Origin of the sequence: Pseudomonas fluorescens (assembly GCF_902497895.1) — a bacterium.
Classification (GTDB): domain Bacteria; phylum Pseudomonadota; class Gammaproteobacteria; order Pseudomonadales; family Pseudomonadaceae; genus Aquipseudomonas; species Aquipseudomonas fluorescens_BP.
This window is the reverse complement of sequence record NZ_CABVHQ010000009.1, coordinates 57,532-114,224: the sequence shown is the minus strand read 5'-3', so window position 1 is coordinate 114,224 and position 56,693 is coordinate 57,532. Positions and strand designations below refer to the sequence as shown.

The following is a 56,693-nucleotide window of genomic DNA, read 5'->3' as shown; positions in this document are numbered from 1 at the left end:
CAATTGGGTCTTGCAGCGTGAGGCCAATGTGATGCGCGAACTGACGTTTGAGCAAAAGCAGGACCATTACGAAAGTGTCCGCCGGTCAAACTACCTGGCGAGCCTGCGCCTGGAAGGCTTTGACACAACACGCGCCGACGCCGATAAACCGCTCCCCGGCCGGGAAGCGGTGCTGCGCAAATACCTCAAGAGCCCAAGCTGATGCCCGGTCAATATGGGGGTAACCTGGATCCTTATTGCTATCCGGATAGCGGAGTGCTGCGCAACCTGCTCAATATTCATGACGAGCCCCTCCTGCAACAAGCCGAACGAGAGTTCTCCGAAATTGCCGCCAGCACCCTTCGTCTACACCCCGTGCCCTTCGATCTGGGTTTCTTGCAGCTCATTCATAAAACCCTGTTTTCGGACGTCTACGAATGGGCCGGCGAACTGAGAACAATCAATATCCAGAAGGACGAAACCCTGTTCTGCACCGCTGAACGAATCGTCCCCGAGGCCGAAAAAATATTTCGCGCCATGGAAAAGGCCTCCTGGTTCGCGGGCGCATCCAAAGCGGAGCTGGTGATCAAGGTTGCCGAGGCGTATGGCGATCTCAACGTTATTCACCCGTTCCGGGACGGCAACGGTCGAGCCCAACGCATACTGTTTGAGCACATCATCATCAATGCCGGTTTTACCGTTGATTGGTGGCTGGTCGACACTGCCGATTGGGTTCCCGCCAACGTCGACGCCGTAGCCTGCGACTACCGGGGGCTGGAGACCATCTTCAAACGCTGTATCGGAAAAATCCCGCGCTAGATACTGATGGTTTGGCCTTACACTCACCGCCTGCCCCCGCTATTCCCAACCGGACTGTTACCCATGAAACTCGCCATCGGCTTCCCCGACGATCAAGCGATGCGCCTCCTCATGCAGCTACTGCACGAAGAACTCGGCCTGCCTGAACGCAAAACCATCAGCCTGCAAACCTCGATCAACTTCGACCTCGGTTGCGACGGCGCCGACGCAGAGCAACTGATGGAAGCACTGACCGAGCAGTTCACCGTCGACTTCATCGACTACGACGCCTATCGCTACTTCCAGCCCGAAGGCTATGACCTGTTCCTCAAACGCAGGGCCAAGGGTCGCGGCGACAAACTCCCGCTGACCATCGGCATGCTATATGGAGCTATCAAGGCGCAGCGCTGGGAGACTCAGGAGCTGGAACGTCTGTAAGCGTCTTGGGGGACATGGTGCGGATGCGTTTCGAAGCCCAACGCGTCCCGCGCCTACGCCAAGCCCATCATAAAGTGCAATTATTCTGGCTGTTTAACTCTAATTCAGCAGGAATAATGGTAGTTATGACCACGCTCACGCTGAGCCAATGTGGAATAACAGGTTCATGGCGAGGCCGTTTTCCGCGATCATTCGTGTTATTCCTGCCCCCCCCAAGCTGTACGAGTCCTACTTTCTCCTGGGTGTTCATGACCGCTACCAGGTTGAAGATTTTTACCGAACCCACCTTCCGTTTGTTATAGGCGACCTCAGAAGCTATTCCTGCATGCGATACCAAGTCTGACGCCACAAGCATGCGAGATGCTGGCAATATAATACCATTCAGTTTAATCTCCGCAGAGTAGGGGCATTCTGAAACTGTATTGTTTTAGGCATGGATCAGGTCTCTAGCCACCAAGGAGATGGGGATCACAACATGAAATTTTTTAAAAAAATAAATAAGCCAAAGCACGCACTATCAAAAGAAAATCAACCTAAATTTAGCTCAACTTTTACCCTCAACCTTGTACACCCTCATATAGTTATCTCTGAACTTAGTAAATTAACTATCATGCTAAATACAGTGCGTATTAGCGATATTTTTCTTGTTACTAGCCACACAAATCAGATTTCAACATGGGCTTTCCAATGACGGAAATACACGAAGTTTCGCCGCGTGAAAATGTCGGCAGAGATACGATAGCGAGATACGAAGCGCAGTTTCGTGCTGCATGTATAGAAAGCTTATCATTACTAGAAAGCGCAAAAAAAGACAAAATATACTGCGACTTACACGACGATTATGTGGCTCGATATGTTTCCTTGGGAAAAACAACCTATCGCTTTGTTCAAGTTAAAACAAGAGCATCACAGCGGAAAAATCTAACCATGAATGAAGTCTTCGGACTACTGAAAAGAAAGAAAAAAGGGAGCGCAAATAATTTAGAAGATAGTTATTTCGGAAAAATGATACTTCACATTATAAACTTTAAATCTTCCTGCATCGAAATATCACTTCAAACGAACGTCGAATACGATGAAGATACAAACTCCATCATTGAAGATATAGAAAACCAGCGAATAGAGTCCAAACACACAACAACCTTGATTTCCGAAATAAAAAAATTAACGGAGTTCACGTCTCATACTGAAGCACAAATTTTATTAGAATTACAGAAATTAAAGATCGAGACAGGACTACCATATTTACGAGGCGAAGATACATATTTCATCCCAATTGCAATAGAGAAAATACGAGAATATAGCGAGATAGAACTACAACATACAGAGTCAGTTGAAATCTTAAAAAACATTCTAGATCTCGTTAGAAATAAGTCACGAAATAAAATCCACAAGGACATTACTGCCTCGGATCTTGATGCGATTGCAGGGATAACCTTACACGACCTTCTAAATATATTAAGTATTTCGTCCACTGGATATGAAATACTTAAATCCAGCGGCGACTCACGCGCAATAAAAAACACTTCAATTCTGCAACGGTTCCTTCGAAACTCCGGCTTCCCCGAATCCATGATTCCGGAACTTATTCAACTAAAAGTCAACTGGGACGACTGGTTTTCTGTCAGACGTCACAAAGTTCCAGATTTTTCACTTTCAATATTTACATCCAAAATACAAGAAACAGTAGAAAAGCTAATTAGCCACGAGTTAAAGTTCAAAAGCTTACAATCAGAGCTCCCGAAGCTTAAGTGCGAGCTTGAAACCATAAGTGGTCTTGATGGACTTACGGAAGAACTATTACTCGGTTCAGTATTAAAAGAATTTGTATGGATAAACTCCAAATGAATATAGTAGAGCTATTTGAAAAAATCGACGACAACATACAAATCAACTCTAGAAAAGTCACTAGAAATCCAGAAGAATCCTTATCAAACGAAGCATTGTTCCACCTTCCTTTGTTAGCAATGACAATTTTACTGCTAGCCAAGAGCAGATCAAAACCCAAACTTGAAGAAATTACATCACTCGTTGGTCAGTGCCTGGAGCTTTCGATACCAGGCTATAAACATTCGTCGCAAAATATAAGTTGGTCGGCGAACCTAAGAATCAGAACCGTTAAAGCGCTGACCTTTCTTGAGATTAAAGAATTAATCTACACCGACAGTAGTAAAAAAATAATCGCATCGGAGCTAGGGAAAAAAGTGATAGATCGAGCATTAGCTCAAGAAAGCGAGCTTAGTGCCAATCTCGCTGCTATACAAAGGAGCTATAGAAACATCTGTAAAGAAAATATAATTGAGGCGACAGTACGATGAAGCTAATAAGTTTAAAAATTCACCAAAAATCCTCTCAAGGCTGGGGTACAAAGGAACTCTACTTTGGGGAAAGAATCACTCAGATATACGGCCCAAACGAAAGCGGCAAGACACCACTAGTTCTATTAATCATGTATTGCCTAGGACTACCTGCCGAATTTAGAAATGACATACTCAATAACTGCTCAGCGGCCACACTAAAGTTAGAGCTAACTCAAAAATTAAGCATTACTCGCCGACTTGATCGCGACTTCCATATCACTGTAGAAGTAGACAGCGGAATTTTAAGCTTCGTTGATGAGTTGGAATTCTCGCAATTTTTACTTGAAAAAACTGGAATTCCAACAACTCGACTTACTTCAAAAAGCGGTTTACCTACCCATATTTATTTATCTACCCTCTGGCCGATTTTTTACCTTGAGCAGGACAAAGGCTACACATCAACATACGTAACAAAAAATAATTTCATTCAAAACCAACAAGGAGAGATCATAAGATCCCTTATGGGGTTCCCAGAAATAAACCCTTATGACAAAAGAAAGAAACTAATAGAAGCCCAGCAAAAACTTAAAGTTCTTGATGAGCTAGTCCATCAAAAAAAGCAATTTATCTCATCCCTTCAGGGCGCCGAAATAAAGTCTTACAATGATATTAAAAAACTTGGCATGGAAATAGAGCAACTGTCATTGGAGATGGAAAGCCTAAAAAATTCGAAACATCACAAAACTGATGCAATCAACAGCCTTGAAATACTAATACAACAAGCCAACAAAGAAGTATCCACTACAAATAATAACTACTCTGAGACAAAGGCTTGGTTAGATGGATTAGCCAAAATCGAACATAAAATAGAGACCGAGATTGATACGTTAAGTCTGAACGAAGATGCTCGAAGAGTTTTCAGTTCTTTTGCTGACATTTGTGCTCAACCTGGCTGTGGCTTATTTTTAGCTAGTAGTGAGACATACGGAAAAAACTTACTCTACCTCAGAGATCAGCTTAAAGACCTTGAGAGCTCGCGACAACGAGCACAACTACAACTTCTCGAACTGGAAAGAACGCAAAAAGCGAACAACCAAAGGCTGACCAATTTAACCTCGCATAGAGAAAAAGCAAATGATGATAGTAGTATTGAGCTATTCGTAGAGACCGTAAGTAGAGTTACGTCTGAAATGGTTGATAAACGACTAGAGAAATCAAAGCTTGAAAAGATTTCGCTCCTTGAAGAAGAACTGTTGAAGATCTCAATTGACCGAGAACGAGCGATACTCAATGAATCAGCATTGAGGGGATCAAGAGAGGCAGGAGATCCAGAGTTACTAAGATTCAAAATGGACTTCATCAAAAAAATTCAAAAATGGCTACAGATCCTTGAAACTAGAAATGTGCCTAAAAACTTCACATTGGATAGCGAATTTAAATTAAATTTTGGTACAGAACGATTTGAAAGCTTTCATGGAACTTCGCGCCTGAAAATTGTACTTTCCTACCACGCAGCTCTTTACGAACTAGTCCTTGAAAAAAAATCAACAGAATTGAATTTTCTTATTTTCGACACACCAAAACAACATGAAATATCTGAGACCGCATTCGATAATTTTATAAAAAACTTGAGACAAATAGTCGAAACTCAAGGGGGACAGGTAATATTTTCATCGACCTCGTACAAATACGAAGGCAGAGATGGCGACATCGACTGGCTTCCAACATATGAGGAATTTGAACAACCCATGTTCATGGGGAAGCCGGTCCAAATCTAAAAATTCCTACTGATTAACACCCATAAAAAAACCGCCCAAAGGGCGGTTTTTATGATTTCCAAGCCAACACTTACAACTTCGGACCAGCAGCCTTGATCGCGTCGCTTACGTCGAACTTCTTGAAGTTCTCAACGAACAGTCCAGCCAGTGCTTTGGCCGCTTCGTCGTAGGCCGCTTTGTCAGCCCAGGTGTTGCGTGGGTTCAACAGTCCGGTTTCAACGCCCGGTACGGCCAATGGCACGTCGAGGTTGATGGTGTCCAGGTGTTCGGTTTCTACGCCGATCAAGGCGCCGCTCTGGATGGCTGCGATGACGCCACGGGTGGTCGGGATATTGAAGCGTTTGCCGACGCCGTAGCCACCGCCAGTCCAGCCGGTGTTGACCAGGTAGACCTTGGAGCCGAAGCCGCGGATGCGTTTGATCAGCAGTTCAGCGTATTCGCCGGCCGGACGCGGGAAGAACGGTGCGCCGAAGCAGGTGGAGAAGGTCGACTTGATGCCGCTGCCGGAACCCATTTCGGTCGAGCCCACCAGAGCGGTGTAGCCGGACAGGAAGTGGTAGGCCGCTTGTTCTTCGCTGAGGATCGAGACTGGCGGCAGTACGCCGGTCAGGTCGCAGGTCAGGAAGATCACAGCGTTTGGCTCGCCACCGAGGTTTTTCGGCGCGCGTTTTTCGATCAGTTCACGCGGGTAAGCGGCGCGGCTGTTCTGGGTCAGGCTGTCGTCGGCGTAGTCGGCTTTCTTGGTGACCGGGTCGAGTACGACGTTTTCCAGTACGGCGCCGTGCTGGATGGCTTTCCAGATAACTGGCTCGTTCTTCTCGGAGAGGTCGATGCACTTGGCATAGCAACCGCCTTCGATGTTGAACACTACGCCAACGCCCCAGCCGTGTTCGTCGTCACCGATCAGGTAGCGGCTTTCGTCAGCGGACAGCGTGGTTTTACCGGTGCCGGACAGGCCGAAGAACAGGGTAACGTCGCCCTCTTCGCCCATGTTGGCCGCGCAGTGCATCGGCAGGACGTCGACTGCTGGCAGCAGGAAGTTCTGGACCGAGAACAGGGCTTTTTTCATTTCGCCGGCGTAACGCATGCCAGCCAGCAGGACTTTCTTGGCCGCGAAGTTGATGATCACGGTGCCGTCGGAGTTGGTGCCGTCACGCTCAGGTTCGCAGACGAACGCTGGGGCGTTGATGACTTGCCACTCGTCCTTGCCACCCTGGTTGTACTCTTCAGGATTGATGAACAGGCAACGGCCGAACAGGTTGTGCCAGGCAGTCTCAGTGGTCATTTTGACCGGGAGGTAGTGCGCTGGATCAGAACCTACATGAACGTAGGAAACAAAACGCTCGCGTTCGGCCAGATAGGCTTCAACGCGGTTCCACAGGGCGTCGAACTTGTCGGCCGGGAACTTGCGATTGATCGGACCCCAGGCAATAGCGGCCTGGGTGGAAGGCTCTTCAACGATGAAACGGTCGACTGGCGAGCGACCGGTACGGTGACCGGTTCGCACGACCAGAGCGCCGGTATCGGACAGCTCGCCTTCACCGCGGTTCAGGGCTTCTTTAACCAGATCGTCAACACTCAGATCGGTGTACACGGCGTTATTGGCTTGCGTCATGAGATTCCCCGTCGGCCAGTGGCCGAGTGCTCCAAACGTTTTGTAGTAGAAAATTGTGCACTACTACCGCGAAAAAAGTGGGCCGGATTATGCCAGAAATGACCAAAAATAGTAGGGCCCTCCCGTCAGACCGGCGTTATTCCGGCGTTCAACAGGTGATTTACCTGTGCTGAATCGTTTTAGTGACGAGTATCTGACGGTGTGTCGACACCCGCTCCAGCAAACAATTGAGCGATATCGGCGGCATCGAACAGGTAGCGCTGGTTGCAGAACTGGCAATCGATCTCGACGCTGCCGCCATTTTCGATGACCAGTTGCTGTGCGTCTTCCTGACCCAGACTGACCAGCGCATTGCCCGAACGGTCCCGCGAGCAGCTGCAGCGAAAGCGCAATGTCTGCACATCGAACAAGCGTATCGCTTCGTCATGGTATAGACGGTGCAGCACGGTTTCGTTGTCCAGACTGAGCAGTTCATCGGCGGTCAGGGTGCTGGCCAGGGTGGTGATGTGCTGCCAGCTGGCGCCGCGTTCTTCGTCGTCCTTGATGCGATCGGCCGGCAGTTGCTGCAGCAGCAGGCCACGGGCGCGACGGCCGTCGGCGTTGAGCCAGAAGCGTGTGCCGACTTGCTGGGACATGACGAAATAGTTGGTGAAGCATTCCGACAGATCCGTGCCGTCGAGGTCGACGATGCCCTGATAACGCTGGCCGTGGGTAGGATCGACAGTCAGCGCCAGTACACCCTGCGGCATCAGGTCGGCAAGGGTCGCATCGGGGGCGATCTGTTCGGCGTGGTAACGGGCCAGGCCACGGATTTCGCGCTCGCTGGAGCACTCGATCATCAGCAAGGGTACCGGGCCTTCGGAACGGGCCTGGAGAATCAACAAGCCATCGAACTTCAAAGTGCCGACCAGCAGCGACGCCGCCGCCATCAGCTCGCCGAGCAGTTGTGCGACCGGCTCCGGATAGGGATGCTTGGCGAGGACTTCGGCATAGCTACGCTCCAACGCAACCAGCTCGCCACGGGCGTCGCTGTCATCGAAGATGAAGCGTTGGGTGTAGTCGGTATCCGGTAGATCGATCATAGGTCTGGGTATCTGAAGTGGTGACTAATGGGTTACAGGGGGCGCAGGAAAGCATTTTGGCACCCGATCGGTGCGTGATTTTCGGCCATGGGAGGCATTTTATGAACAATCGGGGATTGTTCCAAGCCAGGCAGCTATTGGCGGGTTGGCTCTGGGTAATTTACTCCCTCAAGCGGGACAGCCCTACTCCCCATCATTTCCACCATGGAACTTGAATAGATCGCGCCGTTGTTTCTTGGTCGGCTTACCGTCGGTACTGACCCCCAGGGAACCGGCCTTGCGCATTGCCGCAGCGTTTTCGCGCTTGGCAATACTGGCTTCGGTTTCGGCGTACAGGGCCTGAGCTTCCGGCGCGCCACGGCGCACCACCGACAACCCCAGGACCACTATAGTGCGCTCGTCGAAACCGGCGCGGATCTGAAATTCATCGCCGATTCTCGGCTCTTTGCCTGGCTTGCAACGATCGCCCCGGCAATGCACTTTACCGCTTTCAATCGCCGCTTTGGCCAGCGCGCGGGTTTTATAAAAGCGCGCAGCCCACAACCACTTATCCAGACGAACCTTGTCGTCATCTTCGGTTTTTTGTGCCATAGAATTTCCTCGTTCGGTGGATGCTCGGAACTGTACTACTGTTTCTGTCGGGCCCATCAATCCATGTGGGCGGATAGAATGCCCGGCTTATGCCTGTAGTCTTGGCGCGGAGTTCACGAGTGACCATTTTCCCGACATCTTTAACCTCAACCTCGCCCAGCGACCACTGCCAGGGATGCCTGCAGGACAACCCTCTGGGTTTCGACTTCACCTTTGCTTACCAGCCAATCGTCGATTTGCGCGATCAGTCCATTTTCGCCCATGAGGCGCTGGTCCGGGGTACCGCAGGTGAAAGCGCGTTGTCGGTACTCGATCAGATCACCGAGGAAAATCGCTACCGCTTCGATCAGCTTTGCCGTATCCGGGCCATTGAAGGCGCAGCGGCTTTAGGCATGCAGAGTCATCTCTCCATCAACTTCATGCCCAACGCGGTTTATCGCCCCGAGCTGTGCATTCGCAGCACCCTGGAGGCGGCAAAAAAACACGATTTCCCTCTCGACAAGCTGATTTTCGAGACCCTGGAAAGCCAGCACGTAGATAACTATCGCCATTTGACCAATATTCTGCGTGAATACCGCGAATTCGGCTTCAAAACGGCCATCGATGATTTTGGCTCGGGCTATTCCGGGCTGAATTTACTCGCAGATTTCCAACCGGACCTGATCAAACTCGACATGGCGCTGATCCGCGATGTCGACCGTGATCGTGTCCGTCAGGCCATCGTGCGGGGGATTGTCGCCATGTGTGCGGAACTGGACATTACAGTCATTGCCGAAGGCATCGAAAGTGCCGGTGAAAGGGACTTTCTGGACGACTGTGGAATATTTCTGATGCAGGGTTACTGGTTTGCCAAACCCGCATTCAAAGCGTTGGCCCGGGTTGCTCCCGAGGCCTGGATACGTTAATCGCTGGCTGACCCATTTGAAGACATTTGACCATTTGACCGTTGTCGGTCTGCGCGAGTGGATAGCGCTCCCGGATTTGGGAGTGGCGGGCCTGCGGGCGAAGATTGACACCGGCGCCAGCACCTCCAGCCTGCATGCCACCGAGATCGAGCCGTTCGAGCGCGACGGGGAAAAGTGGGTGCGCTTCAACGCGCACCTGGGCACCGTGGTGCAACTGCGCCATCGGCACTGCGAAGCGCCGCTGGTGGCGATGAAGACGATTAAAAGCTCCAACGGCCAGGCGCAGGTACGTTACGTGATCAGCACCACCCTGGCGCTGGGCGATCGGGTCTGGCGGGTGGAGTTCACCCTGGCCTGCCGCAAGTCCATGCGCTATCGCTTGTTACTCGGTTCCAAAGCCCTGATCGACGGCCAGTTGGTGGTCAATCCGGGAATCAAATACGTTCAAGACAAGCCGGCATTCCCGGCATCCACTACCCTTGCCACAGGTGTTGCATGAAGATCGCTGTGCTGTCGCGAAACCCGCGTCTGTATTCCACTCGTCGTCTGGTCGAGGCCGGCACCGAGCGTGGCCATGAAATGGTGGTGGTCGATACCCTGCGCGCCTATATGAACATTGCCAGTCACAAGCCGCAGATCCACTACCGTGGAAAACCACTGGAAGGCTTCGATGCGGTGATCCCGCGAATCGGTGCTTCGGTGACGTTTTATGGTTGCGCAGTATTGCGCCAGTTCGAAATGATGGGGGTGTTCCCGCTCAACGAGTCCGTGGCCATCGCCCGCTCGCGGGACAAACTGCGCTCTCTGCAATTGCTCTCGCGACGTGGGATTGGCTTGCCGGTCACCGGTTTTGCCCACTCACCAGACGATATTCCCGACCTGATCGCGATGGTCAACGGCGCACCGCTGGTAATCAAAGTGCTGGAAGGCACCCAGGGCATCGGCGTGGTGATGTGCGAAACCGCCACCGCCGCGGAGTCGGTGATCGAGGCGTTCATGGGCCTCAAACAAAACATCATGGTCCAGGAATACATCAAGGAAGCCGGAGGTGCGGATATCCGCTGCTTCGTGGTGGGCGAAAAAGTGATCGCGGCGATGAAGCGTCAGGCCAAGCCCGGCGAGTTCCGCTCCAACCTGCACCGGGGTGGCAGCGCCAGCCTGATCAAGATCACTCCGGAAGAGCGCATGACCGCCCTGCGCGCGGCCAAGGTCATGGGTTTGAGTGTCGCGGGCGTGGATATCCTGCGCTCCAACCACGGGCCGCTGGTGATGGAGGTCAATTCCTCGCCGGGCCTGGAAGGGATTGAAACCACCACCTGCAAAAATGTGGCGGGGATCATCATCGAACATCTGGAGAAAAATAGCGGGCCGAATATGACAAGGACCAAGGGGAAGGGTTGAGGCTGGGCTCGAATCCATTGTGGCGAGGGGGCTTGCCCCCGATCGGCCGCGCAGCGGTCGTAAATCCGGCCGTTGCGTTTCTCCTGAAAAAACCCGGTTGCAGATTTTAGGACCGCTTCGCGCTCCAGCGGGGGCAAGCCCCCTCGCCACAGGGGACCTGCTAAACCGCATCCCTCGGCAACATCAGCCCCAACGGCAAGCGCACTCGCGCTTCCAGCCCACCGCCTGCGCGGTTGCGCAGTTCTACATTGCCGCCGTGCATCGAGGCGATCCGCTTGACGATGGCCAGGCCCAGCCCGGTACCTTTGCCGCCTCGGGCGCGGTCGCCGCGGGTGAAGGGGTTGAAGATGGCTTCGAGCTCTGACTGATCAATGCCGGCCCCACGGTCCATCACGCTCAGCACCACATAGGGTGCGCTGGTGTCGCCCGATACATAGGCGGCCACTTCGACTCCGCTACCGGCGTGATGCAAGGCATTGCCGATCAGATTGTTCAACAGGCGCTTCATCGAAACCCGGCGCAACGGGAACGGCTGGATCGGTTCCAGCCGTAGGCGAACCCGTTCTTCGTTCTGGTTGTAAGGCGCCGCAACTTCGCGCACCAGATCAGTAAGGTCGACTGCTTCTACCGTCTCGTCGCGACCATCGCGAATAAACGCCAAAAACTGATCGAGAATCGCGTCCATGTCTTCGATGTCGCGCACCATCGCGTCAGTGAGGTCGCTGTGGTCGCCCATCAGCTCCAGGGACAGCCGCAAGCGGGTCAACGGTGTGCGCAGGTCATGGGACACGCCCGCCAGCATCAGCTCGCGCTCACGCCCGGCCTGTTCGACGTCCTCGGCCATCTGGTTGAAGGCGCGATACACCTCGGCCATTTCACTCGGAGTGTCGCTGATCGGCAGACGCACACTACGCCCCTGACCTAATTGGCGGGCGGCATACACCAGACGCTTGAGGGGTTGATTGAGCTGGCTGACGAAGATCCAGGCCGAGGCTGTGGATAACAAACCGATCGCCAGGAACCAGCCCAGCACGCTCCAGATTTTCTGGCCACGCAGCGGGTGTGGGTACAATGGCACTTTCAACCAGCCATCACCAAGGCTCGGCGCACGTACCCACAGGGCTGGCGGCGCGTGCATGCGCAAGCGCACTTCGGTGTCGGCACCCAGTTCGGCCTGCATCTGTCGTTGGTAGATCTCACTGTACGGCCAATGCTGCTCACCTTCCGGCACACCGGCACCGACCACCCGAATCAGCGTGGCGGCTTCGGCGATCTTCTCGCGATTCGCTTCGTCCGCAGCCCAATAAGAGCGCAAGGTCAGCGCGACACCGTGGCTGTATTGGCGATCCACCAGCACGTCTTCGTTCATCAACAGATAAATCAGGGTCAGCGCCTTGGAAAACAGCACCACTATCAGCACCAGCCAGAGGGTGCGGGAGAAGAAACTTTGGGGGAACCACATGGGGGTTTTCATAAACAGCAACTACACACTTTGCAGGAGCGAGCGGCGCTCGCGAAATTGCGGATCGCGAGCCGCCCGAGTCGTTGTCATGTTACAGACCGACCGAGAAACCCGCTCCTACAAATCACCAATCACTTGGTCGCGGTGCCATCCGGCACGAACACATAACCCACGCCCCAGACGGTCTGAATATAACGTGGCTTGGACGGATCGGGCTCGATCATCCGACGCAGACGGGAGATCTGTACGTCGATGGAACGCTCCAGAGCATCCCATTCGCGGCCACGGGCCAGATTCATCAGCTTGTCGCGGGTCAGCGGCTGACGGGCGTTCATCACCAGGGCCTTGAGTACCGCGAACTCACCGGTGGTGAGCATGTGCACTTCGTCGCCGCGCTTGAGTTCGCGGGTGGCCAGGGACAGCTCGTAGTCGCCGAAGGTGACGCTTTCGTCTTCGCTACCGGGAGCGCCCGGCACTGGCGGGTTCTGACGACGCAGCACCGACCTGACGCGAGCCACCAGTTCATCCGGGTTGAATGGTTTGGCCAGGTAGTCGTCGGCTTCCGCCTCCAGGCCGTTGATACGACTTTGCTCATCGCCCTTGGCGGTCAGCATGATGATTGGGATCTTGTTACCCGCGGCGCGCAAGCGCTTGAGAGCGACCAGACCGTCTACTCCAGGAAGCGGCAGCATATAGTCGAGGATGATCAGGTTGAACACTTCACGCGCCAGCAGACGATCCATCTGTTCGGTGTTCGGTACGGCTCGGGCGCGAAAGCCCTTCCCGATGAAAAAACGCTCCAGCAGGCTGCTAAGCCCCGGATCGTCGTCAACGATAAGAATTTTTTCGCCTTCAGCAGTTTGTGCAGTGCTGCTCATTGGATGCTCCTTTGATCTCGGCGGGCATTATGGCGTAGCTGCCGGTATACGCACCGTGTGCATTGTTAGCAGATTTTTCCTCGGCTGCCAGCAAACCCGCCATTATGCCTACATGGCATGCTACCCCCGGAGGACCGAACGCTGGTTATAATGCGCCGCCTTTTGTGCAGGGCAACGTCTGATCGTTACCGTGGCGGGCCAGCCTTTATTTTCCATGGCCACGCAGTAATTGTCCGATTTCACGGGTCAACAAGGATGCCTTTTGATCCAGGCAGCGGCGCCGGCCAGGCCGCTCAACCAGACTCGCCAAGCCCGAACTCCGCGCCTGCGAGCCTGCTTTCACAATTTGTCAGGTGGTTTTATGGACAGCATCAACAGCCGCATCGCCGAGGAACTCGGTGTACGCCCGCAGCAGGTCGAAGCGGCCGTCGCTCTACTGGATGAAGGCTCCACGGTGCCCTTCATCGCCCGCTACCGGAAAGAAGTGACCGGCAGCCTCGATGACATTCAGTTGCGCCATCTGGAAGAGCGCCTGCGCTACCTGCGAGAACTCGACGAACGGCGCATCAGCATCCTCGCCAGCATCGAAGAGCAAGGCAAGCTGACCCCGGAATTGGCCCGCGACATCAAACTGGCCGACACCAAGACCCGACTCGAAGATTTGTACCTGCCATACAAACAGAAGCGCCGCACCAAGGGCCAGATCGCCCTGGAAGCCGGCCTCGGCGAGTTGGCCGACGGACTGTTCAACGACCCGACCCTGACCCCGGAATCCGAAGCCGCGCGTTTCGTCGATGGCGAAAAAGGCGTTGCCGATGTCAAGGCTGCTCTCGAAGGCGCCAAGTACATCCTCATGGAGCGCTTCGCCGAAGACGCCAGCCTGCTGGACAAGCTGCGCAGTTACCTCAAGCAGGAAGCCACCCTCAGTGCCCGCGTGATCGCTGGCAAGGAAGAGGAAGGCGCCAAGTTCCGGGACTATTTCGAACACGACGAACCACTGAAAAGCATGCCGTCGCACCGTGCGCTGGCGATTTTCCGTGGTCGCAACGAAGGCATTCTCAGCTCCGCGCTGAAAGTCGGCGAAGACCTGCCGGGCGCCATGCATCCGTGTGAAATCATGATTGGCGAGCGTTTCGGCGTGCAAAACCAGAATCGCCCAGCCGACAAGTGGCTGAGCGAAGTGGTGCGCTGGACCTGGAAGGTCAAGCTCTACACCCACCTGGAAACCGATTTGCTGGGCGAGCTGCGCGACGGCGCGGAAACCGAGGCGATCAACGTATTCGCCCACAACCTGCACGACTTGCTGCTGGCCGCCCCGGCCGGCCCGCGCGCCACCCTGGGCCTGGACCCGGGCCTGCGCACCGGTTGCAAAGTCGCGGTGGTCGATGCCACCGGCAAGCTGCTGGACTACGCCACGGTTTACCCGCACGTACCGAAAAACCAGTGGGACCAGACCATCGCCGTGTTGGCCGCCTTGTGCGCCAAGCACTCGGTGGACCTGATCGCCATCGGCAACGGCACCGCCAGCCGCGAAACCGACAAGCTGGCCGCTGAACTGATCAAGAAATACCCGGGCATGAAGATGACCAAAGTCATGGTCTCCGAGGCCGGTGCTTCGGTTTACTCGGCTTCGGAACTGGCTTCCAAGGAATTCCCGGACCTCGACGTGTCGATCCGTGGCGCGGTGTCGATTGCCCGTCGCCTGCAGGACCCGCTGGCCGAACTGGTGAAAATCGATCCGAAATCCATCGGTGTCGGCCAGTACCAGCACGACGTGTCGCAGCTGAAACTGGCGCGCGGCCTGGATGCCGTGGTCGAAGACTGCGTGAACGCCGTCGGCGTCGATGTGAATACCGCTTCGGTGGCGCTGCTGGCACGGATTTCCGGGCTCAACGCGACACTGGCGCAGAACATCGTCAATCACCGTGACGAAAATGGTGCGTTCAAGACCCGCGCCGCGTTGAAGAAAGTCGCGCGTCTGGGCGAAAAAACCTTCGAACAGGCCGCCGGCTTCCTGCGGGTCATGAACGGCGACAACCCGCTGGATTCATCCGCGGTTCACCCGGAAGCCTATCCGCTGGTCCAGCGCATTGCCGCCGAAACCGACCGTGATATCCGCTCGCTGATCGGCGACGCCAGCTTCCTCAAGCGTCTTGATCCGAAGAAGTACACCGACGAAACCTTCGGCTTGCCGACAGTGACCGACATTCTTCAAGAGCTGGAAAAACCCGGTCGCGACCCGCGTCCAGGGTTCAAGACCGCCGAGTTCCAGGACGGCGTCGAGGACCTCAAGGATCTGGAACTGGGAATGATCCTCGAAGGTGTCGTCACCAACGTGACCAACTTCGGTGCTTTCATCGATATCGGCGTGCATCAGGACGGTCTGGTGCACATTTCCGCCTTGTCGGAGAAATTCATCAAGGATCCGCGTGAAGCGGTGAAAGCCGGCGATGTGGTCAAGGTCAAGGTCATGGAAGTCGACATCCCGCGCAAACGCGTCGGCCTGTCGATGCGCATGAGCGACACCCCGGGCGAGAAAATCGACGGTGCCCGTGGCGCGCGCCCTGGCTCGGCGCCACGCCAGTCGCAAAACACCGGCCCGCGCAAGGAAACCCCGGCGGCGGCTCCGGCCAACAACGCCATGGCTTCGTTGTTCGCCAACGCCAAGCAGTTGAAGAAGCGCTGATGGAAATCCCTGCCGGGCTGACCCAAAGCGCGTTCTTCCAGCTGCTCGGTTGCCGTTTGCTCAGTCTTGAGGTCGGGGTGGCGCAAGTCGCCCTGGCCCTCGAGCCGCAATTGCGCAATCGCGGTGGCAAGCTGCACGGCGGGGCCTTGTTCAGCCTGGTGGATATCGCCATGGGGCTGGCCTGTTCCAGCACCCATGGTTTCGACCAGCAGAGCGCGACCATCGAATGCAAGATCAACTACATTCGCGCCGTTTCTGAAGGCGAAGTGTTATGCACGGCACGGGTCATCCACCCCGGCCGGCGCACCCTGGTGGTCGAAGCGGATGTCATGCAAGGCGACAAACTGGTCGCAAAAGCACAAGGCACCTTCGCTGTCCTATAGCTCCCTGCCCTCGATTTGAGTTAATTTCGGCGCAGTGAACGCGGCGTCGAAGTTTTCTTCGTCTCGCGCCCCCCGGATTCAGGGATGAAGCCGGTATTTCCAAAGTGGGTCTTTACGGCTCGAGAACCAGGCGACAACGCCAGTTTCAACTTCACCCTTGTAGACCGTCTTGCCCACCCCCATATTGGGGCGACTGACGCGTGAAGGAATCCAACTTGAGCGAACTTCTCAACCGCCGCCTGGCTCTGCTTGGCGAGCGCGCTAACCTCTCTCTGCTCGAGCAGTGCCTGCATGGTATCGAGCGCGAATGCCTGCGCGTCAACGATATCGGCCGTCTGGCGCAGACTCCGCACCCTGAAGAACTAGGCTCTGCACTGACCAATGAGCAAATCACTACCGACTATTCCGAGTCGCTGCTGGAGTTCATCACTCCGGCCCTGCCTGATCCGGCAGACACGCTGAGCAGCCTCGACAAGATCCATCGTTTTGCCTACAGCAAGCTCGGCAACGAATACCTGTGGAGTCCATCGATGCCGTGCCCGTTGCCGGCCGAGGAAGATATCCCGATTGCCTATTACGGCACCTCCAATATCGGCAAGCTCAAGTACGTGTACCGCAAGGGCCTGGCCCTGCGTTACGGCAAGACCATGCAATGCATTGCCGGGATTCACTACAACTTCTCCCTGCCAGAGAAACTCTGGCCGCTGCTCAAGCAGGACGAAGGCTTTGTCGGTACCGACCGCGACTATCAGTCGGCGGCCTATATCGCGCTGATCCGTAACTTCCGCCGCTACAGTTGGCTGTTGATGTACCTGTTTGGCGCCTCGCCGACACTCGATGCGGGCTTTTTGCATGGCCGCTCCCATCAGCTTGAACAGCTTGATCCAGAGACGCTGTACCTGCCTTACGCCACCAGCCTGCGCATGAGCGACCTGGGTTACCAGAGCGACGCCCAGGCCGGGCTGACGCCGTGCTACAACGATTTGCACAGCTACACCGACAGTCTGCGCAAGGCAGTGGCCACACCCTATCCGCCCTACGTCGAGATCGGCACCCATAAGGACGGTGAGTGGATTCAACTCAATACCAACATCCTGCAGATCGAAAACGAGTACTACTCCAACATTCGTCCGAAACGCGTGACCTACACCGGTGAGCGGCCGATCCAGGCGCTGGTGGCTCGTGGCGTTCAGTACGTCGAAGTGCGTTGCCTGGACATCAACCCGTTCCTGCCGATGGGCATCGATCTGCAGGAGGCACGTTTCCTCGACGCCTTCCTGCTGTACTGTGCGCTGAACGAGAGCCCGCTGATCGCCAACAGAGAATGTGGCAATTGCACCTCGAACTTCCTCAGCGTGGTCAAGGAAGGTCGCCGTCCAGGCCTGCAATTGCAGCGCCATGGCCAGCCGGTGGACTTGAAAGAGTGGGCCAGCGAGTTGCTGGAGAAGATTGCGCCATTGGCCGTGCTGCTCGATCAAAGCCACGGCGGCGATGCCCACAGCAAAGCCCTGGATGCGCAACTGGCGAAGGTCCAGGATCCGTCCCTGACCCCGTCCGCGCAGGTGCTGGCCGCCATGCATGAGCATAAGGAGAGCTTCACCCGGTTCTCCCTGCGCCAGAGCCAGGTCCATGCCGAGCACTTTCGCAGCGAACCCTTGAGTGCTGAAGAGCAGACTCGCTTCGAGGAGCTGGCGCGCAGTTCGCTGGCGCAACAGGCAGAGCTGGAGCAGAACGAAGTCGGCGATTTCGATGTGTTTGTCGGCGCCTATCAGGCGAGTATTCTGGCGATCAGTAATTAAGCGGCGCCTGTAAAAGATCGCAGCCTGCGGCAGCTCCTACGGGGACCGGTTAGCAACCTGGAATCCATGGATGTACGCCAATCCGTGTAGGAGCTGCCGAAGGCTGCGATCTTTTGATTCTTAGATCTTTCCCTTCATATGCTAATTCTAAAAAGTTATTTATTTTCTAATTCTTAGATCATTTAGTCTCCTTGTCAGCCGATTCTCCGGCCGCCTGAACAAGGAGCTTTCCCAATGAAAACGTACTTTCCCCTCCGCCTCCTAGCGGCCGCGTCCCTGGCTGCGGTGAGCTTCCTGGCCCAGGCGGCTGACGTAACCGTTGCCTACCAGACCACCGTTGACCCGGCGAAAGTCGCCCAGGCCGACGGCGCTTACGAAAAAGCCACCAAGGCCAACATCGACTGGCGCAAATTCGACAACGGTGCCGACATCATTGCCGCAATCGCCTCGGGCGATGTGCAGATTGGCTACCTCGGCTCCAGCCCGTTGACGGCGGCGATTACCCGCAAAGTCCCAGTGCAGACCTTCCTCATCGCCACCCAGATCGGCGCCGCCGAAGCCTTGGTGGCCCGCGATGGTTCCGGGATCAAAACCCCGCAAGACCTGATTGGCAAGAAAATCGCCGTGCCCTTCGTTTCCACTGGCCACTACAGCCTGCTGGCAGCGCTCAAACACTGGAAGATCGACCCGTCGAAAGTACAGATCCTCAACCTCGCACCACCCGCCATCGTTGCCGCATGGAAACGCGGCGACATCGATGCAACCTACGTCTGGGACCCGGCGCTGGGCGTGGCCAAGGAAAACGGCAAAGTGCTGATCACCTCGGGCGAACTGGCCAGGTTCGGCGCACCGACCTTCGATGCCTGGATCGTGCGCAAAGACTTCGCCGCGAAGCACCCGGAAATTGTCACCGCCTTCGCCAAGGTCACTCTGGATGCCTACTCTGATTACCGCAAAGACCCACAAGCCTGGCTGGCGGACAAAGGCAACGTCGACAAACTGGTAAAACTCTCCGGCGCCAAAGCCAGCGACATTCCATTGCTGCTGCAAGCCAATGTCTACCCGCTGGCGGCTGACCAGGTGATCACCCTCGGCGCGCCGACCACCAAAGCCATCACCGACACCGCCACGTTCCTCAAGGAACAAGGCAAGGTCGAAGCCGTACTGCCGGACTACGCTCCGTACGTCAGCGCCAAGTTCATTACCAACTGATCGGGAGTAAACGGCGATGGCCTTGTTAGAACTGGAGCGCATCAGCGCACAGTACCCCGGCGCGGCAGAGCCGGTGCTGGCAGATATTTCCCTGAGCCTTGGACCCCGGCAACTGCTGGTCGCCCTCGGCCCTTCCGGCAGTGGCAAGACCTCGCTGTTGAACCTGATTGCCGGCTTCGTCGAACCCAGCGCCGGGCGCATCACCCTCGACGGCATGCCGGTCAAAGGTCCGAGCGCCGAGCGCGGCGTGGTGTTTCAAGATGATGCACTACTGCCGTGGCAGGATGTCTTGGCCAACGTCGGCTTCGGCCTGGAGTTGGCGGGCATCCCCAAGTCACAACGGGAAGTCCGCGCGCGGGAAATGCTCGCCCTGGTAGACCTCACCGGCTTCGACCAGCGTCGCATCTGGCAGCTGTCCGGTGGCCAGAAACAGCGTGTCGGCCTGGCCCGCGCCCTTGCCGCTGACCCGCGCGTGCTGCTGATGGACGAACCCTTTGGCGCCCTTGACGCCTTCACCCGCGAGCAGATGCAGGAACTGTTGCTACAAGTCTGGAAGCGCACCGCCAAACCGGTGTTCCTGATTACCCACGACATTGAAGAAGCGGTGTTCCTCGCCACCGAACTGATTTTGCTGGCGCCCAATCCCGGGCAAATCGTCGAGCGTCTGAGCCTGGACTTCGGCCAGCGCTATGCCGCCGGTGAGTCGGCCCGGACGATCAAGTCCGACCCGCGTTTTATCGAAACCCGCGAACACGTGCTCGCTCGCGTATTCTCCCAACGCAGCGCCGTCCAGCAGCAGGGGCGCGCATGAGCAGCTACGGATTACCGGCCACGGCCACAAAAACCAGCGCCAGCTCGTCGACTGTGATTGCTGCTCGTCGCAGCCTGAGTACCCGCTGGATCAGCGTACTGACCTTGATCGCGCTGCTCGCCATCTGGTGGGCCGTGACTGCCAGTGGGTTAATTGAACCGCTGTTTCTGCCACCGCCCTCGGCAGTCCTGCAAAAAGGCTGGTTGCTGGCGACCAGTGGCTATATGGATTCGACGTTATGGCAGCACCTTGGCGCCAGCCTCAGTCGTATTGGCCTGGCGCTGGGCTTCGCCGTGCTGAGCGCCATCCCGGTGGGGATTGCCATCGGCCACAACCGCATCGCCCGCGGCATTCTCGATCCGCTGATCGAGTTCTACCGCCCTATTCCACCGCTGGCCTATCTGCCGTTGATCGTCATCTGGTGCGGGATTGGCGAGTTGTCCAAAGTCCTGCTGATTTACCTGGCAATCTTTGCCCCGATTGCCATCGCCACCGCCACCGGCGTGCGCACCGTCGACCCGACCAAACTCCGGGCCGCGCAATCCTTGGGCGCGACGCGGGCCCAGTTGATTCGCCATGTGATCCTGCCCAGCGCCCTGCCGGACATTCTCACCGGCGTGCGCATTGGCCTGGGTGTCGGCTGGTCGACCCTGGTCGCCGCCGAATTGATCGCCGCCACCAGCGGCCTGGGCTTTATGGTCCAGTCGGCCGCGCAATTTCTGGTCACCGATGTGGTGGTACTGGGGATTCTGGTGATCGCGCTTATCGCCTTCACCATGGAAATGGGCCTGCGAGCCCTGCAACGCAAGCTGGTGCCGTGGCATGGCCAGGCGCATTGAACAGAACTGACTACGCCGGCACTTCGGCGCCGAATTCGAGAGCGATCATGAGCCTGAGCATTACGCCCCTTAGCTGCGCCCTAGGCGCCCGGATCAGCGGCGTCGACATCACTCAACCGCTGAACGTCGAGCAACGCGACGCCATCGAGCAGGCGCTGCTCAAGTATCAAGTCCTGTTCTTTCGCGAGCAGCCATTGAACCCACAGCAACAGGCGCGGTTCGCCGCCAATTTCGGTGACCTGCACATCCACCCCATCTACCCGAACGTGCCGGAACAACCTGAGGTACTGATCCTCGACACGGCGCAGACCGACGTCCGTGATAATGCGGTCTGGCATACCGACGTCACCTTCCTGCCAACTCCGGCCCTGGGCGCGGTGCTCAGCGCCAAGCTGTTGCCGGCGTTTGGTGGCGACACCTTGTGGGCCAGCGGCATCGCGGCTTATGAGGCACTGTCGACGCCGATGCAAAGCCTGCTGCAAGGGTTGACGGCGACCCATGATTTCATCAAGTCCTTCCCGCTGGAGCGCTTCGGCACCACCGCCGAAGACCTGGCGCGCTGGGAGGAGGCGCGCAAGAAGAATCCGCCGCTGTCGCACCCGGTGATCCGCACCCATCCGGTTAGCGGACGCAAGTCGCTGTTCGTCAATGAAGGCTTCACCACCCGCATCAATGAACTGTCTGAAAATGAAAGCGAAACAATCCTGAAACTACTGTTCGCACACGCCACCCGCCCGGAATTCACTATCCGCTGGCGCTGGGAAGAGCACGACGTGGCCTTCTGGGACAATCGTGTGACGCAGCATTTCGCGATAGATGATTACCGCCCGCAACGGCGCGTGATGCACCGGGCGACGATCTTGGGGGATGTGCCATTTTAAGATCAAAAGATCGCAGCCTGCGGCAGCTCCTACACGGATGGAGTACCCCCATAGAATCGAGGTTGTACGCAAATCCGTAGGAGCTGCCGAAGGCTGCGATCTTTTCGGCAGCACACTGGATTAAAAAACTTACTCAGCCGTCGAAGGCTTCTCCCACAAATTAATCCCGCCTTCCTGGGCAAACCGGTCGATTTCGGCCAGCTCCTCTGCACTGAAGCTCAAATTCTTCAACGCCCCGACGTTTTCGATGATCTGCTCTGGACGGCTGGCCCCGATCAGCGCGGAGGTCACCCGCGGATCGCGCAGGGTCCAGGCCAGGGCCAGTTGCGCGAGGCTTTGGCCGCGGCGCTGGGCGATCTCGTTGAGGGCACGCACATGGGCGATGTTCGCTTCCGACAGGTGCGAAACTTGCAGCGAACCGCCGCCAGGACGGTTAACCCGCGCATCCTTGGGCACGCCGTTGAGGTATTTATCGGTCAGCAAGCCCTGGGCCAGCGGGGTGAAGGCGATCACCCCGGCACCGAGTTCGTCGGTGGTCTCCAGCAGGTCTTTTTCCACCCAGCGGTTGAGCAGGTTGTAGGCCGGCTGGTGAATCAGCAGCGGCACTTTCCACTCCTTGAGCAAGGCCGCGATTTCCCGGGTTTTAGCCCCGGAGTAAGACGAGATGCCGATGTACAGCGCCTTGCCCTGCTGCACCGCAGTGGCCAGAGCGCTGGCGGTTTCTTCCAGCGGGGTATCCGGGTCGAAGCGGTGCGAATAGAAGATATCCACATACTCAAGCCCCATGCGCTGCAGGCTCTGATCGAGGCTGGCCAGCACGTATTTGCGCGAACCGCCGCCTTGGCCATACGGGCCCGGCCACATGTCCCAACCGGCTTTACTGGAGATGATCAGCTCGTCGCGGTAGTGCTTGAAATCTTCGCGCAGCAATCGTCCGAAGTTGATCTCGGCGCTGCCGTAGGGCGGGCCATAGTTGTTGGCGAGGTCGAAGTGATTGATGCCCAGGTCGAAGGCAGTGCGCAGCAACGAGCGCTGGGTATCGATCGGCGTGCTGTCGCCGAAGTTGTGCCACAGGCCCAGGGACAGTGCCGGCAGCACCAGACCGCTGCGTCCGACGCGGCGGTAGGGAATGGAGTCGTAGCGGTTTTCGGCAGCAATATAAGTCATCGAATCCTCTCTGGTTGGAGTCTGCGGTGTCTCTGAAACTCTGAAGGTCGTTGCGACCTTATCGCGGGCAAAGTCTTGTCATCGTATTCGATACGGCACCGCTAACCCATGATCGTTCCCCCACATATGCGCGAGGGAACGATCACCTGCTTCACGCCGACAATTCTCGCAATGCCGCCGCAGCCAGAAATCCGGACCGTGAGCTGTAACGACGATCCCGTTTTACGGTTTGATCGATACGCTCGAGTAACTGCTCAGGAAGCGTGGCGTTGAAGCGTACCGATTTCCCGAAGTAAGGCGTCACGTCAAACTCGACCACACCCCATACACCGCCGGCATAGTCGGGATTATCAAGGTGATCATCTATCTCGTGCACTTGTGGAAGTGGATCGCCATCGGCGACCAGTCCTTCGTAATGCAAGGACAATGCTTCTTTCACGTTTTCGAATGCTTGCGACACAGTGCTACCTGCGGAGAAGCAACCGGGCACATCAGGGACAATCACTCCATAGTCTGAGTCGGCATCCTTGTGCAGAACGACTGGGAATTTCATGTTGGTGGACCCTTCCTCTAAATCCGGTTTCGTTGGAGACCGGTCTCTTTCCACTACGACCCTATAAGGGTTCTCGTAGCTGCTTACCGGCCTCATTTCAGTCCGGCCTGTTTCAGTATGCTGTTGATCGTACCTTTCGGAAGATCGGAGTCTGGGTGCTTGATGGTGACCCTACCCGGCTTGCTCGGATGTTTGTATTGGTGAATGGCTGCCTTTCACCGCCACCAGATACCACCCGTCCTCCTCGATCGCTTTGATCATTTCCCGACTTCGCATCACCCTCGCCCTTTTCGACAGCCTCTGTGGCGCACTGTACACAGCAAAGGGCAAGCTCAATACACACCATACACACTCGGTTAAATATTAGTCTACAAATCCTGCCTTTGTTTTACCGCCACTGGAACGCCTCGGTCAGCCGGAAGACATCGCCAAGGTCATCTCCTTCCTCGTCAGCCCGGCTGCCAACTGGGTCAACGGGCAAATCCTGCGAGCCAACGGCGGGCTGGTTTGAGTCGTCAAGGTTCTCAACGCCTATGCTCGTTATGACGGAGTGTTGGAAGTGTGGGAGCGAGCTTGCTCGCGATGGACGTTAACAATAACGCGTGTTTTCTGAATAAGCGCGCCGCCCTTGAGTCCATCGCGAGCAAGCTCGCTCCTACAAGGGCCCAGCTTTCGCTTAAAGGAGGACCCCCACATGCACACCACCATCATCATCACCTTCGGCCTGGTCCTTCTGGCGCTGATGCTGTTGATCGGGCAGAAACTCGGTTTCAGCCAGCAGACAGTTACCTACAGTTTCATCGTCCTGTGGCTGGCACTGACGGCGATCAACGGCGCCGTGGGCATGGTCACCGCAGGGCAATCGCTGGTCTCTGAACTGATGGTCGGTAGTGTGGTGTTCAGCGTACCGGTGGCCGCTCTGGTGCTGTTCATGGCGTTGAACAAAGCCTGAGCGGCCACTGGCCCTTGATCAACGCACCAAATGCAGGAACTGCAGGTGCCGTTCGTACTGGTCAAGGATGTCGTTGATGATTTGCTCCTTGGTGTAGCCCACCAGATCGTAGTCCTGACTGCCTTCGCTCAAATGCACTTCAGCCCGGTAGTAGCGACGGTTGTTGAGCTCTTTGGAGCCCATCCCGCCACGGGCGAAAGACGGTGTAAAGTAGCCGCGCATCTGCACCTGATAGATAAACGGGTGCTGCTCGCCATGCCCGATTTCCAGGCTGACGCTGTCGTTGGCCGGGTCCGGTTGGGCGACCACATTGAGGCCTTTTTCGACGAACACCGCCGTTACTTCTTCGATGGCCGGACGCACCGTGGAATCGAGGAAGCGGTACACCTCATCCCGTGACGGGAAATGCACGGCCTGGCTCAGGCGCTGACGCCAACCGCCGCGTCGCGATCCGGACACCGGTGCCAGCGAGTGCAGTTGCGCGATCTGCCTCTGCGACTCGAGGTAGAACGCCTTGTGCAGCCCCCACATCATCAGCAGCAAAATCAACGAAAACGGCAGCGAAGTGAGCACCACCGCTGATTTCAGCGAGTCGATACTGCCGGCGAACAACAAGGCACTGGTGATCAACGCAGTCATCGCGCCCCAGAACACCCGCAGCCATTTCGGTCCGTCTTCGTCGGGGTTGCCGCCCCGAGCCGAAAGCGTCGAGAGCACCACAGTGCCGGAATCTGCCGAGGTGACGAAGAACACGAAGCTGATAAACACCGTGACCGCGATCACGGTCTTGCCCCAAGGGTAGGTTTCCAGCAACAGGTACAGGGTCATCGACGGGTTTTCGAGGGCCGACATACCCATCGCGCTCATGCCGTGGTTGAGCACCTGATCGATGGCGCTATTGCCGAAGATCGACATCCAGGCCAGGGTGAAACCCAGGGGAATCAGCAGCACGCCAAAGACGAATTCACGGATGGTCCGGCCACGGGAAATCCGTGCAATGAACAACCCCACGAACGGCGACCAGGCAATCCACCAGGCCCAATAGAACACCGTCCAGCCGCCCAGCCAGTCGCTGGGTTTGTCGTAGGCGTAGAGGTCGAAACTCTTCATCGGCAAGGCGCCGAGGTAATCGCCGATGTTCTGGATCAGGGTGTTGAGCAGGTGCTGGGTAGGCCCGGCGAACAACACGAACAGCAGCAGCGCGCAGGCCAGCAGCATGTTGATGTCGGACATCACCCGCACACCTTTATCGACCCCGGACACCGCAACGATGATCGCCGCGCCCATCATCAGGGTGATCAGGCCGACCTGAATCCACTGGGTGTGAGCGATGCCGAACAGGAAGTCGAGCCCGGAGTTGAGGTGCAACACACCAAAGCCCATGTCCGCGCCCAGCCCAAACACCGTGGCGATGATGCCGAAGCCATCCACCGCGTAGCCGATCGGGCCGTTGATACGTTTGCCAATCAGCGGGTACAGGGCCGAGCGCAAGGCCAGCGGCAGGTTATGCCGATAGGCAAAGTAGGCCAGCGCCATGCCGACGAAAGCGAACACACCCCAGCCGTGCAGCCCCCAGTGCAGAAACAGAATCTGCATAGCCTGGCGCGCGGCGTCGGCAGTGCCGGCTTCGCCTTGAGGCGGCTGCAGCATGTGGGTCAGCGGTTCGGAAACACAGAAGAAAAACAGCGTGATACTGATCCCGGCGGCGAACAGCATGCCGGCCCAGGACAGGTAACTGAATTCGGGTTCGTCGTGGTCGGCACCGAGCTTGATCTTGCCGTAGCCGGACAAGGCGGTGACCACCACGAAGACCAGATACAGGGTCATCGCCAACATGTAGTACCAGCCGACCGTATTGGCCGCCCAGTTTTGCGCGGCCAGCAACCAGGCGCCAGCCTGTTCCGGCACGGCGATCACCACCAGGCCGAACAACAGAATGAAACTCGCCGCGAAGTAGAACACTGGCGGGTTCATGCGGATCTGACCGCTTGGAGGGGTGGACGGTGCACTCATGAAAGATGCACCTCGAGGGTGGGGGATGTGGCCGGATAAAACGGACTCAGCAAAGGTAAGCCTCCTGTTGTGAGCGGGCAGCGAACCACCGGTTTAACTTGAACGAGCGTTCAAGTTAAACATGAATAGGTGTTTCAGGACTAATCCCAAGGCCAGGCGGTACCTTGTGGTGAGGGGGGCTTACTAATGCAAATCTTGCAATCAATGGAGATCCAACTGTAGGAGCGAGCTTGCTCGCGATGATCCAGAGAGCGCCGCGGCGATTCAGGCGCCCCGCGTTATCGTTGGCGACCATCGCGAGCAAGCTCGCTCCTACAAGGGCGCGTCGCTACTTCTGCGTCCCGTCATCATGCTGCAGATTGGCCTGGGTCAGGTTGCAGCCAGCCGGCACGCTGCGGGTCAACCAGACGTTGCCGCCGATGGTCGAGCCCTTGCCGATGGTGATCCGCCCGAGAATGGTCGCGCCGGCATAGATCACCACGTCGTCTTCGACAATCGGGTGACGTGGATGGCCTTTTTGCAACTGGCCATCCTCGTCCGCGGGGAAACGTTTTGCACCGAGGGTCACAGCCTGATAGATGCGCACCCGTTCACCGATGATCGCCGTCTCGCCAATCACCACACCCGTGCCGTGATCGATAAAGAAGCTGGCGCCGATCTGCGCGCCGGGGTGGATATCGATGCCGGTTGCCGAGTGGGCAATCTCCGAACTGATCCGCGCCAGCAGCGGCAAGCCGGCGCGGTACAGGTGATGCGCCAGGCGATGGTGGATCACCGCGAGAATCCCCGGGTAGCACAACAGCACTTCATCCACGCTGCGCGCCGCCGGATCACCGTGGAAGGCCGCCAGCACGTCAGTATCGAGCAGGCTGCGCAGGCCCGGCAAGGCCAGGGCGAAATCCTGGATCAATTGAATGGCTTTGGCTTCGACTTCGTTATCGATCCGGGCGCTTTGCCGAGCCACATAACGCAGTTCAAGGCGTGCCTGGGCCAGCAAGGCATTGAGCGCCACATCCAGGGTATGGCCGACATAGAAGTCTTCACTCTCCTCACGCAGGTCCACCGGGCCGAGGCGCATCGGGAACAGTGCGCCGCACAGCGCTTCGAGTATCTCGGCCATGGCCGCTCGCGATGGCAATTCGCGCCCGCCCTGCTCGCCGCTGATGCGGCCGTTCTGAGTACGCCACTGGTCTCGGGCATCGCGCAGTTGGCTGACTATGGTCTGCAACTGCCAATGGCTGGAAGGCTCGCTCATGGTAAAGACTCCTCATTCATGCGGCCGGACTGTCTGGCTGCGGAAACGGCATCCACTTTACGGTACGCGCTCGACCCTGAATTAAGAACGAATTGTGCAGCCATAAGCACGTTTGGATATAAGCGATTGACGGTTGCTCCAGTAAAAAGGCCTGCCTATAGTCCAGACACCTCCTACAACCAGTGCGGACCCATGATTAAACAACAGCTTGCTCGCTTCAATCGTCTGGAACTCCTCGGCAACGCCACCGCGCTGGAAAAACTCGAGCGCCTGTCGACCTGGCTCGGCCGCGATGTTTACGTCAAACGCGATGACACCACGCCGCTGGCACTGGGCGGCAACAAGCTGCGCAAACTCGAATACCTGGCGGCCGATGCGCTGGCCGCCGGTGCCGATACCTTGGTCACCGCAGGTGCCATTCAGTCCAACCATGTGCGCCAGACCGCGGCATTGGCCGCCAAGCTCGGGCTGGGTTGTGTCGCACTGCTGGAAAATCCCATTGGCACCCACGACAGCAACTACCTGGCCAACGGCAACCGCCTGCTCCTGGATCTGTTCGACGCCAAGGTCGAGTTGGTGGACAACCTGGACAATGCCGACGACCAGCTGCACGCCCTCGCCGAACGCCTGCGGTCCAGCGGCAAGAAACCCTATCTGGTGCCGATTGGCGGCTCCAACGCTTTAGGTGCCTTGGGTTATGTCCGCGCCGGTCTGGAACTGGCCGCGCAGATCGAGGACAGTGGACTGAAGTTCGCCGCCGTGGTGCTGGCCTCCGGCAGTGCCGGGACCCATAGCGGTCTGGCTCTGGCGCTGAGCGAAGTGCTGCCGGATCTGCCGGTGGTGGGTGTCACGGTTTCGCGCACTGATGAAGCCCAGCGGCCGAAGGTCCAGGGTCTGGCCGAGCAAACCGCCGAACTGCTCGGCATGAGCGTGCCGGCGAGTTTCAAGGTTGAGCTGTGGGACGAATATTTCGCCCCGCGCTATGGCGAGCCGAATGCCGGAACCCTGGCGGCGATCAAGCTGGTGGCCAGTCACGAAGGCTTGCTGCTGGACCCGGTGTACACCGGCAAGGCCATGGCCGGTTTGCTCGATGGCATTGGCCGCAATCGTTTTGATGACGGTCCGATCATCTTCCTGCACACCGGCGGGGCGCCGGCGTTGTTTGCGTATGCGGGGGTGTTTTAAACGCAAAAGATCGCAGCCTGCGGCAGCTCCTACGGGATCGGTGATCAACCTGCCTTTGTAGGAGCTGCCGCAGGCTGCGATCTTTTCGAATACGATAAAATTTTATTCCATAAATGAATAAGAATGTATTTTTATAGTATTTTCCAATCTAAAAGCATCGTCATATAGTCGCGCCACAGGCGAATATGCCGCGAGACGCATAGGCTGCTTTAAGGCAGGATGTTGCAGTCGTCCAGATCCAGAGATTCGCCTTCTTTTCCAAATGCATTTTCATAAGAAAACATAGGGGCTTTTCATGAATTTTTCCGCACTACGTCGAAATCTGCTTATCGGCTCGCTGGGTCTGGCACTCGGTGCCGGTCTGCTGGGGCAAGCGGTTGCCGGTGAGCAACTGAAAAAAATCAAGGACGCCGGCGTGATCAACGTCGGTCTGGAAGGCACCTATCCACCGTTCAGTTTCGTCGATGCCGACGGCAAACTGGCCGGCTTCGAAGTAGAGTTCTCCGAAGCCCTGGCCAAAGAGCTGGGCGTGAAAGTCAAACTGCAGCCGACCAAATGGGACGGTATCCTCGCGGCCCTGGAATCCAAGCGTCTGGACGCGGTGATCAATCAGGTGACCATCTCCGAAGAGCGCAAAAAGAAGTACGACTTCTCCGAGCCCTACACCATCTCCGGGATTCAGGCGCTGACCCTGAAAAAGAACGAAGGCACTATCAAGACCGCCGCCGATCTGGCCGGCAAAAAAGTCGGTGTGGGCCTGGGCACCAACTATGAGCAGTGGCTCAAGGACAACCAACCGAAAGCTATCATCAAGACCTATGACGATGATCCGACCAAGTATCAGGACCTGCGCGTAGGCCGTATCGATGCCATCCTGGTGGACCGTCTGGCCGCTCTCGAACTGACCTCCAAAGCCAAGGACACCGCCGTTGCCGGCGAACCGTTCTCCCGTCAGGAAGCCGGTGTTGCCCTGCGCAAAGGCGAACCTGAACTGCTGGCCGCGGTGAACAAAGCCATCGACAAATTGCGCGCCGACGGCACCCTGGCCAAGATCTCGCAGAAATACTTCAACGCTGACGTCACTAAATAATGGAACAAGCTTTCCAACTCGCGCTGGATTCCGCGCCCTTCCTGCTGAAGGGCGCGTACTACACGGTCATTTTGAGCCTGGGCGGGATGTTCTTCGGCCTGGTGATGGGCTTCGGTCTGGCGCTGATGCGCCTTTCGCGCTTCAAGCTGGTGAGCTGGATTGCCCGCGTCTACGTGTCGTTCTTTCGCGGCACGCCGTTGCTGGTGCAGTTGTTCGTGATCTATTACGGCTTGCCGCAATTAGGTATCGAACTGGATCCGCTGCCGGCGGCGTTGATCGGCTTCTCGCTGAACATGGCCGCCTATGCCTGCGAAATTCTCCGTGCCGCGATCAGCTCAATCGAACGCGGCCAGTGGGAAGCTGCCGCCAGTATCGGCATGACCCGTGCGCAGACCCTGCGTCGGGCCATCCTGCCGCAAGCGATGCGCACGGCACTGCCACCGCTGGGCAATAGCTTCATTTCGCTGGTCAAGGACACGGCGCTGGCCGCCACCATTCAGGTGCCGGAACTGTTCCGTCAGGCGCAGCTGATTACCGCTCGCACCTTCGAAATTTTCACCATGTATCTTGCCGCCGCGCTGATCTACTGGGTTCTGGCAACGGTGCTTTCGCACCTGCAAAACCAGCTGGAAGCACGGGTCAATCGGCACGACCAGGAGTTTTGACCCAATGATTGTCGTGGAAAAACTGACAAAGCAGTTCAAGGGTCAAGTGGTGCTCAACGGCATCGATCTGCAAGTGAAGGAAGGCGAGGTAGTGGCGATCATCGGGCCTAGCGGCTCGGGCAAAACGACCTTCCTGCGCTGCCTGAATTTCCTCGAAGAACCCACCAGTGGCCGAATCAAGGTCGGCGATATCGAGATCGATGGCAGCCGACCGTTGAACCAGCAACAAGGGCTGGTGCGTCGGTTGCGCCAGCACGTTGGTTTCGTATTCCAGAGCTTCAACCTGTTCCCCCATCGCACGGCGCTGGAAAACGTGATCGAAGGCCCGTTGGTAGTCAAGAAGATGCCAAAGGACAAGGCGGTGGCCCTGGGCCGGGCGCTGATGGCCAAGGTTGGCCTGGCGGGCAAGGAGGACGCTTATCCACGCAGGCTTTCCGGTGGGCAGCAACAGCGTGTAGCGATTGCCCGGGCGCTGGCGATGGAGCCGGAAGTGATCCTGTTCGATGAACCCACCTCAGCCCTGGACCCGGAATTGGTTGGCGAAGTACTGGCGACCATTCGCAGCCTGGCCGAAGAGAAACGCACCATGGTGATTGTCACCCATGAAATGGGCTTCGCCCGGGACGTGGCCAATCGGGTGGTGTTTTTCGACAAGGGAGTCATCGTCGAACAGGGAGAAGCCAAGGCATTGTTTGCCAACCCGAAAGAAGAGCGTACTCGACAGTTCCTCAGCAAGTTTCTTAATCCTGGCACTTAAATATTACCCCGATTAACTCGCCCAAGGATGGAGCGAGCCCTGCCAAATCGCACTTGCATGATTAAGCTCCAAAATATTCATTACATTTTCTGACGAATACTTTTTTCAACCTGAACAACTAATAGTCGTTGTATAAAGACCTGTCACATCCCGCCTTCATCAATCCGTAATGCCTCCCGCCCCACACTATCAGCCGTTCGGCCGTGGGATTATTAATTGTATGCGACGTCCACACATACCTCCGGCAACACATTTTTTTGAAGAACCGAGAATAATCATGACTATGGCTGCCTGAGTCTATCGGCTAGCAATGCGGCTATTCGGCGCAACAACCTCTGGGTAAAAGTCATATGACGCGCACACTAAAATGCCAATCCCATGTAGGCTTTTTCTGATTAGAGACCTATCAATAAGTTTACCCATAGAATGGCTTGACATGAACTCCGCACCCAACTTATCTAAACAATAAATATCAGACTCCATGACATGCTCTGAATTTTTCAGCTCATAGACTTATCACTTTGTAACTTGCGTGGCGCTATATAGGTGAAGGCTAGGCACTTGCGTTGTGTGCTTGCCCGAAACGGATTTCGCTGCACGCTATCAAGGAGAACGACATGACACGTACCTCAGCAAAACCGGAACTTGGCGCTCCGTCTCTGGCACATAACTCTATGCAGGGCATAGGTGTCATAGCTGCCGCTCATCTGCTGATCGAGATACCGCCCTATGCCGCCATGGACGAAGGTGACCTCATCGAATTGTTCTGGGACGGCTGCTATGTGGCGTCCCGGTCACTCAAGGCCGCCGACATCGCAAAGCCGGTCAGCCTGCGGGTGCCGGAGAGTTTTATTCAGAATGGCACTTCGCGAATCCACTATCGGGTCATGCAAGTTGGACAGGGTCCCGCGCTATCGAGCGCAAGACGGGTCCAGGTCAAGCTCGACTGCCCGGGCGGGCAACCGTCGGAACTCTGCGGTGACGAAAACCAGGGCCTTGAACCTATGGGTATCCCCGAGACGATCCGCCGCCAGGGGGTCAATCCCAACCAGATCAAGCGCGGCGTACCGCTGACCATAGAACCTTACTTGAACATGGCTGCCGAGGATGAAATCACCTTGCGCTGGGGCGATGTGCGCATGGACTTGCCCAAAGTCAAAGCCGATGAGGTTGGCAAGCCGATCAACGTCTGGGTACCACCGACCGTGATTCTGGAGGCAGGGGAAGACAACCAACTGGAAATCACCTACTGCATTCTCGATCGCGTCGGCAACAACTCGCGCTGGGCGCCAGCCCGCAAGCTAAAGATCGGAGCGGCCAACCCTTACAGCAAAATACCGCTGAGAACGGTGCTTCGAGCGGCCGAAACCCGGCGCCACTGAGTCCTCCCTCCCCGCCGCTTCGGGCTTGAAATTTCCGGAGCGGGGATCCTGACCACAGACCTTCTATGCATATTCCCAAAAGTTAGTTTATTAATTTTTTATGCGCGATTAAGGTATATATACCGGACCACCGGACATTCTTGGTTTTGATTTCGCCGCGGCTTTCGCGGCACTTCCATAAGATGTGAGGTAGGTATGGTCCGGAACACAATCACCCAAGTGCAGATCGCCAGGGCATTGCGTGCAGCCAAGGAGTGGCACTGATGTCCAATCTGGCAGATGCATCTGTCCAGAGTGATCTGGACATCGCCCCGCTATTGCTGCCCGCACGGGTCCTGCGCAATGACGCGCAAGCCCTCAAAGCCGCCCATGAACTCGCTGACATCGCCCGTTTGCAAGCATCCCGGCGTGACCGGCAGCGCAAGTTGCCGTGGTCGGAAATAGAGCAGTTCACCCGCAGCGGCCTGGGCAGTATTTCCATCCCCCGTGAATTCGGCGGTCCGCAGGTCTCCTTCGTCACCCTGGCCGAAGTATTCGCGATTATTTCCGCGGCTGACCCGGCGCTGGGGCAGATCCCGCAAAACCAGTTCGGCATTCTCAATGTGCTGTTGCACAGCGCCACCGAACGGCAAAAAAAGCAGCTGTTCCAAAGTGTGCTCGAAGGCTGGCGGATCGGTAATGCGGGACCTGAGCGCGACAGCAAAAACACCCTTGAGCTCAAAGCCCGGATCACCGCCAAAGGTGACAGCTTCGTTATCAACGGCCAGAAGTTTTACTCCACCGGCGCCTTGTTCGCTCACTGGATTACCGTCAAGGCCCTGAACGACGAAGGCAAGCCAGTCATGGCGTTCGTCCGCCGTGGCACAGCCGGCCTGCGCATCGTCGATGACTGGTCAGGCTTTGGCCAACGGACCACCGCCAGCGGCACCGTGTTGCTCAACAACGTACCGGTCGAAGCCGAGCTGGTGGTGGATAACTGGCGATTGAGCGAAGTTCCGAATACTCAGGGCGCCGTGTCGCAATTGATTCAGGCCGCCATTGACCTCGGTATCGCCCGTGCTGCGATCGACGACAGCATCCGCTTTGTCCGCGAACGTTCGCGGCCGTGGATCGACGCCAATGTCGAACGAGCCAGCGATGACCTCTATGTGATCGCCGACATCGGCAAGCTGAAAATAGAACTGCATGCCGCCGAAGCCCTGTTGCGCAAGGCCGCAAAAGTGCTCGATCAGGTCAGCGCTGCGCCTGTGACTGCCGAATCCGCGGCCCGCGCCTCGATCGCCGTGGCCGAAGCCAAAGTACTGACCACCGAGATCTCGTTGCTGGCCAGCGAGAAGCTGTTCGAACTGGCCGGCAGCCGCGCAACCCTCGCCGAATTCAATCTCGACCGCCACTGGCGCAACGCGCGCGTCCACACCCTTCACGACCCGGTGCGCTGGAAATATCACGCCGTGGGCACCTATCACCTGAACGGCACCTTGCCCGCCCGGCATTCCTGGATCTGACGACCAGAACACTTTGACCAGATCTCTGGAGAATCACATGACTCTTTCTCAACACGTCGCGGTCATAACCAGCGACGAACAAGCCCTGATCGTCGCCAGTGACCTGGCCGAAGATTTCAAACGCGACAGCGCCTTGCGTGATCGCGAGCGTCGCCTGCCACACGCGGAGCTGGAAGTGTTTTCGCGCTCCGGGCTGTGGGGCATCAGCGTGCCCAAGGCCTTCGGTGGTGCTGGCGTTTCCCATGTCACCCTGGCCAAGGTCATTGCCTTGATCGCCCAAGCCGACTCGTCCCTGGGGCAGATCCCGCAGAACCACTTTTATGCCTTGGAAGTGCTGCGGGTAAACGGCAGTCTGGAGCAGCAAAAACGCCTCTATGCCGAGGTATTGGCCGGCCAGCGTTTCGGTAATGCGCTTGCAGAATTTGGCACCAAAACCGCCCACGACCGCGTCACCAGCCTGAACCGCGACGGCGGGGGTTTTCGCATCAACGGCCGTAAGTTCTATTCCACCGGGGCGATTTACGCACACCGCATTCCGACCTCCGTGGTGGATGAAAATGGCGTGCAGCAACTGGCCTTTGTACCGCGCGACAGTAAGGGTCTGACGGTGATCGACGACTGGAGCGGCTTCGGCCAGCGCACCACCGGTAGCGGTTCGGTGGTGTTCGACAACGTTTATGTAGCGGCCGAGGATGTGATCCCGTTTCAAAGCGCCTTCGAACGCCCGACCCCGGTCGGCCCGCTGGCGCAGATACTCCACGCGGCCATCGATACCGGGATTGCCCGCGCCGCGTATGAAGACGCGCTGCATTTTGTCCGGACCAAGACCCGACCATGGATTGATTCCGGCAATGACAAAGCCACTGAAGATCCGCTGACGATCAAGAGCTTCGGCCACTTGAGCATTCGTCTGCACGCCGCCGAGGCACTGCTGGAACGCGCCGGTGAATTCCTCGACCAGGCTCAAGCTGAAACGAACGCCGAGACCGTCGCCGCAGCGTCTATTGCGGTCGCCGAAGCCCGTGCCATCAGCACCGAAATTTCCCTGGCGGCCGGCAGCACTCTGTTCGAACTGGCCGGCAGCCAGGCCACCCTGGCCGAACACGGTCTGGACCGTCACTGGCGCAACGCCCGGGTGCACACCCTGCACGACCCGGTGCGCTGGAAGTACCACGCGGTCGGTAACTACTACCTCAATGATGAAAATCCGCCGTTGCGGGGGACTATCTGATGTCCTCGCCTTTAACAAAGAGAAAAAAAATCCTGCTCAATGCGTTCAACATGAACTGCATCGGGCACATCAACCATGGCCTGTGGACTCACCCGCGGGACAACTCGACTCAATACAAGACAATTGAATACTGGACCGAACTGGCACAACTGCTGGAGCGCGGGCTGTTCGACGGCTTGTTCATTGCAGATATCGTCGGCGTCTACGACGTCTACCAACATTCGGTGGACGTACCGCTCAAGGAGTCGATCCAGTTGCCGGTCAACGACCCGTTGCTGCTGGTCTCGGCCATGGCTGCGGTGACGAAAAACCTTGGCTTCGGCCTGACCGCCAACCTGACCTATGAACCGCCGTATCTGTTCGCCCGTCGCATGTCGACCCTCGATCACCTGAGCCGCGGTCGGGTGGGCTGGAACATTGTCACCGGTTACCTCGACAGTGCCGCCAAGGCCATGGGTCTGATTGAACAGGTTGAACATGACCGGCGTTATGACCAGGCCGATGAATACCTGGAGGTGCTCTACAAACTCTGGGAAGGCAGCTGGGAAAACGACGCGGTACTCAATGACCCGCAGCAGCGGATCTACGCGCAGCCGGACAAGGTCCACAAGGTTCAGCACCACGGCGAGTTTTACCAGGTCGAGGGCTATCACCTTTGCGAGCCGTCCCCTCAGCGCACGCCGGTGCTGTTCCAGGCCGGCAGTTCGGATCGCGGCTTGCAGTTCGCCGGGCGGCATGCCGAGTGCGTGTTCATCAGCGGGCAGAACAAAGCGGCGACCAAGGTGCAGGTAGACAAAGTCCGCGCCAGCGCTGTCGAGGCCGGACGCAACCCAGAGGACATCAAGGTGTTCATGGGCTTGAACGTGATCGTCGGCGCCACCGAGGCGCTGGCCTGGGCCAAGCATGCCGAGTACCTGAGCTACGCCAGCGCCGAAGCCGGGGTCGCGCATTTCTCGGCGTCCACCGGTATCGATTTTTCCGAGTACGAACTCGACGAGCCGATCCAGCACGTGAAAAGCAACGCCATCCAGTCCGCCACCAAAATCCTGCAAAACAACGACTGGACCCGGCGCCAATTGCTTGAACAACACGCCTTGGGCGGACGCTACATCACCCTGGTCGGCTCACCTGATCAGGTCGCCGACGAGCTCGAATCCTGGATCGCCAAAACCGGCCTGGACGGCTTCAACCTGACCCGCATCGTCACCCCGCAAAGCTATGTCGACTTCATCGACCTGGTGATCCCCGAGTTGCAACGCAGAGGGTCGTACAAGACCGCGTATGACAGCGGAAGCCTGCGAGAAAAGCTGTTTCACGCAGAGGCGCATTTGCCCCAGCAACACACCGGCGCCAGCTACCGACATTGACCCCTGTGGCGAGGGGGCTTGCCCCCGTTGGGTCGCGAAGCGGCCCCAAAACCATCCCATGAGGTGTGTCAGTTAAAACTTGCCAGCAGGTTTTGCGACTGCTGCGCAGCCGAGCGGGGGCAAGCCCCCTCGCCACATTAGAGCGCCACGAATTCAAAAACTTACTACTGACTGGAAACCCATCATGACCAAAAGCCTCTTCACCCAACCAGTCAAAGCACTGGCCCTTGCTCTCGGACTGTTAAGCGCCGTCGCTCACGCCGCTGACACCCCACTGAAAATCGGCACCACCGCCGCCTTCGCCATTCCCCTGGAAGCAGCTGTCATCGAGGCCGGCAAGCAAGGCCTGAAGGTCGACCTGGTGGAGTTCAGCGACTGGATCGCACCCAACGTCAGCCTGGCCTCGGGCGATATCGACGTGAACTACTTCCAGCACATCCCGTTCCTGGAAAACGCCAAGGCTGCCGGCGGGTTTGATCTGGTGCCATTCGCACCCGGGATTATCAACAACGTCGGGCTCTATTCGAAGAAATACAAAAGCTTCGACGAACTGCCCCAAGGCGCCAGCGTGGCCATCGCCAACGACCCGATCAACAGCGGGCGCGGCTTGCAACTACTGGCCAAGTCCGGGCTGATCACCCTTAAACCGGGGGTGGGCTACAAGGCCACCGAAGACGACATCATCGCCAACCCGAAGCAACTGAAAATCCTCCAGGTCGAGGCCGTGCAGCTAGTGCGCGCCTACGATGACGCCGATCTGGTACAGGGCTACCCGGCGTATATCCGTCTGGCGAAAACCTTCGATGCCGAGTCTGCCTTACTGTTCGACGGCCTCGATCACAAGGAATACGTGATCCAGTTCGTGATCCAGCCCAAGAGCAAAACCGATCCACGGCTGATCAAATTCGTCGATATCTACCAGCACTCGCCGGTGGTACGCGCAGCACTGGATAAAGCGCACGGCAAGCTCTACCAAGCCGGCTGGGAAGGTTAAGCATGAGTGCAGCGACCGCCCACCAACGCAGGCTGGACCACCCGCCAGCGCAGAACGCCGAACAGACCGAGTTGCATCCCGAACTGAACCGCGCCCACGTGCGCTTTATCGGCCTGGGCAAGACGTATGACGGCCAGCAAGGTCCGGTCAATGCCTTGCACGGTATCGACCTGGCGATTCAGCGCGGCGAAGTGTTTGGCATTATCGGCCGCAGCGGCGCTGGCAAGTCGTCGCTGATCCGCACCATCAACCGTTCGGAGCAACCCAGCACTGGCCGGGTGCTGATCGATCATGTGGACATCGGTGAGTTCGATGAGGACCGGCTGGTGGCGCTGCGCCGACGCATCGGCATGATTTTCCAGCACTTCAATCTGATGTCGGCCAAGACCGTCTGGCAGAACGTCGAGTTACCGCTCAAGGTCGCCGGGGTGGCCAGGGAACAACGCGAGAAAAAAGTTCGCGAACTGCTGGAGCTGGTGGGTCTGCAAGACAAACACAAGGCCTATCCGGCGCAGCTTTCCGGCGGGCAAAAACAGCGTGTCGGGATCGCCCGGGCACTGGTCCATGACCCGGCGATTCTGCTCTGCGACGAAGCCACCTCGGCACTCGACCCGGAGACCACCCAGTCGATCCTCGGCCTGCTGCGCGAGATCAACCAGCGGCTCGGCCTGACCATCATTTTGATCACCCATGAGATGGCGGTGATCCGCGATATCTGTGATCGGGTGGTCGTGCTCGAACACGGGCGCATCGTGGAACAAGGGCCGGTCTGGGAAGTCTTTGGCAACCCGCAGCACGAGGTCAGCAAAACCTTGCTCGCACCGTTGCAACACGGTTTGCCGGATGAGCTGCAAAGCCGCTTGCAAGCGCAACCGCAGTCGGCGCAGACCGCCGTGGTACTGCGCCTGCGATTCACCGGCAGCGCTGCCGATGAACCGGACCTGGCCGCACTGTTCAGCGCCCTTGGTGGCCGCGTGCGCTTGTTGCAGGGCGGAGTCGAACGGATTCAGGGACACGCATTGGGACAGCTGCTGCTGGCGGTGACGGGGTCGTCTCATGGCGCTGAAGAATTACGCCAGCGCGCCAGACAATGGGCACAACAAGCGGAGGTGCTGGGCTATGTGGTTTGATCGTTTACTTCAAGGTGTCATCGACACCTTCCTGATGGTCGGAGTGTCATCGCTGATCGCGCTATTGGCGGGTATTCCACTGGCAGTGATTCTGGTCACCAGCTCCAAGGGCGGGATCTATGAAGCACCGGCGCTGAACCGGGCGTTGGGGGCTTTCGTCAATCTGTTCCGCTCGATCCCGTTTCTGATTCTGATGGTTGCGCTGATTCCCTTCACCCGGCTGATCGTCGGCACTACCTATGGTGTGTGGGCGGCCGTGGTCCCGCTGACCATCGCCGCCACACCGTTCTTTGCGCGCATTGCTGAAGTCAGCCTGCGGGAGGTCGACCACGGCCTGATCGAAGCCGCCCAGGCCATGGGTTGCCGGCGCTGGCATATCGTCTGGCATGTGCTGTTGCCGGAAGCGTTGCCGGGGATCGTCGGCGGTTTCACCATTACCCTGGTGACCATGATCAACTCCTCGGCCATGGCCGGTGCGATTGGTGCAGGCGGTCTGGGTGACATCGCGTACCGCTATGGGTATCAACGGTTCGATAGCCAGATCATGCTCACGGTGATCGTGCTGTTGGTGATTCTGGTGGCGCTGATTCAGTTGGGAGGGGATCGGTTGGCGCGGGGGTTGAATAAGCGCTGAGTCGACTGCCGCAAAGATCAAAAGATCGCAGCCTGCGGCAGCTCCTACAAAGAGATTTGCGTACGCCAGCGATATCGCGGGTGTACTCGGTCGGCGTAGGAGCTGCCGCAGGCTGCGATCTTTTAAGGCTCGGCGCTTTTTCGAGGTATATGAGCTTGGGGTATAGTCGTCCCATCACCCCTCGCCTGCGCAGCTCATCATGAAACTCGCCCCGACCGACCTCGAACAGATCACCTCCACCACCCTCGGCCATTACAACCAGGTGGCCGAGAGCTTTCGTGAAGGCACTCGCGATCACGACGTCAGTCAGAACATCGACGCGTTGCTGCGGCATATTCAAGGCCAGGCGCCGTTTACAATTCTCGACTTCGGCTGCGGCCCGGGGCGCGATCTGCAAACCTTCACGCGCATGGGCCATATCGCGGTGGGCCTCGACGGCTCGGAACGTCTTGCGCAAATGGCTCGGGAAGACAGTGGCTGCGAGGTCTGGCAGCAAGACTTTCTCAAACTCGATCTGCCTGCCGAGCACTTCGACGGGATTTTCGCCAACGCAGTGCTGTTTCATGTTCCAGGGCAGGAGTTGCCTCGGGTTTTGCGGCAACTGCACGCCACGTTGAAATCCGGCGGGGTGTTGTTCAGCTCCAACCCCCGTGGCGAGAACCAGGAAGGCTGGAATGGCCCGCGTTATGGTGCGTATCACGACCTGACATCGTGGCGCAGGATGTTGACCGAGGCCGGGTTTGTCGAGCTTGAACACTACTATCGGCCGGCCGGGCTGCCGCGCGAGCAGCAACCCTGGCTGGCGAGTGTCTGGCGCAAGCCGGTGTAGACAGTTCGGGCGCCATCGCGAGCAAGCTCGCTCCCACATTGGATCTGTTAACGACGAATAATCTTGTGGGAGCGAGCCTGCTCGCGATGAGCGCGAAGCGCTCGCTACTGTGCTTCTTTCTTCGGCTCGCGAATTTTGTACCAGGCCACATACAGCGCCGGCAGGAACAACAGCGTCAGCAACGTGGCAATGATGATCCCGCCGATCATTGCGTAGGCCATCGGCCCCCAGAACACTTCGCGAGCAATGGGGATCATGCCCAGGCTCGCGGCGGCGGCGGTGAGCAGGATCGGTCGACGGCGGTGCTCGGTGGCTTGTACCACGGCGTCCCATGGCGCGAAGCCGTCGCGCTCATACTCCTCGATCTGGGTCACCAGGATCACCGAGTTGCGGATGATGATACCGATCAGCGCGAGGATCCCGAGGATCGCCACAAAGCCCATGGGCGTGCCTGTGGGGATCAGCGCCAGGACCACGCCGATCAGCCCCAGCGGCGCGACGCTGGCCACCAGGAACAGCTTCTGCACACTGTGCAACTGGATCATCAGGAAGGTCGCCATCAGGAACAGCATCAGCGGTACGACTTTGGCGATCGGCCCCTGGGCCTTGCTGCTTTCCTCTACCGTGCCACCGGTCTCGACCGAATAACCGACAGGTAGAGCGGCGGCGAACTTGTCGATATCGGGCTTCAACTGTTTGACCAGATCGGTTGGCTGGATCTCGTCGCGCACCGCGGCCTTGATGGTGATGGTCGGTTTGCGGTCGCGGCGCCAGACCAGGGGTTGTTCAAGTTCATAACGCACGCTGGCAAACGCCAGCAGCGGAATCGAGGTACCGCCCGGGGTGAGGATCTGCAGGTTCTGCAGGGTTTCCGGCGAGCCACGTTCGGCGTCTTCGGCGCGACCGACCACCTTGATCAGGTAGATATCGTCATGCACCTGGGTCACAGACACGCCGCTGACAATGCTGTTCATCAGGTTTGCCACATCTTCCGAGGACAATCCCAATTGCCGCGCCTTGTCCTGGGCGATGTCGATGCGCAGCACTTTACCCGGTTCGTTCCAGTCGTAAATCATCTCGCCGATGTGCGAGTTGTTGTCGAGCATGGTCGCCAGATCGATGGCATGTTTGCGCACCTGATCGATGTCCTTGCCACTGATCCGATACTGGATCGGCCGCCCCACTGGCGGGCCCATTTCCAGCGCCTGGACAAAACTGCCGACGCCGACGAAATCTTCGCGCAGGCGTTTGTCCAAGCGTTGCATCAGCGCCGTGCGCTCTTCCAGGCCCTTGCTGACGATCACCAGTTGCGCGTAGTAAGGGTTCTGCAATTGCTGGTCGAGGGGCAGGTAAAAACGAATCGCGCCTTCACCGATATAAGTACTCCAACGCAGGATGTCCGGATCGTCCTTGAGCGTCGCTTCGAGGCGGTCGACTGCCAGCCGGGTTTCGTTGATCGAGGCATTTTGCGGCAGGTTCAGGTCGACCAGAATTTCCGGGCGGTCCGAGGATGGGAAGAACTGGTTCTGCACAAAACCCATGGAAAACACCGCCAGCACGAACAGCAGCACGGTGATGCCGATTGCCCACCAGCGATTGCGCAGGCTCCACAGCAGCCCGCCGTTGAAAGCGCGACCGATGCGTCCCGGTTCCGCCGAATGGGGCTTCACGTTGGTGCTGAGGATGTGCACGCCGATCACCGGGGCGAACAGCACCGCAACGATCCACGACACCAGCATCGCCACGGCGATGACCGCGAACAGGGTGAAGGTGTATTCACCGGCGGAGCTGGCGTTCAAACCGATGGGCACGAAACCGGCCACAGTCACCAGGGTGCCGGTGAGCATCGGGAACGCGGTCGAGGTGTAGGCGAAGGTTGCTGCCTGTTCCTTGGTCTCGCCCTTTTCCAGGCGAGTCACCATCATTTCGACGGTGATCATCGCGTCATCCACCAGCAAGCCAAGAGCAATGATCAACGCACCGAGGGAAATCCGCTGCATGGTGATGCCGCTGTATTCCATGAAAACGAAAACCATCGCCAGCACCAGCGGAATCGAGCAGGCCACCACCAGCCCGGCGCGCACACCAAGGCTGACGAAGCTGACGATCAGAACGATCACCACCGCCTCGAACAGCGCACGGGTAAACCCCCCCACCGCCACTTCCACCACCTCGGCCTGATCGGAAACCTTGTGCACGCCGATACCCACCGGCAAATCGGCGGTGAGGTCTTGCATACGTTTATGCAGGGCGCTGCCGAAGTCCTGAATGTTCCCGCCCTTTTTCATGGCGATCGCCAGGCCGATGGCCGGCTGACCATTGAAACGGAACATTGGCGTTGCCGGATCGACATAACCTCGGCTGATTTCGGCGACGTCCGCGAGGCGATAGAAGCGGTCATTGAGCCGCAGATTGACGTTGGCCAGGTCTTTCTCCGAGGCGAATTGCCCCGAAGTGCGCACCGAGATGCGTTCGGGCCCCGCCTCGATCACCCCGGCCGGGGTCACCGCATTTTGCGATTGCAGGCTTTGCACCACCTGACCTTGATCGATGCCCAGCGCTGCGAGTTTGCGGGTGGAGAAGTTCAGGTAGAGCACTTCGTCCTGCTCGCCGATCATTTCGACTTTGCCCAGGTTCGGCACTTCGTGGATCTCGGCGCGCACCTGTTCGACGTAGTCGCGCAATTGGCGCATCGTCAGCCCATCGGCGGTGAAGGCATACACCGAGCCGTAGACATCGCCGAACTCGTCGTTGAAGGCCGGGCCCTGCAACCCTGGCGGGAAGGTGCCACGGATATCATCGATCTTCTTGCGCACCTGGTACCAGATCTCGGGAATGTCCTTGGCACTGGTGGTGTCGCGCAGGTACACGAACACGGTCGACTCGCCGGGTCGGGTGTAGCTCTTCACGTAGTCGAGGGAATCAAGCTCTTCGAGTTTTTTCTCGATGCGGTCGGTGACCTGCTTGAGGGTTTCCTCCTGGGTCGCGCCGGGCCAGCGGGACTGGATTACCATGGTTTTGATGGTGAACGAGGGGTCCTCTTCACGGCCCAGGTTCAGGTACGAGAACACCCCCATCAGCAACGCGACGAACATCAGGTACCAGACAAAGGACTGATGCTTGATGGCCCATTCGGATAAGTTGAAACTCCCTTTCATCGCGGGCTTACCTCGTCGACTTTGACTTTCTGCCCCGGCTTGAGGCTGTTCACACCGGCGCTGACCACCCGCTCACCGACCTTGACCCCGGAGGCCAGGAGCACCGTGTTGCCATTGCGGCTTATAAAGGTCACATCACGGGGTGACACAGTCTGCGTCTGGGTATCGATGACCCATATCCGGTTCTTGCCGTCGACTTCCTGTACGGCACTGAGCGGCAGTTCGATTCGCGGTTCGATGGCCGAGCTGAGGGTCACGCCGATGGCGGTGCCCAGGCGAAATCCGCCAGGCGTCTCGGCCAGCGTCAGGCGCGCACGCCGAGTGCGGGTCGCGCTCTGCGCCTGGGGTTCGATCTCGCGCACGATCGCGGTGGTGTTGATGCTCGGGTCGAGCTGTGCGGCCACTGTGAACACCACGTCGGCGGGCAGCCGGTCAACCAGGCCCGCAGGCAAATCGATCACCGCTTCCTTGATGTCCGGCCGCGCCAGGGTCACCACTTGCTGGCCGGCGCTGACCACCTGCCCGGCTTCAGCATTCCAGGCAGTGACGATGGCCGCGTGATCGGTGCGCAGTTCGCTGTAGTTGAGCTGATCGCGGGCCTGGTTGACCGCGGCCTTGGCTTGCTCCAGTGAGGCGCTGGTGGTTTTCAGGTCAGTCTGGGCAATGTCCAGTTGCGCCTGGGCACCGACCCCGCGGTCGAACAGTTCCTGCTGACGCCGGGCGTTGGCCTGGGCGTTGATCCATTGCGCCTCGACCCGCGCCAGGTCACCTTGTCGGGCACGCAGCTGGTTCTGCTGATCGGTCGGGTCGAGGGTCGCGAGCAAGGCGCCCTTCTCAACTTCGCTGCCGACATCGGCATTGCGGCTGGCGATCCGTCCCGACACTCGAAAGCCGAGATTGCTTTCATACCGCGCCTGAATGCTCCCGGCGAAACGCCCAAGGTTTTCTTCCGATTCGGCCTGGACCTCAATGGACAGCACCGGACGTACCGGCTCCGGCGGTGGCTCTTTTTTTGAGCAGGCGGCAAGCAGCACACCGGCCGACAGTAATGCGAGCCAGCGCTTCATGGCCGGGCTCCTGGCTGAGTGGGGCTCTGCGCAGATTGCGCGGCGATCTCCACCAACATCCCAGGGTGCAACAGTTGCCCGCCGGCCGTAACGACTTTTTCGCCTCCGTTCAGGCCCTCGCTGATGATCACCTTGCCGGTCAGGTAACGGGCAACCTTGACCGTATGCAACTGCGCCTTGTCTTCGCCGTCCACCAGCCACACGGCCGGGTCGCTGAGGTTCTTGGTCAAGGCGGACCACGGCAATTCAACGGCGGATTTGCCCGGCACCTTGGCCGTGGCACTGACCACCGAGCCCAGTTCCATGCCCGCTGGCAGTTCGCTCAAGGTCACCTTGACCTGCACCGTGCCGGTTTGCGCGGAGACCGCCGGAGTGATTTCGCGGACGGTGCCGGTGGTCTTGATCTGCGGATTGTCGAGCAGGCTGACCACCACGGTTTTATCCGTCGGCGGCTCGACCAGCAGCGACTCGTAGACGTTGAATACCGCGTCGCGCTCACCCTCCCGGGCCAGGCTGAAGACCGGCACAGTGGCTTGCATCACCTGGCCGACTTCGGCCTGGCGTGCGGTGATCACTCCCGGCGCATCGGCGAGCAGGGCGGTGTAACTGAGTTGCTCGCGGGCGTTGGCCAATTGCGCCTGGGCGGCGGCCAGGGCGCTCTGACTGCTGCGCAACGCGGCCTGGGCGGCATCGTATTCGCTCTGGCTGGTGTAGCCCTTGGGCAATAGCTTCTGTTGGCGGACAAAGGCCGAGGCGGTCTGTTTGACCCGCGCCTGCTCGGCAACCACCTGCGCCTGGGCTGAATCGACATTGGTCTGCAGATCCTGGGGATCGAGTCTGGCCAGCACCTGCCTGGCCGAAACCCTGTCACCCACATCGACCATGCGCTGGATGATCTTGCCGCCGACCCGAAACGACAATTCAGTCTGGACCCGCGCCTGAACATCACCGGTGAGCGTTACCGTCGCGGCGAAGTCAGCTGGCCGCACCTCCTGCACAAACACCCGCGGGCGCTGGCGCTCTACGGGCTGTTTGTCGTCACATGCAGTCAACAGGGCCAATAGGCTCAGGCCTACGACCCATTTCATTCCGGGACCAGCCATGCAGACTCCTTTGCGTGATACGGGCGGACACGTGACGATACGATTGTGAGCTTAGAACAGGGTTGCGGCTCAGCATACGATGTGCGGAGACTCCGTGGCGAGGGAGCAGCTCGCGCTCGAGCGCGAAGCGGTCGCAATTTGCACTCGGTGTTCTGTCTGAAAAAACACGGTTGGATGTTCTACGACCGCTTCGCGGCCGAGCGGGGGCAAGCCCCCTCGCCACATTGGATCGCTGTCATCCCCTACCAATAGATAATCAGGCAAACTGCCGAACCACGCAGCAGGAACTTCCTCATGCTCAAAACCCTCGCGGTGGCCAATTACCGCTCGATCAACAAACTGGTGATCCCCCTCGATCGATTGAACGTGATTACCGGCCCCAACGGCAGCGGCAAGTCCAACTTGTATCGCGCCCTGCGCCTGTTGGCGGAGACAGCCCAGGGCGGCGTAATCAATGGGCTGGCCCGTGAGGGTGGGCTGGATTCAACCTTTTGGGCCGGACCCGAGATCCTTTCGCGACGCATGCGCAACGCAGAAGTGGCGGTCCAAGCCTCAGTGCGCCAGTCTCCCAAGCGCTTGCGCCTGGGGTTTGCCGGTGAAGATTTCAGCTACGCGATCTCACTGGGCTTGCCAGAATCCAGCCTTTCGTACTTTTCCCTGGACCCGGAAATCAAACGCGAATGTATTTGGGCTGGACCGATTTATCGTCCCGCCAGCCTGCTGGTCGATCGCGCCGGCCCGATGATCCGCGCCCGCGAAGACCGCAGTTGGGATGTACTCGCACAACACACCCCGACCTTCGACAGCCTGTTCGATCAGGTCGGCAGCCTGCGCTCCTCACCAGAGGTGTTACTGCTGCGCGAGACCATTCGTGGCTGGCGTTTTTATGACCATTTTCGCAGCGATGCCGAGGCCCCCGCGCGCCAACCACAACTGGGCACCCGCACCCCGGTGTTGCACCACGACGGCCGCGATCTCGCCGCTGCGTTGCAAACCATCCGTGAAATCGGCGACCCAGAGGCGTTACAGACCGCCATCAGCGACGCCTTCCCCGGCGCGACGCTGAATATCGCGCCGCTGCAAGGTGGGCGCTTCGCAATCGAGTTTTATCAGGAAGGCTTGTTGCGCCCGCTGTCTGCCGCGGAGCTGTCGGATGGCACGCTGCGTTATCTGCTGCTGGTCGCCGCGCTGCTGACCCCACGTCCACCGACGTTGATGGTGCTCAACGAGCCGGAAACCAGCCTGCACCCAGACCTGTTGCCGGCGTTGGCGCGGCTGATCATCCGCGCCTCGGAAAACTGCCAGGTGTGGGTGGTGTCCCACGCCAGCCGCTTGATTGCGGCGCTGCAGCAAGACTCGGGGTGCAATTCCATTGTGCTGGAGAAAAATTTCGGTCAGACCGAGATCGTTGGACAAGGGATGCTGGATGAACCGGCGTGGAATTGGCCGGATTGAGCGACAGGCTCCCCTGGCTGATGGTTCTCCTGCGTCATGTTCTGCGAATCTCTGTAATGGAGTTACGAGGTGTAGAGTTCCGGGGAGACTGTGATCCTCCGCCAAAGTTGTTTAGAGCCGCTTTAATTTCTGGACTCATCCAGTCATATGCATCCAAATCGATGCCCGGCGTCGGGGGACGAGCCGAGGGCTCAAAAGGGGTCTGTGAGCGCCCTGAAATGTTGTTGCTCGAAACAGAAGATCGAGGGGGTGAGATGCTTTTCGAAGAATCAGAGCCTTTCGCTCCTGCCTTGTTTAACCTATGCGCGCGAAAGCTATAGCCTGCCGAAACGCCTGCGGCTACTAAGGACAACACGCTCAGCGCGGCCATTGTAATGAGCAGAGGATCCTGAGCTGAATTACCCGGATCTGTGGCGTTCATGATGGATCTCGTCACCCCTACCCCGGCACCGCCAAAGCCCAGAGCGGCACTCACTGCCCCGGAATACACAGCCTTTTTCGAAGCCGCTGCAGATGCAAAAACACTGGTAGTTTTCAAGCCTGCGCCTGCAACCCCAGCAGAGAGAAGTCCAACTCCTCCGGAGATGAAACCCAGGAGACTCAAGCCAACGAACATCCAGGGTTGCCAGGCTTCTCGCCCTGTCGGGTCGCTGAAATTCACCGGGTCCCCCAAACAATACGCATACGGATTCAATCCACCCCGACCAAACGGGCTCAATCTGTCCGGGCTGTTGAAGCGCATCAACACCGGATTGAACGCCCGATGTCCATTGCCCAGTAGATAGTGTCCGGTCACCGGGTCCGGGCGCTCGCCGTTGAAACCAAGGAGGCTGCTCAGGCCGCTTTCAGCTCGTCGATGACCGTAGGGCGTATAGGTTTTTTGCGGACGCGGAGTCCCGTCGATGGCATGCAATACCGAGCGTTGCTGATCGGTGGCCAGCAACTGGCTGTTGAGCTCATCACCTTCTCGCTGCTGTAGCGCGAGCAATTGAGTGCCTTGTTGGAACACAGTCCGCGACGTCTGCCCCTGAAGCTCTGTGACCAGGTGCTCAATGTTATAAAACCGCTGCACCTGTTCTTGCTCTGAGGGCACAAGTCCGGTCAGCCGATCCAATGCATCGTAAACGTAGCGGCACAAAAGCGTTTCCGGTGCTGCCATGGCCTGACCTTCGTGAAGAAGGTTTAGATTGCATGGATATCAGCCCGTCGACTACCTAGCAGAACTGCTAGGTAAGCGCTTGATCACGGCGTTACACCAAGTCCTGAACGATGAAACACGTTCATTCAGACAAAACGTGTCTTCAGGTTTCAGGGCCGCTCCGCGACCCAGCGCGAGCTTGCTCCCTCGCCACAGGTGTGTGTCCGGCGCCTTGCTTGATCGATCCCCAACCCAATAAAAAACGCCGACGCTTTACCAGCCGTCGACGTTGAAACCTTGAAAGGGTTTTACAGCGTGCTGAATCAGAACGCCGGCAGTACTGCGCCACTGTATTTTTTCGCGATGAATGCTTTCACTTCCGGGCTGGTCAGTGCCTTGGCGAGTTTCTGGATGGCGACGCTGTCCTTGTTATCTGGACGGGCCACCAGGAAGTTCACGTACGGCGAATCGGCACCTTCGATGATCAGCGCGTCCTTGGCCGGGTTCAGGCCGGCTTCCAGCGCGTAGTTGGTGTTGATCATGTCCAGGTCGACCTGGTCCAGAACCCGCGGCAGCAGGGCCGATTCAAGTTCTTTGAACTTGAAGTTATGCGGGTTCTTGGCGATGTCTTTCGGGGTCGCCAGGGCGTTTTTCGGGTCTTTCAATTCGATCAGGCCGGCCTTCTGCAGCAGGATCAACGCACGGCCGCTGTTGCTGCCTTCGTTCGGGATAGCGATGGTCGCGCCGTCTTTGAGCTCGGCCAGGGATTTGACTTTCTTCGAGTAGCCACCGAAAGGTTCGACGTGAACGCCGATCACGGTCACCAGGTTAGTGCCTTTGCCTTCGTTGAAGCTTTGCAGGTACGGCAGGGTCTGGAAGTAGTTGGCATCCAGACGCTTCTGATCGACCTGTACGTTCGGTTGTACATAATCAGTGAAGACCTTGATTTCCAGATCCACGCCTTCTTTGGCGAGGGTCGGCTTGATCAGTTCCAGAATTTCGGCGTGGGGCACCGGCGTTGCGGCAACCACCAGTTTCTCGCCAGCCTGGGCGATGCCTGCGGCCAGGGCAGCCGCCAGTGCGGTGAACAACAGAACCTTTTTCATGCAGTGTCCTTATCGAAAATCACAGTCGTCATCGACGACGGCTTCAAGTGAGGTGCCAGTGGAGTGCTGTCGCTGGCGTGGTGCGGACAATACCGGGATTTTTTATTCCCTAACAATATCTTTTATTCACTTTCATATTCCATTTTGCTCATACAGCTCCGCGGTCAGTGTAGGAGCTGGCGCAGCCTGCAATCTTTTGATTTTGATCTTCGGTGGCTTGAGCATTCGCCAAGATCAAAAGATCGCAGGCTGCGCCAGCTCCTACAAAAGCGCGGCGTCTTTGAAGAGTTGTTTCAGAGCTGCTTGCTCGCTGGTAGTGCCTTTGGTGAGGATGTGCTTCAGTTGCCGCTCGATCGCCGCCAGCGAGGTAGGCACTTCAGGCAGATTCAAATGCTCCGGCAGAATCTCGTCGCCAGTACTCACCAGCAACGCAAAGTGAATGACGTTCTCCAGCTCACGGGTATTGCCCGGCCAGCTGTGATGTTCCAGAAGTTGCTGCGCCGCTTCGCTGATCAAGGGCACCGGCAAGTCCAGACGCTGGCTGTAGATGCCGAGGAAATACTCGGCCAGTGAAAGGATATCGCCGACCCGTTCGCGCAATGCCGGCAGTTCCAGCTGACCTTCGCTCAAGTAGTGATAAAGCCGCTCATGAAATTTCCCGGCAGCCACCGCTTGCGCCAGGTCGATGCTGGTCGCCGCAACAAGCCGCACGTCCACCGGGCTTGGCTGCTGAGCACCGACACGGGTGACTTCGTGGTTCTCCAGTGCCGCAAGCAACTTGACCTGGATCGGCAGCGGCAAGTCACCGATTTCGTCCAGGTATAAGGTGCCACCGTTGGCTGAACCGAACCAACCCGCGCGGCTGCTGGCCGAGCCGCTGTGACTGCCGGCGGCATAGCCGAACAACTCGGCATCGGCGTAGGTCGGACTGATCGCTCCACAGTTGACCGAAACGAACAAACCACCACGGTCGCTGCCACGGTGGATGTGCCGCGCCAGCAGTTCTTTGCCGCTCCCGGTTTCACCGCGGATCAGCACGCAAATCGAGCGTGGTGCCAGCTGTTCGAGCTCGTGACGCAGTTGTCGTGAACGGGGATCGACGAATACCAGCGCCTTGGCGCGAATGCTCAGCGGGCTTTTTTCCGCGTCGGGAAAGGTCAGCAGTGGCTGACCGAAGGTTTCATGCAGACTCATGACAGACTCCCGCCCAAATCCGCCGGCAGACGGGAGGCGTTAAAAAAATAAAAGACTCAGGCGCGGCGCAGGGAATGCTGCTCCATGCGATTTTGCAGACGGTAAAGATAAGCGAAGCCCTGCTCCCAGCGTTGGTGCCCGGACTTCACATTGATGTGTCCGGCACCGGTCAGAATCCCGGCTTCGGCGCCCCAGTTGCGGGCCAGCTCAAGGGCACGAGCGGCGCTGACCGCACTGTCATTGTCCGAGCTGACGACCTGGCTGGGGAACGGCAACAGGTGCGTCGGGATCGGCGCGAAGTTGCGCAAGGCCGGCGCGCAGGCAGGGCGTTCGACATCCGCGGGAGCAACCAGCAGGGCGCCGCGGACCTGACGCAAAAAGCTGAAGGGTGCCTGTGCTGCCCAATGCGCAACGGTGATGCAACCCAGGCTGTGGGCAATCAGGATCACCGGTGTGCTATCAGCCGCGATCGCCTGCGCCAACGCCGCGACCCAATCCTCGCGACGCGGCGCCAACCAGTCGGCCTGCTCCACGCGCGCGCTGTTTGGCAAACTGTTCTGCCAATGGCTTTGCCAATGATCTTCTGGCGATCCTTGCCAGCCCGGCACGATCAGGTAGCGAATTGATTCGTTGCGCATGGGGAGCCCTCCGGCTGCTTGTCTGTTCGGGATCGAGTATAGGGACCAGAGTTATATTCGTTAAGGAATAAGAAGATATTTATTAATTCCTTTAAAGAATATAGAGGTTGGCGCCCCAGAAATAAAAAAACCTGAATATCGCATTCGTGGGCAAACCGGTTTGCCCGCCGAAATCATTTCAGCCGTCACTGGTTGAGAATCGGAAAACGGTTGCGCAACTCGACGCCCCGGGCCAGCGCCACTTGGCGAATATGCGCCGATCGTTGTGCATTCGGGCGCTTGGGACTTGCAGAAGTACCCCGCATGATTCCATCCTCTGGTTATTGATGTTCGCACTTGCCCTGCGTCATCGAGCAGAGTGCTAGCCGTGAACGCCAACCTGTTGACCGGACGCGCCAATCATCATGATTGAACCTACCTCTCTCGCCAGCTGGACCCGCGCTCTGCGCAAACAACTCGAGGCTCTTGGCCTCGATAGCGATGCACTGTGCCGCGAAGCCGGGCTTGACCCGCAACTGATGGACGACCCGAACGCCCGTTATCCACTGTCCGCCACCACGCGTCTGTGGGAAGTGGCGGTCAAGGCCAGCGGCGACCCGGCGATCGGCTTGCGGGTCTCGCGCTTCGTCAGCCCGACCAGCTTTCACGCGCTGGGATATGCACTAGTGGCCAGCGGTAGCTTGCGCGAAGTCTTTGAGCGGATCGTGCGTTATCACCAGATGGTCAGCGACGCGCTGGAGCTGGAGTTAAACCTGCATGACGACCGCTATTGTTTTCATTTGAAGGTGCCTGAAAGCAGCCCGGCACCGGCGTTCGAAGCCATCGATGCGTTTGCGGCGATCTATGTGCGAACCTGCCGCAACCGTCTGGGCCGGGACTATGCACCGCTGGCGGTGTACCTGCGCCGGCCGGAACCGGCTGACCCTAAACACTGGCATACAGTGTTCCGCGCGCCGGTCTTTTTTGCGGCCGACGAGGACCGTCTGGAGTTTGCCGCCAGCGATTTCGACAGTCATCTGGATGACGCCAACCCGGAACTGGCCGAACACAGCAAAACAGTGCTCGAGTGCACCCTGACGCAATCGAAACCATTGACCTGGGAGCGCAAGGTCCGCTCCGCCATTGAAGCTCAATTGCCGGAAGGCGAACCCTCTGCCGAACACATCGCCCAGGCTTTGCATCTGACCCTGCGCAGTCTGCAGCGACATTTGGCAGATGAGGGTTGTCGCTTTGATACCTTGCTCAACGAATGTCGGGAGAACCTGGCGCTGCTGCACCTGCGTGACCCGCAGTGCTCATTGAGCGAGATCAGCTATTTGCTGGGATTTGCCGACATCAGCAGCTTCAGCCGCGCGTTCAAGCGCTGGACTGGAATGACCCCGGGGCAGTTTCGGGATGGGTTGCACTGAACAATGAGATTTGTGTTGCCTGCGCTGGCCTCATCGCGAGCAAGCTCGCTCCCACATTGGATCTGTGTGGAATCACTATTTTGTAATCAACCAAATACCCTGTGGGAGCGAGCTTGCTCGCGATGGCATTCGCCCAGACACCACAAATCACCGCCCTCGATCACGCCTCAACAACTTGCGCACCCGCGCCACCAGTTCACTCACGGCAAAGGGTTTGAGCAAATAATCATCGGCATCCAACTCAAGCCCGCGCAGCCGATCTTCAATCCCGTCTTTGGTGGTCAGAAACAACACCGGCGTCGCGCCGCGCTTACGAATCTGCTGCTGCAATTGCCAGGCATTCAGCCCAGGCAACATGACGTCAAGGATGACCAGATCGTACTCAGGACGCTCTTCGATAAAGCGCCGTCCCTGCATTCCGTCGGCCGCCACATCCACGGCATAACTCGCTTCGCTCAGGCCTTGCGCCAACAGCTTTGCGGCCTCGGGTTCGTCTTCCACTAACAGCAAACGCATGGTGCACCTCGATTATCGTCGATACAGGCTAGGCGCCTTGGAGGCCATTGCCCATCACTAACGGTTATTTCGGATGAGCCGACTGATTCAGGCCTGCGCCGCGCCCCGTAACCTTTCCAGATCGAGCACTTCGATCTCGCCATAATTCAACTGTACGATGCCCTGGTTCTGCAGATCCTTGAGGATCTGATTGGTGGTCTGCCGGGAGAGCGAAAGCATCAGTGCCAACTGCTCCTGGGGCAATTGCAGAAGTCGCCGCGAGGACTCGGTCTGGCCATAGCCTTCGGCAATCATCAGCAGCCGATGAGCCACGCGCGCCGCTGCAGGCATCAGGCTCAACTGTTCGAGACTAATGAATGTCAGGCGCAATTTATGGCTCATCAACAACGCCAGGTGACGCCAGTAGTGCGGATGTTCTCCCAGCAGTTCGAGTAATGCGGTCTGAGGCACCTGCAACAGAATGCAGCGGCCGACTCCGCAGGCGTCGTGGGTGCGCGGCCGGCCATCGAACAGGCTGATTTCACCAAACCAGTGCGGCGGTTCGACCACACTGAGTAGCGCCTCCTTGCCCTGCTCGCTGACCGCGCCAATACGCACCGCCCCCTCAAGCACCGCATACAAACCACAAGGCGGATCACCGCGCTTGAACAACCATTGCCCGGGCGCCAGGCGCCGCACTCTGGCGATGGCCAGCAGACTATCCTGTAACAAGGCAGGTAGATGATTGAACCACTGACCGCTCGACAAACGCGGACGCCAGGCCTGCAAATCCATGAGAACTCCAGATGATTGTCGCCTGGCTGACAGAGCGAAGATTGAGCGCAGGGCATGATCGAACTCCCTACAGGAGGAAATAACAATGAAAAGCCTCGTTGACCACCTCAGTCAATACGCCGCCTACCATCGTGACCCGCGAAATATCGTCAGCCATTTTATTGGCATTCCACTGATTGTGGTGGCTGTTGCAGTTCTGCTGTCACGGCCGCAATGGCCGCTGGCCGGGCTCTGGGTGTCCCCAGCGGTGCTGTTGGCATTGGCTTGCGCGTGGTTTTATTTGCGCCTGGAACTGCGCCTTGGAGTGCTAATGACCGTATTGCTAGCCCTGTCCGTTTGGCTAGGTCATGTGCTCTCGCACCAGAGCACGCTGGTCTGGCTCGGCAGCGGCATCGGCATGTTTGTCATCGGCTGGGCAATCCAGTTTGTCGGCCATCACTACGAAGGGCGCAAACCGGCGTTTGTCGATGATGTGACCGGACTGATCGTCGGGCCGCTGTTTGTCGTGGTCGAACTGGCGTTCATGCTGGGGTTGCGGCAGGACTTGAAGCGGGCTATCGAAGAGCGTTCGGGGCCGGTGGCGTTGCGAGAGAAGAAGGCATCGGCTTGAGGTTGTGGTGAGCCGTAAATCGCTTTCGGGGCAAGCCACTACCGATCAGTTAAGACGTTACGCGAACCGTAGCAGCTGCCGAAGCCTGCGTTCGGCAGCTGCTACGGGGAACAGTGCTGAACCTCAAACGCCTTAACTGATCGGCATTGAGGCAAGCCCGCTCCACAGGGATAGTGTGAAACCTGTGGGAGCGGCGGTGCGGCGATCCGACTTGCCCGCGAAGCTGTTTAGATGTTGGCCACTTTCTGCCAGACCTTGGGCTTGAAGAACAATGTCTCACCACGCGCCAGGCCGATCAGGCTGTCGTGATCCTTGACCACTTCCGCTTCGATCAACTCACTCTGCCCTTCAACTTTCAGCGTCACCCGGGTAGTCGCGCCCAGTGGACGGATATCGCGCACTTCAGCGGCGTGGTGGTCTTCCAGTTCATGACGCGACAGCGACACTTCATGGGGACGGAACAGCACGTGGTTGTCTTCGCCAAGGTGCAGCCGGTTGGAGTCGCCGAGGAAGTGGTAGACGAAGTCGCTGGCCGGGTTTTCGTAAACTTCTCCCGGCGAACCGATCTGTTCGATCACGCCCTTGTTCATCACCACGATCCGGTCGGCCACTTCCATGGCCTCTTCCTGGTCGTGGGTCACGAACACCGAGGTCAGGTTGATGTCTTCGTGCAACCGCGCCAGCCAGCGGCGCAGCTCTTTACGAACCTTGGCATCCAGCGCGCCGAAGGGTTCGTCCAGCAGCAGGACTTTCGGCTCTACCGCCAGGGCACGGGCCAGGGCGATACGTTGGCGCTGGCCACCGGAAAGCTGTTCCGGATAGCGGTCGGAGAGCCAGTCCAGTTGCACCATGTTCAGCAGTTCGTGGACTTTGACCGCAATCTGGCTTTGCGTCGGACGCTGGTTTTTCGGCTTCATGCGCAGGCCGAACGCGACGTTGTCGAACACCGTCATGTGGCGGAACAGCGCGTAGTGCTGGAACACGAACCCGACGTTACGATCACGCACGTCATGGCCGGAGACGTCTTCGCCGTGGAATACGATGCTGCCGGCATCCGGGGTTTCGAGGCCGGCGATGATCCGCAGCAGGGTGGTCTTGCCGCAGCCGGACGGGCCGAGCAGCGCCACCAGTTCACCGCTCTGGATGTCCAGATTGATGCTATTCAGGGCCTTGAAGGCGTGGAAGTTCTTGCTGACATTACGGACTTCGATCGACATGATTTATTCCTCCGCCGCACTGGCGCGCAGGCGGTTAATACGGTTCTCGCTCCACTGCTTGAGCAGCAGGATGAAGAGCGCCAGGATCAGCAACAGACTCGCTACGGCGAACGCCGCGACGTGGTTGTATTCGTTGTAGAGAATCTCGACATGCAGCGGCAGGGTGTTGGTCACCCCGCGGATGTGCCCGGACACTACCGAGACCGCGCCGAACTCACCCATTGCCCGCGCGGTACAAAGCACCACGCCATAGATCAGGCCCCATTTGATGTTCGGTACCGTGATATGCCAGAACATCTGCCAACCATTGGCACCCAGCAGCCGCGCGGCTTCTTCTTCCTGGGTACCCTGCTCCTGCATCAGCGGGATCAGCTCCCGGGCCACGAACGGCACGGTGACAAAGATGGTCGCCAGCACGATGCCCGGCAGCGCAAAGACGATCTGGATGTCGTGATCCTGCAGCCATGGGCCGAAGAAGCCCTGGGCACCGAACATCAACACATAGACCAGACCGGCGATCACCGGCGACACCGAGAACGGCAAGTCGATCAGGGTCACCAGCATGCTCTTGCCGCGGAACGAGTACTTGCTCACGCACCAGGCGGCGCTGACGCCGAATACCAGATTGAGCGGCACCGAAATCAGCACCGCGATCACCGTCAGCTTCAGGGCCGATAGCGCATCCGGCTCGAAGATCGCGGTGAAGAATGCGCCGAGGCCGAGTTTCAGCCCCTGGGACACCACGATAAACAACGGCAGCA

General features: G+C 58.0%; 53 protein-coding genes and 3 pseudogenes (1 of these 56 running past the window's edge). 34 read left to right on the top strand and 22 right to left on the bottom strand.

Going from position 1 to position 56,693, the window contains the following annotated elements:
- Positions 1 to 31: 31 nt before the first annotated feature.
- The 7 genes from F8N21_RS07125 (at position 32) to F8N21_RS07095 (ending at position 5,293) form a co-directional block, all read left to right on the top strand.
- Entirely contained in the window at positions 32 to 202 is a 171-nt protein-coding gene (locus tag F8N21_RS07125; RefSeq protein ID WP_150641446.1) for a YhfG family protein, read from the top strand.
- Entirely contained in the window at positions 202 to 798 is a 597-nt protein-coding gene (locus F8N21_RS07120; RefSeq protein WP_150641445.1) for a Fic/DOC family protein, read from the top strand. Before F8N21_RS07125 ends, F8N21_RS07120 begins: the two co-directional genes overlap by 1 nt.
- Positions 799 to 861: 63 nt before the next feature.
- Positions 862 to 1,215, top strand: coding sequence for a DUF1493 family protein (locus tag F8N21_RS07115; protein ID WP_150641444.1), 354 nt, complete (start codon positions 862 to 864; stop codon positions 1,213 to 1,215).
- Between the two features lie 475 nt (positions 1,216 to 1,690).
- The gene (locus F8N21_RS07110; protein WP_150641443.1) at positions 1,691 to 1,906 is read left to right on the top strand and encodes a hypothetical protein; all 216 of its coding nucleotides are present in this window, start codon (positions 1,691 to 1,693) and stop codon (positions 1,904 to 1,906) included.
- Positions 1,891 to 3,063 (top strand): dsDNA nuclease domain-containing protein, encoded by a 1,173-nt coding sequence (locus F8N21_RS07105; protein WP_150641442.1) that lies wholly within the window; start codon positions 1,891 to 1,893, stop codon positions 3,061 to 3,063. Before F8N21_RS07110 ends, F8N21_RS07105 begins: the two co-directional genes overlap by 16 nt.
- Entirely contained in the window at positions 3,045 to 3,533 is a 489-nt protein-coding gene (locus F8N21_RS07100) for a hypothetical protein (protein ID WP_224788177.1), read from the top strand. Before F8N21_RS07105 ends, F8N21_RS07100 begins: the two co-directional genes overlap by 19 nt.
- Positions 3,530 to 5,293 (top strand): hypothetical protein, encoded by a 1,764-nt coding sequence (locus tag F8N21_RS07095; RefSeq protein ID WP_150641441.1) that lies wholly within the window; start codon positions 3,530 to 3,532, stop codon positions 5,291 to 5,293. The genes F8N21_RS07100 and F8N21_RS07095 overlap by 4 nt, the downstream gene beginning before the upstream one ends.
- 70 nt (positions 5,294 to 5,363) lie before the next feature.
- Here the strand turns inward: F8N21_RS07095 and F8N21_RS07090 are convergent, their stop codons facing one another.
- From F8N21_RS07090 to F8N21_RS07080, 3 genes are all read right to left on the bottom strand, one after another.
- A complete protein-coding gene (locus F8N21_RS07090; protein WP_150641440.1) occupies positions 5,364 to 6,908 on the bottom strand; it encodes a phosphoenolpyruvate carboxykinase in 1,545 nt (514 codons plus the stop codon).
- Between the two features lie 179 nt (positions 6,909 to 7,087).
- Entirely contained in the window at positions 7,088 to 7,990 is a 903-nt protein-coding gene (gene hslO, locus F8N21_RS07085; protein ID WP_150641439.1) for an Hsp33 family molecular chaperone HslO, read from the bottom strand.
- Positions 7,991 to 8,173: 183 nt separating this feature from the next.
- Positions 8,174 to 8,581, bottom strand: coding sequence for an RNA-binding S4 domain-containing protein (locus F8N21_RS07080; protein WP_150641438.1), 408 nt, complete (start codon positions 8,579 to 8,581; stop codon positions 8,174 to 8,176).
- A gap of 119 nt (positions 8,582 to 8,700) precedes the next feature.
- Between F8N21_RS07080 and F8N21_RS07075 the strand changes: the two genes are divergently transcribed.
- Genes F8N21_RS07075 through rimK form a run of 3 tightly spaced genes read left to right on the top strand, consistent with a single transcriptional unit; the run spans position 8,701 to position 10,887 of the window.
- Entirely contained in the window at positions 8,701 to 9,486 is a 786-nt protein-coding gene (locus F8N21_RS07075; RefSeq protein WP_150641437.1) for an EAL domain-containing protein, read from the top strand.
- Between the two features lie 49 nt (positions 9,487 to 9,535).
- Complete coding sequence (locus tag F8N21_RS07070) at positions 9,536 to 9,985, top strand: ATP-dependent zinc protease (RefSeq protein WP_191624231.1); 450 nt, start codon at positions 9,536 to 9,538, stop codon at positions 9,983 to 9,985.
- Positions 9,982 to 10,887 (top strand): 30S ribosomal protein S6--L-glutamate ligase, encoded by a 906-nt coding sequence (gene rimK, locus F8N21_RS07065; protein WP_150641435.1) that lies wholly within the window; start codon positions 9,982 to 9,984, stop codon positions 10,885 to 10,887. The genes F8N21_RS07070 and rimK overlap by 4 nt, the downstream gene beginning before the upstream one ends.
- A 160-nt stretch (positions 10,888 to 11,047) precedes the next feature.
- On the opposite strand, the gene F8N21_RS07060 is transcribed toward rimK, so the two are convergent.
- The gene (locus F8N21_RS07060) at positions 11,048 to 12,361 is read right to left on the bottom strand and encodes an ATP-binding protein (protein WP_150641434.1); all 1,314 of its coding nucleotides are present in this window, start codon (positions 12,359 to 12,361) and stop codon (positions 11,048 to 11,050) included.
- Positions 12,362 to 12,480: 119 nt separating this feature from the next.
- Positions 12,481 to 13,227: a two-component system response regulator OmpR gene (gene ompR, locus F8N21_RS07055; protein ID WP_150641433.1), complete on the bottom strand. Its 747-nt coding sequence runs from the start codon at positions 13,225 to 13,227 to the stop codon at positions 12,481 to 12,483.
- A gap of 361 nt (positions 13,228 to 13,588) precedes the next feature.
- Here ompR and F8N21_RS07050 point away from each other — a divergent pair, with 361 nt between their 5' ends.
- The 7 genes from F8N21_RS07050 to tauD all read left to right on the top strand — a co-directional run bounded on the left by F8N21_RS07050 (position 13,589) and on the right by tauD (position 21,838).
- A complete protein-coding gene (locus F8N21_RS07050) occupies positions 13,589 to 15,913 on the top strand; it encodes a Tex family protein (RefSeq protein WP_150641432.1) in 2,325 nt (774 codons plus the stop codon).
- Positions 15,913 to 16,296: a PaaI family thioesterase gene (locus F8N21_RS07045; protein WP_150641431.1), complete on the top strand. Its 384-nt coding sequence runs from the start codon at positions 15,913 to 15,915 to the stop codon at positions 16,294 to 16,296. Before F8N21_RS07050 ends, F8N21_RS07045 begins: the two co-directional genes overlap by 1 nt.
- A gap of 215 nt (positions 16,297 to 16,511) precedes the next feature.
- The gene (gshA, locus tag F8N21_RS07040; protein ID WP_150641430.1) at positions 16,512 to 18,095 is read left to right on the top strand and encodes a glutamate--cysteine ligase; all 1,584 of its coding nucleotides are present in this window, start codon (positions 16,512 to 16,514) and stop codon (positions 18,093 to 18,095) included.
- Positions 18,096 to 18,329: 234 nt separating this feature from the next.
- Positions 18,330 to 19,307, top strand: coding sequence for a taurine ABC transporter substrate-binding protein (gene tauA / locus F8N21_RS07035; RefSeq protein ID WP_150641429.1), 978 nt, complete (start codon positions 18,330 to 18,332; stop codon positions 19,305 to 19,307).
- A gap of 16 nt (positions 19,308 to 19,323) precedes the next feature.
- Positions 19,324 to 20,118: a taurine ABC transporter ATP-binding subunit gene (tauB, locus tag F8N21_RS07030; RefSeq protein WP_150641428.1), complete on the top strand. Its 795-nt coding sequence runs from the start codon at positions 19,324 to 19,326 to the stop codon at positions 20,116 to 20,118.
- Positions 20,115 to 20,957, top strand: coding sequence for a taurine ABC transporter permease TauC (gene tauC, locus F8N21_RS07025; protein ID WP_150641427.1), 843 nt, complete (start codon positions 20,115 to 20,117; stop codon positions 20,955 to 20,957). Before tauB ends, tauC begins: the two co-directional genes overlap by 4 nt.
- Positions 20,958 to 21,004: 47 nt before the next feature.
- Positions 21,005 to 21,838, top strand: coding sequence for a taurine dioxygenase (gene tauD, locus F8N21_RS07020; RefSeq protein WP_150641426.1), 834 nt, complete (start codon positions 21,005 to 21,007; stop codon positions 21,836 to 21,838).
- Between the two features lie 129 nt (positions 21,839 to 21,967).
- Here tauD and mgrA read toward each other — a convergent pair whose 3' ends face one another.
- The 3 genes and pseudogenes from mgrA to F8N21_RS07005 form a co-directional block, all read right to left on the bottom strand.
- Positions 21,968 to 23,005 (bottom strand): L-glyceraldehyde 3-phosphate reductase, encoded by a 1,038-nt coding sequence (mgrA, locus tag F8N21_RS07015; protein ID WP_150641425.1) that lies wholly within the window; start codon positions 23,003 to 23,005, stop codon positions 21,968 to 21,970.
- 151 nt (positions 23,006 to 23,156) lie between these two features.
- Positions 23,157 to 23,558 carry a type II toxin-antitoxin system HicB family antitoxin gene (locus tag F8N21_RS07010; protein WP_150641424.1) on the bottom strand — a complete coding sequence of 134 codons (402 nt, stop codon included), beginning with the start codon at positions 23,556 to 23,558 and terminating at the stop codon, positions 23,157 to 23,159.
- A gap of 92 nt (positions 23,559 to 23,650) precedes the next feature.
- Positions 23,651 to 23,834 (bottom strand): annotated as a pseudogene (locus F8N21_RS07005) (type II toxin-antitoxin system HicA family toxin).
- A 112-nt stretch (positions 23,835 to 23,946) separates the two neighbouring features.
- Between F8N21_RS07005 and F8N21_RS07000 the strand changes: the two are divergent.
- Positions 23,947 to 24,069: pseudogene (locus F8N21_RS07000) on the top strand (SDR family oxidoreductase); the annotation flags it as partial.
- 183 nt (positions 24,070 to 24,252) lie between these two features.
- Positions 24,253 to 24,510, top strand: a complete 258-nt coding sequence (locus F8N21_RS06990; RefSeq protein ID WP_150641423.1) for a hypothetical protein — start codon at positions 24,253 to 24,255, stop codon at positions 24,508 to 24,510.
- An 18-nt stretch (positions 24,511 to 24,528) separates the two neighbouring features.
- Here the strand turns inward: F8N21_RS06990 and betT are convergent, their stop codons facing one another.
- Together betT and epsC are read right to left on the bottom strand one after the other, a co-directional pair.
- Positions 24,529 to 26,484 (bottom strand): choline transporter BetT, encoded by a 1,956-nt coding sequence (gene betT / locus F8N21_RS06985; protein WP_191624229.1) that lies wholly within the window; start codon positions 26,482 to 26,484, stop codon positions 24,529 to 24,531.
- 367 nt (positions 26,485 to 26,851) lie between these two features.
- Positions 26,852 to 27,778: a serine O-acetyltransferase EpsC gene (epsC, locus tag F8N21_RS06975; RefSeq protein WP_150641420.1), complete on the bottom strand. Its 927-nt coding sequence runs from the start codon at positions 27,776 to 27,778 to the stop codon at positions 26,852 to 26,854.
- Positions 27,779 to 27,970: 192 nt separating this feature from the next.
- On the opposite strand from epsC, the gene F8N21_RS06970 reads away from it, so the two are divergent.
- The 12 genes from F8N21_RS06970 to F8N21_RS06910 all read left to right on the top strand — a co-directional run bounded on the left by F8N21_RS06970 (position 27,971) and on the right by F8N21_RS06910 (position 40,547).
- The gene (locus F8N21_RS06970; RefSeq protein WP_150641419.1) at positions 27,971 to 28,963 is read left to right on the top strand and encodes a D-cysteine desulfhydrase; all 993 of its coding nucleotides are present in this window, start codon (positions 27,971 to 27,973) and stop codon (positions 28,961 to 28,963) included.
- 295 nt (positions 28,964 to 29,258) lie between these two features.
- Positions 29,259 to 30,053: a cystine ABC transporter substrate-binding protein gene (gene tcyJ, locus F8N21_RS06965; RefSeq protein ID WP_150641418.1), complete on the top strand. Its 795-nt coding sequence runs from the start codon at positions 29,259 to 29,261 to the stop codon at positions 30,051 to 30,053.
- Complete coding sequence (gene tcyL / locus F8N21_RS06960; RefSeq protein WP_150641417.1) at positions 30,053 to 30,718, top strand: cystine ABC transporter permease; 666 nt, start codon at positions 30,053 to 30,055, stop codon at positions 30,716 to 30,718. Before tcyJ ends, tcyL begins: the two co-directional genes overlap by 1 nt.
- A gap of 4 nt (positions 30,719 to 30,722) precedes the next feature.
- Positions 30,723 to 31,475, top strand: a complete 753-nt coding sequence (gene tcyN, locus F8N21_RS06955) for an L-cystine ABC transporter ATP-binding protein TcyN (RefSeq protein ID WP_150641416.1) — start codon at positions 30,723 to 30,725, stop codon at positions 31,473 to 31,475.
- A 617-nt stretch (positions 31,476 to 32,092) separates the two neighbouring features.
- Positions 32,093 to 32,857, top strand: coding sequence for a hypothetical protein (locus F8N21_RS06950; protein WP_150641415.1), 765 nt, complete (start codon positions 32,093 to 32,095; stop codon positions 32,855 to 32,857).
- 263 nt (positions 32,858 to 33,120) lie between these two features.
- A complete protein-coding gene (locus tag F8N21_RS06945; RefSeq protein ID WP_150641414.1) occupies positions 33,121 to 34,362 on the top strand; it encodes an SfnB family sulfur acquisition oxidoreductase in 1,242 nt (413 codons plus the stop codon).
- 37 nt (positions 34,363 to 34,399) lie between these two features.
- Positions 34,400 to 35,593, top strand: coding sequence for an SfnB family sulfur acquisition oxidoreductase (locus F8N21_RS06940; protein ID WP_150641413.1), 1,194 nt, complete (start codon positions 34,400 to 34,402; stop codon positions 35,591 to 35,593).
- Complete coding sequence (locus F8N21_RS06935; protein ID WP_150641412.1) at positions 35,593 to 36,960, top strand: LLM class flavin-dependent oxidoreductase; 1,368 nt, start codon at positions 35,593 to 35,595, stop codon at positions 36,958 to 36,960. Before F8N21_RS06940 ends, F8N21_RS06935 begins: the two co-directional genes overlap by 1 nt.
- Before the next feature lie 184 nt (positions 36,961 to 37,144).
- Positions 37,145 to 37,954: a MetQ/NlpA family ABC transporter substrate-binding protein gene (locus F8N21_RS06925; protein ID WP_150641411.1), complete on the top strand. Its 810-nt coding sequence runs from the start codon at positions 37,145 to 37,147 to the stop codon at positions 37,952 to 37,954.
- Positions 37,955 to 37,956: 2 nt separating this feature from the next.
- On the top strand, positions 37,957 to 39,084 hold the full coding sequence (locus F8N21_RS06920) for a methionine ABC transporter ATP-binding protein (protein ID WP_150641410.1): 1,128 nt from the start codon (positions 37,957 to 37,959) through the stop codon (positions 39,082 to 39,084).
- Positions 39,074 to 39,718: a methionine ABC transporter permease gene (locus F8N21_RS06915; RefSeq protein WP_150641409.1), complete on the top strand. Its 645-nt coding sequence runs from the start codon at positions 39,074 to 39,076 to the stop codon at positions 39,716 to 39,718. Before F8N21_RS06920 ends, F8N21_RS06915 begins: the two co-directional genes overlap by 11 nt.
- Positions 39,719 to 39,917: 199 nt before the next feature.
- Positions 39,918 to 40,547, top strand: coding sequence for a class I SAM-dependent methyltransferase (locus tag F8N21_RS06910; protein ID WP_150641408.1), 630 nt, complete (start codon positions 39,918 to 39,920; stop codon positions 40,545 to 40,547).
- A gap of 104 nt (positions 40,548 to 40,651) precedes the next feature.
- Here F8N21_RS06910 and F8N21_RS06905 read toward each other — a convergent pair whose 3' ends face one another.
- The 3 genes from F8N21_RS06905 to F8N21_RS06895 are packed head-to-tail and all read right to left on the bottom strand — an operon-like array spanning position 40,652 to position 45,875.
- Positions 40,652 to 43,705 (bottom strand): efflux RND transporter permease subunit, encoded by a 3,054-nt coding sequence (locus F8N21_RS06905; protein WP_150641407.1) that lies wholly within the window; start codon positions 43,703 to 43,705, stop codon positions 40,652 to 40,654.
- Entirely contained in the window at positions 43,702 to 44,772 is a 1,071-nt protein-coding gene (locus tag F8N21_RS06900; protein ID WP_150641406.1) for an efflux RND transporter periplasmic adaptor subunit, read from the bottom strand. Before F8N21_RS06900 ends, F8N21_RS06905 begins: the two co-directional genes overlap by 4 nt.
- Positions 44,769 to 45,875: an efflux RND transporter periplasmic adaptor subunit gene (locus F8N21_RS06895; protein WP_150641405.1), complete on the bottom strand. Its 1,107-nt coding sequence runs from the start codon at positions 45,873 to 45,875 to the stop codon at positions 44,769 to 44,771. Before F8N21_RS06895 ends, F8N21_RS06900 begins: the two co-directional genes overlap by 4 nt.
- 294 nt (positions 45,876 to 46,169) lie before the next feature.
- On the opposite strand from F8N21_RS06895, the gene F8N21_RS06890 reads away from it, so the two are divergent.
- The gene (locus tag F8N21_RS06890; protein WP_150641404.1) at positions 46,170 to 47,330 is read left to right on the top strand and encodes an AAA family ATPase; all 1,161 of its coding nucleotides are present in this window, start codon (positions 46,170 to 46,172) and stop codon (positions 47,328 to 47,330) included.
- Between the two features lie 34 nt (positions 47,331 to 47,364).
- On the opposite strand, the gene F8N21_RS06885 is transcribed toward F8N21_RS06890, so the two are convergent.
- The 5 genes and pseudogenes from F8N21_RS06885 to F8N21_RS06865 all read right to left on the bottom strand — a co-directional run.
- The gene (locus F8N21_RS06885; protein WP_150641403.1) at positions 47,365 to 48,489 is read right to left on the bottom strand and encodes an RHS repeat-associated core domain-containing protein; all 1,125 of its coding nucleotides are present in this window, start codon (positions 48,487 to 48,489) and stop codon (positions 47,365 to 47,367) included.
- Between the two features lie 302 nt (positions 48,490 to 48,791).
- Entirely contained in the window at positions 48,792 to 49,574 is a 783-nt protein-coding gene (locus tag F8N21_RS06880; protein ID WP_150641402.1) for a MetQ/NlpA family ABC transporter substrate-binding protein, read from the bottom strand.
- A 261-nt stretch (positions 49,575 to 49,835) separates the two neighbouring features.
- Positions 49,836 to 50,768, bottom strand: a complete 933-nt coding sequence (locus F8N21_RS06875; protein WP_150641401.1) for a sigma 54-interacting transcriptional regulator — start codon at positions 50,766 to 50,768, stop codon at positions 49,836 to 49,838.
- Positions 50,769 to 50,824: 56 nt separating this feature from the next.
- Positions 50,825 to 51,406, bottom strand: coding sequence for an alpha/beta hydrolase (locus F8N21_RS06870; protein WP_150641400.1), 582 nt, complete (start codon positions 51,404 to 51,406; stop codon positions 50,825 to 50,827).
- A gap of 191 nt (positions 51,407 to 51,597) precedes the next feature.
- Positions 51,598 to 51,711 (bottom strand): annotated as a pseudogene (locus F8N21_RS06865) (fatty acid desaturase); the annotation flags it as partial.
- A gap of 99 nt (positions 51,712 to 51,810) precedes the next feature.
- On the opposite strand from F8N21_RS06865, the gene F8N21_RS06860 reads away from it, so the two are divergent.
- Positions 51,811 to 52,815, top strand: a complete 1,005-nt coding sequence (locus tag F8N21_RS06860; RefSeq protein ID WP_150641399.1) for an AraC family transcriptional regulator — start codon at positions 51,811 to 51,813, stop codon at positions 52,813 to 52,815.
- A 147-nt stretch (positions 52,816 to 52,962) separates the two neighbouring features.
- Here the strand turns inward: F8N21_RS06860 and F8N21_RS06855 are convergent, their stop codons facing one another.
- Together F8N21_RS06855 and F8N21_RS06850 are read right to left on the bottom strand one after the other, a co-directional pair.
- A complete protein-coding gene (locus F8N21_RS06855; protein ID WP_150641398.1) occupies positions 52,963 to 53,331 on the bottom strand; it encodes a response regulator in 369 nt (122 codons plus the stop codon).
- An 87-nt stretch (positions 53,332 to 53,418) separates the two neighbouring features.
- Entirely contained in the window at positions 53,419 to 54,105 is a 687-nt protein-coding gene (locus F8N21_RS06850) for a Crp/Fnr family transcriptional regulator (RefSeq protein WP_150641397.1), read from the bottom strand.
- Between the two features lie 85 nt (positions 54,106 to 54,190).
- On the opposite strand from F8N21_RS06850, the gene F8N21_RS06845 reads away from it, so the two are divergent.
- On the top strand, positions 54,191 to 54,715 hold the full coding sequence (locus tag F8N21_RS06845; RefSeq protein ID WP_150641396.1) for a DUF962 domain-containing protein: 525 nt from the start codon (positions 54,191 to 54,193) through the stop codon (positions 54,713 to 54,715).
- 227 nt (positions 54,716 to 54,942) lie between these two features.
- Here F8N21_RS06845 and F8N21_RS06840 read toward each other — a convergent pair whose 3' ends face one another.
- Positions 54,943 to 55,932: a sulfate/molybdate ABC transporter ATP-binding protein gene (locus tag F8N21_RS06840; RefSeq protein ID WP_150641395.1), complete on the bottom strand. Its 990-nt coding sequence runs from the start codon at positions 55,930 to 55,932 to the stop codon at positions 54,943 to 54,945.
- A gap of 3 nt (positions 55,933 to 55,935) precedes the next feature.
- Positions 55,936 to 56,693 carry the 3' portion of a sulfate ABC transporter permease subunit CysW gene (cysW, locus tag F8N21_RS06835; RefSeq protein WP_150641394.1) on the bottom strand. The gene runs 115 nt beyond the window's last position, so the window shows 758 of its 873 coding nt (coding positions 116–873); the start codon falls outside the window, past its right edge; the stop codon is at positions 55,936 to 55,938.

Bases quoted from the DNA above. Each gene is read 5' to 3' on its own strand.
- F8N21_RS06875 (WP_150641401.1), bottom strand. From the start codon at position 50,768: ATGAGTCTGCATGAAACCTTCGGTCAGCCACTGCTGACCTTTCCCGAC.
- betT (WP_191624229.1), bottom strand. From the start codon at position 26,484: ATGAACCCGCCAGTGTTCTACTTCGCGGCGAGTTTCATTCTGTTGTTC.
- hslO (WP_150641439.1), bottom strand. From the start codon at position 7,990: ATGATCGATCTACCGGATACCGACTACACCCAACGCTTCATCTTCGAT.
- F8N21_RS06845 (WP_150641396.1), top strand. From the start codon at position 54,191: ATGAAAAGCCTCGTTGACCACCTCAGTCAATACGCCGCCTACCATCGT.
- F8N21_RS06890 (WP_150641404.1), top strand. From the start codon at position 46,170: ATGCTCAAAACCCTCGCGGTGGCCAATTACCGCTCGATCAACAAACTG.
- F8N21_RS06880 (WP_150641402.1), bottom strand. From the start codon at position 49,574: ATGAAAAAGGTTCTGTTGTTCACCGCACTGGCGGCTGCCCTGGCCGCA.
- F8N21_RS06870 (WP_150641400.1), bottom strand. From the start codon at position 51,406: ATGCGCAACGAATCAATTCGCTACCTGATCGTGCCGGGCTGGCAAGGA.
- F8N21_RS07050 (WP_150641432.1), top strand. From the start codon at position 13,589: ATGGACAGCATCAACAGCCGCATCGCCGAGGAACTCGGTGTACGCCCG.
- F8N21_RS06950 (WP_150641415.1), top strand. From the start codon at position 32,093: ATGACACGTACCTCAGCAAAACCGGAACTTGGCGCTCCGTCTCTGGCA.
- rimK (WP_150641435.1), top strand. From the start codon at position 9,982: ATGAAGATCGCTGTGCTGTCGCGAAACCCGCGTCTGTATTCCACTCGT.
- F8N21_RS07010 (WP_150641424.1), bottom strand. From the start codon at position 23,558: ATGAAATTCCCAGTCGTTCTGCACAAGGATGCCGACTCAGACTATGGA.
- F8N21_RS06990 (WP_150641423.1), top strand. From the start codon at position 24,253: ATGCACACCACCATCATCATCACCTTCGGCCTGGTCCTTCTGGCGCTG.
- F8N21_RS07060 (WP_150641434.1), bottom strand. From the start codon at position 12,361: ATGAAAACCCCCATGTGGTTCCCCCAAAGTTTCTTCTCCCGCACCCTC.
- F8N21_RS07110 (WP_150641443.1), top strand. From the start codon at position 1,691: ATGAAATTTTTTAAAAAAATAAATAAGCCAAAGCACGCACTATCAAAA.
- tauD (WP_150641426.1), top strand. From the start codon at position 21,005: ATGAGCCTGAGCATTACGCCCCTTAGCTGCGCCCTAGGCGCCCGGATC.
- F8N21_RS06920 (WP_150641410.1), top strand. From the start codon at position 37,957: ATGAGTGCAGCGACCGCCCACCAACGCAGGCTGGACCACCCGCCAGCG.
- tauB (WP_150641428.1), top strand. From the start codon at position 19,324: ATGGCCTTGTTAGAACTGGAGCGCATCAGCGCACAGTACCCCGGCGCG.
- F8N21_RS06900 (WP_150641406.1), bottom strand. From the start codon at position 44,772: ATGAAGCGCTGGCTCGCATTACTGTCGGCCGGTGTGCTGCTTGCCGCC.
- F8N21_RS06905 (WP_150641407.1), bottom strand. From the start codon at position 43,705: ATGAAAGGGAGTTTCAACTTATCCGAATGGGCCATCAAGCATCAGTCC.
- tcyN (WP_150641416.1), top strand. From the start codon at position 30,723: ATGATTGTCGTGGAAAAACTGACAAAGCAGTTCAAGGGTCAAGTGGTG.
- mgrA (WP_150641425.1), bottom strand. From the start codon at position 23,005: ATGACTTATATTGCTGCCGAAAACCGCTACGACTCCATTCCCTACCGC.
- F8N21_RS07105 (WP_150641442.1), top strand. From the start codon at position 1,891: ATGGGCTTTCCAATGACGGAAATACACGAAGTTTCGCCGCGTGAAAAT.
- F8N21_RS06895 (WP_150641405.1), bottom strand. From the start codon at position 45,875: ATGGCTGGTCCCGGAATGAAATGGGTCGTAGGCCTGAGCCTATTGGCC.
- F8N21_RS07080 (WP_150641438.1), bottom strand. From the start codon at position 8,581: ATGGCACAAAAAACCGAAGATGACGACAAGGTTCGTCTGGATAAGTGG.
- tauA (WP_150641429.1), top strand. From the start codon at position 18,330: ATGAAAACGTACTTTCCCCTCCGCCTCCTAGCGGCCGCGTCCCTGGCT.
- F8N21_RS06935 (WP_150641412.1), top strand. From the start codon at position 35,593: ATGTCCTCGCCTTTAACAAAGAGAAAAAAAATCCTGCTCAATGCGTTC.
- F8N21_RS07045 (WP_150641431.1), top strand. From the start codon at position 15,913: ATGGAAATCCCTGCCGGGCTGACCCAAAGCGCGTTCTTCCAGCTGCTC.
- F8N21_RS06945 (WP_150641414.1), top strand. From the start codon at position 33,121: ATGTCCAATCTGGCAGATGCATCTGTCCAGAGTGATCTGGACATCGCC.
- F8N21_RS06885 (WP_150641403.1), bottom strand. From the start codon at position 48,489: ATGGCAGCACCGGAAACGCTTTTGTGCCGCTACGTTTACGATGCATTG.
- F8N21_RS07100 (WP_224788177.1), top strand. From the start codon at position 3,045: ATGGATAAACTCCAAATGAATATAGTAGAGCTATTTGAAAAAATCGAC.
- tcyJ (WP_150641418.1), top strand. From the start codon at position 29,259: ATGAATTTTTCCGCACTACGTCGAAATCTGCTTATCGGCTCGCTGGGT.
- F8N21_RS07115 (WP_150641444.1), top strand. From the start codon at position 862: ATGAAACTCGCCATCGGCTTCCCCGACGATCAAGCGATGCGCCTCCTC.
- F8N21_RS06940 (WP_150641413.1), top strand. From the start codon at position 34,400: ATGACTCTTTCTCAACACGTCGCGGTCATAACCAGCGACGAACAAGCC.
- F8N21_RS06850 (WP_150641397.1), bottom strand. From the start codon at position 54,105: ATGGATTTGCAGGCCTGGCGTCCGCGTTTGTCGAGCGGTCAGTGGTTC.
- F8N21_RS07120 (WP_150641445.1), top strand. From the start codon at position 202: ATGCCCGGTCAATATGGGGGTAACCTGGATCCTTATTGCTATCCGGAT.
- F8N21_RS06840 (WP_150641395.1), bottom strand. From the start codon at position 55,932: ATGTCGATCGAAGTCCGTAATGTCAGCAAGAACTTCCACGCCTTCAAG.
- F8N21_RS06925 (WP_150641411.1), top strand. From the start codon at position 37,145: ATGACCAAAAGCCTCTTCACCCAACCAGTCAAAGCACTGGCCCTTGCT.
- F8N21_RS07090 (WP_150641440.1), bottom strand. From the start codon at position 6,908: ATGACGCAAGCCAATAACGCCGTGTACACCGATCTGAGTGTTGACGAT.
- tauC (WP_150641427.1), top strand. From the start codon at position 20,115: ATGAGCAGCTACGGATTACCGGCCACGGCCACAAAAACCAGCGCCAGC.
- tcyL (WP_150641417.1), top strand. From the start codon at position 30,053: ATGGAACAAGCTTTCCAACTCGCGCTGGATTCCGCGCCCTTCCTGCTG.
- F8N21_RS07095 (WP_150641441.1), top strand. From the start codon at position 3,530: ATGAAGCTAATAAGTTTAAAAATTCACCAAAAATCCTCTCAAGGCTGG.
- epsC (WP_150641420.1), bottom strand. From the start codon at position 27,778: ATGAGCGAGCCTTCCAGCCATTGGCAGTTGCAGACCATAGTCAGCCAA.
- F8N21_RS06860 (WP_150641399.1), top strand. From the start codon at position 51,811: ATGATTGAACCTACCTCTCTCGCCAGCTGGACCCGCGCTCTGCGCAAA.
- F8N21_RS06910 (WP_150641408.1), top strand. From the start codon at position 39,918: ATGAAACTCGCCCCGACCGACCTCGAACAGATCACCTCCACCACCCTC.
- F8N21_RS06970 (WP_150641419.1), top strand. From the start codon at position 27,971: ATGATTAAACAACAGCTTGCTCGCTTCAATCGTCTGGAACTCCTCGGC.
- F8N21_RS07125 (WP_150641446.1), top strand. From the start codon at position 32: ATGCGCGAACTGACGTTTGAGCAAAAGCAGGACCATTACGAAAGTGTC.
- F8N21_RS06915 (WP_150641409.1), top strand. From the start codon at position 39,074: ATGTGGTTTGATCGTTTACTTCAAGGTGTCATCGACACCTTCCTGATG.
- ompR (WP_150641433.1), bottom strand. From the start codon at position 13,227: ATGAGCAGCACTGCACAAACTGCTGAAGGCGAAAAAATTCTTATCGTT.
- F8N21_RS06855 (WP_150641398.1), bottom strand. From the start codon at position 53,331: ATGCGTTTGCTGTTAGTGGAAGACGAACCCGAGGCCGCAAAGCTGTTG.